The organism is Rhizobium sp. RHZ01 (genome assembly GCF_014851595.1).
In the GTDB taxonomy this organism is placed as follows: domain Bacteria; phylum Pseudomonadota; class Alphaproteobacteria; order Rhizobiales; family Rhizobiaceae; genus Rhizobium; species Rhizobium altiplani.
Genome location: NZ_JACUZZ010000036.1, coordinates 1 through 57,318, shown reverse-complemented (window position 1 = coordinate 57,318; position 57,318 = coordinate 1). Strand labels below are relative to the sequence as shown.

Here is a 57,318-nt window from a genome sequence, read left to right as displayed (position 1 = left end):
CTCGCGACGGCCGGGATCTACTTCAGCATCGGCCTTCCGGCGCGATCCGCGCTTGCGCGACTGAAGCCGGTCTTCCTGACGATCCTCATCGTGGCGTTGTTCAGCCTGGCCTTCAATCCCTGGCATATCGCCGTCGTCGCCCTGCTCCGTCTCACGGCATTGATGCTGTTTGCCGCTGCCGTGACTGCAACAACTGCTATTGCGCAATTCATCGACGAAATTACCCTGCTGGCCAGGCCACTGGAGCGGCTCGGACTTCTTCGGGCCGACGATGTCGGGCTGGCTGTCGGGCTCGTCGTCCGCTTCGTTCCCGAGATTCTCGATCGTTATCGTGCCATCCGCGAGGCGCACGCGGCGCGCGGTATCAAGGTGCGGCCGACAACCGTGCTCGTGCCATTGATCATTCTGACGCTGAGGGATGCGGATAACATTGCTGCGGCAATTGACGCGCGCGGCGTTCGGCGGCATGTCAATTGAGAACTCGCTAACAGGAGCCCTGCATGAGCACTCGCGACCTCGTTCTCTCCGCCCTCTTTGCGGCCATCATCGTCGCGCTCGGCATTCTGCCGCCGATCACGCTCGGCTTCATACCGGTGCCGATTACGGCGCAGTCGCTCGGCGTCATGATGGCGGGTGTCGTGCTCGGCGCGCGCCGCGGCACGATCGCGGTCCTGATCGTTCTCGTGCTTGTCGCGATCGGCCTTCCTGTGCTTTCCGGCGGTCGTGGCGGACTTGCTGCCTTTGCCGCACCGACCACCGGCTTTCTGATCGGCTGGGTGCTGGCAGCCTTCGTCACCGGTTATCTCAGCGAACGGCTGGTCAAATCCGAACAGTCGGCGTTGGTGCAGACGGTCGGCTTCTTCTTCGCCGCGATGATCGGCGGCATCGTGGTTCTCTACGCCTGCGGCATCGTCTATCTGGCGTTCGCCGCCCAGCTTGGCCTCTCCAAGGCATTCCTCGGCTCAATGGCATTTATCCCCGGCGACGTCGTCAAGGCCTTCGTTGCGGCACTTGTCGGCCGCGCGGTCATGGTCGGCTATCCCCTCCTGCCGGTGCGCAGCTAATCGACGAAACCATAAAGCCAGTCACGCGTGTCTTCGGGAAGCGGGACTGGCGAACGATCGTCGCGCGAGCGCGCCTGCCAGATAATTTCGACCTCGGCGGAGCGCTCGTCGCCGATATCGGCCGAAATGATGAAGCCGACCGAACGCATGCCGATCTTGTCGACCGACGCCGTGAACACGACCCGCTCATCGTAATGCAGCGGCCGATGGAGGATACAGGTCACCTTGCTGGCGATATAAAGCGGCTCATTCGCCAGTTGCGGCCTCGACGACCAGAAGGTCGCCAGCACCGACTCGGCATAGGAAATGTAGGAGCCCAAGAAAACCTGGCCGTTCATGTCGACGTCGCGGAACGGCACATTCATCTCAACGGTACGCGTGACCTCGTTCATTGATCTTTCTGCCAATTCTCCCCTCCCCAAAGACTAGCCGCGGGGCCGGACGAAGTAAACGCAGGACTGGCCCCATGACCAAGGCGCGCGCTTGTTGAAATTGCCGCGCCGAGCCCCATCTGCTGTGGATCATGACGGGACGGAAAGATAGAGTGACACCATGAGCACCCGCCTTTACGAGCACCCGATCTTCCTGGAACACGTCACGCCCGCCGGCCATCCCGAACGGTCCGACCGTCTGCGGGCGATCAACGTGGCGCTGGAACATCCGAACTTCGCAGGTCTTGACCGCAAGCGCGCACCGCAGGCCGCCGAAGAAGCCGTTCTGCTCGCCCATCCCGAAGAGCACCTGCTGTCAGTGCTGCGCCACGTGCCCGAAGAGGATGGCGAGATCAATCAGCTCGAGGCCGATACTTACGCCAGCCGAAAGAGCTTCGAAGCGGCACTGACGGGGATCGGCGGCGCGATGGCCGCGGTCGATGATGTGTTTACCGGCAAGGCCGATAACGTCTTCGTTGCGGCCCGCCCGCCGGGCCATCATGCCGAAAAATCAACGGCAATGGGCTTCTGCTTCTTCAACAATGCCGCGATCGCCGCCCGCCATGCCCAGAAAGCGCACGGTGCGGAGCGTGTGGCGATCGTCGACTGGGACGTGCATCACGGCAACGGCACGCAGGACATCTTCTGGGACGATCCCTCCGTGCTCTTCTGCTCGACGCACCAGATGCCGCTTTACCCCGGCACCGGCGCGAAGGAGGAAAGCGGCAAGCACGGTACCATCGTCAACGCGCCGCTGTCTCCGAATGTCGGTAGCGATCACTTCCGCGAAGCTTTCAAATCACGGGTGTTGCCTGCGCTCGTTGATTTTCGCCCGGACCTGATCATCATCTCCGCCGGCTTCGATGCGCATCACCGCGATCCCTTGGCGCAGATCAATCTCGTCGGCGAGGATTTCGACTGGGCAACCGGGCGGTTGCTTGAGGTCGCCGACAAAAGTGCCGCAAACCGGGTCGTCAGCCTGCTGGAAGGCGGCTATGATCTCGAAGGCCTCGCCGAGTCGGCTGGCCTGCATATTCTTAGAATGATGAAGGGTTGAGTATGACTGACAGCGCCAAGCCGGAAGTTTCCGGTCTTTCCTTCGAGAAGGCGGTTGCCGAGCTCGAAAGCATCGTGGCCCGGCTGGAACGCGGCGACGTGGCGCTGGACGAATCCATCGAGATCTACGAGCGCGGCGAAGCGCTGAAGAAGCACTGCGAAACGCTGCTTTCGGCCGCCGAAAACCGCATCGAAAAGATCCGCCTTGACCGATCTGGCAAGCCGCAGGGCGTCGAGCCGCTGGACGGGGCATAAGCAAGAGCTTTTCCGAAATCGTCGTCGTGATGAACAGAGCGTCGCCTCCTGGCGATCAAGTTTTCCTAGTCCGCCATCGGTAATCGGTCTAGTCTAGGCACAACCTCATCGGAGACGCTTTGATGTCCTTTTTCCCCGGTAAAGATCCCCTGCCCGGCGATGCTTTCGCCTGCGATGCGATCGAGAACCTCATAATCCCCCGCACCAGCGATATTGGCGGCTTCGAGGTGCGGCGAGCACTGCCAACGCGGCAGCGGCGACTGGTCGGGCCGTTCATCTTCTTCGACCGCATGGGGCCGGCGATCCTGAAGCCGAACGAGGCGCTGGACGTGCGGCCGCATCCGCATATCGGGCTTTCGACGGTGACCTATCTCTTCGACGGCGAGATCCGGCATCGGGACAGCCTCGGCACCGAGAAGGTCATTCGCCCCGGCGACATCAACCTGATGACGGCAGGGCGCGGCATCGTCCATTCGGAGCGCACGCCCGATAATTTGCGCGGCCATCCGCTGCTGATGTCGGGCCTGCAGACCTGGCTCGCACTGCCGGATGACAAGGAGGAGATCGATCCCTCCTTTGCGCATACCGAAAAGAGCGACATGCCTTTGATCGACGAACGCGGCGTGCGCGGGCGTGTCGTCATCGGATCGTTCGAGGGGATGTCTTCACCGGTGAAGGTGTTTTCCGACACGCTCTATGCCGATATCAGCCTTGAACCGGGTGTGAAGTTTCCCTTCGCGGCGGGACACGAGGAGCGGGCGGCATACGTACTGTCAGGCGAAGTCGTGATATCGGGCGATAGGTTTGCAGCCGATCAGCTGCTCGTCTTCCGCCCCGGCGATGCGATCACTCTCGAAGCTGGCAGAGAGGGCTGTCACCTGATGTTGTTCGGCGGAGCGGCGCTGAACTCGAAGCGGTACATCTGGTGGAACTTCGTTTCCTCCTCGAAAGAGCGCATCGAAAAGGCCAAGGAAGAGTGGCGGACCGGCAAGTTCGACATCGTACCGGGGGACGAAGAAGAATTCATACCTTTGCCGGAAGGCTGATCTCCTTTAGAAAGGAGTTTCGGCCATTCTTGAAATCGACTTTTTTCACCGCAATTTATGGCTTAAAGGCATCCTGCCCAAGAAAGACAAGAAAGAGCGCCCGCCCGTGACACAATCGCCGAAGACGCCGCTGCTGGATAAGGTTCCCTATCCAGCCGACCTCCGAAAGCTTGACGATCGCGACCTGCCGCAGCTTGCGCGCGAGGTTCGCGATGAAATGATCGATGCGGTGTCGCGCACCGGCGGTCATCTCGGTGCAGGACTCGGCGTGGTGGAACTGACGATTGCGATCCACAGCGTCTTCAACACGCCTGAAGATCGGCTGATCTTCGACGTCGGGCACCAGTGCTATCCGCACAAGATCCTCACCGGTCGCCGTGACCGTATCCGGACGTTGCGCCAAGAAGGCGGCCTCTCCGGTTTCACGCGCCGCGCGGAAAGCGAATACGATCCCTTCGGTGCTGCTCACTCCTCCACGTCCATCTCCGCCGGCCTCGGCATGGCGGTTGCCTCCGACCTCGACAAGACAGACCGCCGGGTGATTGCCGTGATCGGCGACGGCGCGTTGTCGGCCGGCATGGCCTACGAAGCATTGAACAATGCTGGCGCGCTCGACGCCCGCCTGATCGTCATCCTCAACGACAATGACATGTCTATTGCGCCGCCGACCGGCGCGATGAGCGCCTATCTCGCGCGCCTTGCTTCCGGCCGCACCTACATGGGCTTCCGCGATTTCGGCAAGAAGCTGACGGCCTATCTCGGCAAGAGTGTCGACCGCGCTATCACTCGCGCCGTGGAGCATGCCCGGGGCTATGTGACCGGGGGGACAATGTTCGAGGAGATGGGTTTCTATCATATCGGGCCGATCGACGGTCACTCGTTCGAGCACCTGCTGCCGGTGTTGCGCAATGTGCGCGACAATGCCAACGGCCCCGTGCTGATCCATGTGGTGACGCAGAAGGGCAAGGGCTACGCGCCCGCCGAGGCGGCAGCCGACAAGTATCACGGCGTCAACAAGTTCGACGTCATCACCGGCGCGCAGGCGAAGGTGAAGCCGAATGCGCCGAGCTACACGAGCGTATTCGCCGAAGCGCTGGTGCAGGAAGCGGAGCACGACGACAAGATCGTCGGCATTACCGCCGCCATGCCGAACGGGACTGGCCTCGACAAGCTCGCAAGCATCTTCCCGTCGCGGTGTTTCGATGTCGGGATTGCCGAGCAGCATGCGGTGACATTTGCCGCCGGTCTAGCCGCCGAGGGCTTCAAGCCGTTTGCCGCGCTTTACTCCACGTTCCTGCAGCGCGCCTATGACCAGGTGGTGCACGACGTCGCGATCCAGGGCCTTCCGGTTCGCTTCCCGATCGATCGCGCCGGTTTCGTCGGCGCCGACGGCCCGACGCATGCAGGCTCGTTCGATACGACGTTCCTCGCCACCCTCCCCGGCTTCGTGGTGATGGCGGCCGCCGATGAGGCTGAGCTGAAGCATATGGTGCGAACGGCGGCAGCCTATGATGCCGGTCCGATCTCCTTCCGATATCCGCGCGGCGAAGGCGTCGGCATAGAAATGCCCGTCCGTGGTGAAATCCTGCAGATCGGCAAGGGCCGCGTCGTCAAGGAAGGCGCGAAAGTGGCGCTGCTCTCGTTCGGCACCCGCCTCGCTGACTGTCTGCTTGCTGCCGAGGACCTTGACGCAGCCGGGCTTTCGACGACGGTTGCCGATGCGCGATTCGCCAAGCCGCTGGATCATGATCTGATCCGCCAGTTGGCGCGCCACCACGAAATCCTGATCACCGTCGAAGAGGGGGCGGTCGGCGGCTTCGGCAGCCAAGTCATGCAGTTCCTGGCCATGGACGGCCTGCTCGACAATGGCCTGAAGGTCCGCTCGCTTGTCATGCCCGATATCTGGGTGGAACAGGCAAAGCCGGAAGTGATGAACGCCCATGCCGGCCTCGATCGCGCGGGCATCGTTTCGACCGTGTTCAAGGCGCTTGGCCGGCCCGCCGCATTTGGCGTCGGCGCTGCCGGATAGTTCAATCTCATTAGATGAAGACAGCCCTGGAGACGGGGCCGTCTTTTTTGTTTGGCGAAAGGCCGACGGAAGTGTCGATGAACCGCTGCCATCCTGCTGCCAGCGACGCCTCTCCAACAAAAGGCTTGCAACTAACGGCTTTGCCGGTCATGGACAGCCGATGTCCGATCAAAACACACAACGCCTCGACCAGTTGCTCGTCAGCCTTGGTCTTTTCGCCAGCCGTTCCCGAGCGCGGGATGCGGTGCAACGCGGCACCGTGAAGGTCGGAGGCAAGATCGTGACGAAGGCAGGTGCGCTGTTTGGCGAGGATGCCCCAATCGAAATCGACGATCCGGCGCAGGACTATGTGTCCCGCGCGGCGCTGAAGCTCGCCGCAGCGCTCGATCACTTCAAGCTCGACCCGTCAGGACATCACTGTCTCGATGTCGGCGCATCAACCGGTGGCTTCACCGAAGTGCTGCTGGCCCAAGGGGCAACCCATGTTACCGCGATCGACGTCGGCCATGGCCAGATGCATCCGCGCATCTCGAGTGATCCCCGCGTGACGAACATCGAAGGCCTCAACGCCCGCAACCTGACGGCGGAGAATATCGGCCATCCGCTCACCTTTATCGTGTCGGACGTCTCCTTCATCTCGCTGAAGCTGGCGCTTGCCCCTGCTCTTGAGATCGCGGAAGCTGGGGCTTGCGCGGCTCTCCTCGTCAAGCCGCAGTTCGAGGCCGGGCGCGAGGCGATCGGCAAGGGGGGGCTTCTCAAGGACCCGTCATCGGCGCCCGATGTCGCGGCCGAACTCGAGCGCTGGTTCGTCGAGGATATGGGCTGGAAGAGCCTTGGCCTCATCCCCTCACCCATTGCCGGCGGCGACGGTAATCAGGAATTTCTACTCGCAGGGACAAAACCGTGAGCACGCAAACTGTTACGATCGAAAAGCTGGGCGCCCAGGGCGATGGCATCGTGCACGCGGATGGCGGGCCGGTCTATGTACCCTTCACCCTGCCCGGCGAAACCGTCGCCATCGCGCGCGTCAAGAACCACGGCACGGTGATGTCGATCTCCGATCCATCTGCCGATCGCCAGGCTCCTCCGTGCCGGCATTTCGGACCGGACGGTGTGAACGGCACCTGCGGCGGCTGCAGCCTCCAGCACATGAACGATGCTGCCTACCGCGGCTTCAAGCGTCAGCTTGTCGTCGATGCGCTGAAATCGAAGGGACTGACGGCTGACGTTGCCGACCTCGTCGTCGCTCATCCCGGCGAACGGCGGCGTGTCGTCTTCGCCGCACGGCGGACCGAGAAGGACATGCTTATCGGCTTCAATCAGGCCGAAAGCCACCACATCGTCGCCATCGAGGAATGTCCCATCTCGTCGGCGGGCATCATGGCCAGGCTGCCGGCGATCAAGGCGATTGGTGCAGCACTTGCCAATAGCGCCGAAGCGTTCCGCATCACCGTGTTGGAGACCCTGTCGGGTCTTGATCTCGCGGTCGACGGCATCAAGAAACTCTCGGATCAGCAGCGCCGCAAGGCGATCGAGACGGTGCTTTCCCTTCGCGGCATCGCCCGCGTCTCGCTCAACGACGAAATCCTCGTCGAACCATCGAAGCCGATCGTCGATTTCGGCGGCGTCAATGTCGTTCCGCCGCCCGGCAGCTTCACGCAGGCGACCAAGCAGGCGGAAGACGCAATGGCGGAATTGGTTCTGGCGCATGTCGGCAAGGCGAAACGCATCGCCGATCTTTTCGCAGGCGCCGGCACCTTCTCGCTTCGCCTTGCCCGCGTCGGCCGGGTTCTTGCGGTCGAGAGCGAGGACAAGCCGCTGGCGGCGCTCGATCACGCTGCTCGCAACACGCAGGGTCTGAAGCCGGTCAGCGTCGAAAGGCGAGACCTCTTCCGCCGGCCGCTGATGACATCCGAGCTGAAGGTCTACGACGCCGTGGTCTTCGATCCGCCGCGCGCCGGCGCCGAGTTTCAGTGCAAGGAACTGGCGCGCTCGACGGTCAAGAAAATCGCCGCCGTCAGCTGCAATCCGGTGACGCTCGCCCGGGATCTCGCCCTGCTCGTCGAGGGTGGCTATCGCATCACCGGTGTGACCCCGATCGACCAGTTCCTGTGGACATCGCACGTCGAGGTCGTGGCGACGCTGGAGAAGTAGCGGCGCGAAAAACAAAACGCCCGCGACGAGCGCGGGCGTTCCAGTTTGTGTGTATCAATCAATCAGGCGGCGCGACGGCTGTAGGATGATGCGCCGTGGGATGCTGCCTGCAGGTTGAACTGGGCAAGGAGTTGCATCAGCTTTGCTGCTTCCTGCGCCAGCCCATGGCTCGCTGCCGTCTGCTCCTCGACCATGGCGGCGTTCTGCTGCGTGCCCTGGTCCATCGTGTTGACGGCCGTATTGATCTCGGCAAGCCCCGTCGACTGCTCACGGGTTGCCGTGACGATTGCGTCGACGTGACGGCTGATCTCCTGAACCTGACCGACGATTGCTTCCAACGCCTTGCCGGTGTCGCCGACGAGCGTGACGCCCGAGCGAACCTGTGAGTTCGAGGCGGTGATCAGGCTTTCGATTTCCTTCGCGGCATGGGCAGAACGCTGTGCCAGCTCGCGCACTTCCTGGGCGACGACAGCAAAGCCCTTGCCGGCTTCGCCTGCGCGTGCCGCCTCGACACCGGCATTCAGCGCCAGCAGGTTGGTCTGGAAGGCAATGTCGTCGATGACACTGATGATATTGGCAATCTTCTGCGACGACTGCTCGATCTCGGTCATTGCCGAGACCGCCTTGCGGACGATGTTGCCGGACTCTTCGCCGCCGTTGCGGGTTCGAGTGACCAGCGTGCCGGCTTCCTCGGCACGGCGCGCTGTGTCCTTGACGGTCGTCGTAATCTCTTCGAGCGCGGCTGCCGTTTCTTCGATGGAGGCAGCCTGCTGTTCAGTGCGGCGGGCAAGCCCGTCCGCGGCGGTGCGGATTTCTCCGGCGCCCGCGTCGATCGCATGAGCGTTGTCACCGACCTCCTGAAGAACAGCCCGCAACTTGGCCACGGAGGAATTGAAATCACTGCGCAGCCGGTCGAGGTGGTCGGCAAAAGGCGTCTCGATCGTCCGCGTGAGATCGCCTTCCGAGAGAGCGCCCAGCGCTTCGGCAAGCGCATCGACGGCATGTTGGATCTCGCTGGCTTCACGTGCCTTCGAGGCTTCGTTGCGGGAACGCTCCTGCTGAGCCTGCTCGCGGGTGTGCTCGGCGCTCCGTTCGAGGTCGAGGCGTGCGAAAGAGTTGTCGCGGAAGATCGCTACGGCAGCCGCCATGTCGCCGATCTCATCCTTGCGCCCGGCGTAAGGGACGGCCGCGTCGAGATCCCCGTCCGCCAGACGGGCCATGCGGGTGGCGATCGTCGAGATCGGCTGAGAAATGCGCGTCCAGGCAAGGAAGGCCGCAGCAACGGCGACGGCAAGCGCGACGACGAGGCCACCGACGATGGACGAGATGCCTGCGTTATAGTTACCGGTCGCGGCAGCGAGAGCGGCATCGGTCGACTGCCGATCCTTTGCCAACATTCCGTCGACGAGCGTCTGAATGTTGTTGGCGGACATGGAAAGTTCGCCGCGATAGAGGCTGTTGGCCTGGCTGCGCTTGTTGTCGAGCGCCAGCGCAATGATCTTGTCGGCAAGCGCAGCGTCGTTGGTGAGCGCCTTCTGCAGCCGGCCGAAATTCTGGCTCATGTAATCGCTCTTCGGCTGCTTGTCGAAGGCGCCAATGGCAGTGGCAAGGCGCTGGCGGCGGGCCTTGAGTGTCGTCTCCGCGTTGCGGAAGTCCGTCTTACCTGTTGCAAGGAGGTAGTCGGCGTAGCTGCGACGAACGTCGTTCAGCGTCGTGACGATCGCGTGGAGCCGTTCGGTGTTCGGAATGTTCTGCGCCCCGATCTGCCGGGTGTTGGCCTCCAGATTGATCAACGAGAAGGCCGCGATCGCACCCTGCACCAGGGCAATGACGACAAGGGACAGAAAAAGAAGCGGAAGAAGCGTCTTGATCTTCAATTTGGACATAGAGCGGCCTCAGTGCGGCTGAACGATGTGCTTCAGTCAATCTCCTGTTGATCGCCTGGGGGAACACTCGTTTTAATGGTGTGGGGAGAACGGTACGGACAACGTCCATCCTGCATCATGCATTGCACGCCACTAAAGCCCAAGATCCGTAAGATTTGATTAAAAGTAATATTTTTTAATCACCGCTGGTCGCGCCCTCCAACGAGAACGCCCGCGACGAGCGCGAGCGTCCGGTCTTCGCAGGATTACATCAGGCCGCGCGACGGCTGACCGCAGCGTGGGATGCTGCTTGCAGGTTGAACTGGCTCAGCAACTGCATCAGCTTTGCCGCCTCCTGCGCCAGCCCATGGCTCGCTGCCGTCTGCTCCTCGACCATGGCGGCATTCTGCTGCGTGCCCTGGTCCATCGTGTTTACAGCAGTGTTAATCTCGGCAAGCCCCGTCGACTGTTCGCGGGTCGCCGTGACGATCGCATCGACATGACGGCTGATCTCCTGAACCTGACCGACAATCGCGTCCAACGCCTTGCCGGTGTCGCCGACGAGCGTGACGCCCGAGCGAACCTGACTATTCGAAGCAGTGATCAGGCTTTCGATTTCCTTCGCAGCCTGGGCCGAGCGCTGCGCCAGTTCACGCACTTCCTGGGCGACGACCGCAAAGCCCTTGCCGGCTTCGCCGGCGCGTGCCGCCTCGACGCCGGCATTCAGCGCCAGCAGGTTAGTCTGGAAGGCGATGTCGTCGATCACCCCGATGATGTTGGCGATCCTCTGCGAGGACTGCTCGATCTCGGTCATTGCCGAAACCGCCTTGCGCACGATGTTGCCGGACTCTTCGGCGCCGTTGCGGGTGCGCGAGACGAGATTGCCGGCCTCCTCAGCGCGACGTGCCGTGTCCTTGACCGTCGTGGTGATCTCCTCGAGCGCTGCAGCCGTTTCCTCGACCGAGGCTGCCTGCTGCTCGGTGCGGCGGGCAAGGCCGTCTGCGGCCGTGCGGATTTCGCTCGCACCGCCATCAATGGCGTGCGCGTTGTTGCCCACGGCATGCAGAGCACCGTGGAGCTTGGTGACGGCGTTGTTGAAGTCATTACGTAGGCGGTCGAGATGCGGGGCAAACGGCGCGTCGATGCGATGCGCAAGGTTGCCATCCGACAGCGCGCCGAGGGCACTGGCAAGCGCATCGACGGCATGACGGATTTCGGTTGCCTCGCGGTTTTTCTGCTGCTCACGCTCATGACGCTCACGCTCGGTAAGGGCACGGCCGGTTTCGGCTTCACCCTCAAGGCGCTCTCGATCAACCGCGTTCTTCTTGAAGACAGCCACAGCCTCGGCCATCGAGCCGATCTGGTCGCGGCGCTGCTCGCCAGGAATGGAGACCGACAGATCGCCGGCGGCAAGCTTTTGCATCGCGGCGGTCATATCGGTGACGGGACGGATCACCAGGCCATGCAGCAGCCAGGCCATGGCGCAGATCATCAGGCCGACGGCGAGGATCGTGGCAATGGTTGCGGCAATGCGGAATTCGTTCAGCGAAGCGAAGGCGGCGTCGCTGTCCACGACGAAGCCGAGGTACCATTCGACCGACGGCAAACCTGCAACCGGCATGAAGCTGACGAGGACATCCTTGCCGGCAAACTCAGTCGGAACGAGCCCGGCCTTGATCACCGGTGTCTCAGCCGGGAAAGCGTCGGCAAGCGTCTTTGTCACCAGCTTTGCATCCGGGTGGATCAGGATCTGCCCGCTCTTGTTGACGAGGAAGGCCGTGCCTTTGCCGCCGAGATCGATCTCCTTGATCATGTCGACCATGGTCTTCAGCGAGAAGTCGCTGCCGGTCACGCCGGCCAGCTTGCCGCCGTGGCTGACGGGAACGGCCGAGCTGATGATGAGATCGCCGCTCGACGCATCGACATAGGGCTCGGTCATGACGCTGGCGTTGGCCTTGACGGCATCCTGATACCAGGGGCGCTTGCGCGGATCATAGCCGTCCGGCATCGGCAGCTTCGGCCACATGGTGAAGACACCCTGCTCGTCGCCAAAATAGGTGCTGACGAACTGGCTGGTCAGAACATCGTTCTGGAGCACGGCTTCGACGCCCTTCTGATCGGCGGCGCGGCCGATGGCGTTCGCGACCATGGCGGTCAGCGTCACACGACCATTCATCCAGTTGGCCAGGCTGCTTGCAGCCTGCTCACCGGACGAGCTGATGTTGGCTTCGATCGCGGCAGTCGCGGTGCTCCGTTCGACGGAATTGATGTAGTAGGAAAAGGCGGCAAAGGCCACAAGAACAACGGCAGACGCGGCAACGAGGATGCGCGTCATCAAATTCGTCTTCTTTTTCAAGGATTTTCCTTTCGTGAGTGGTCCGCGCCGTACTTGACGAAGCGCGGGCTACTCGATGCGCAGGCTATGGGCAAAACGGGACAAAGCGCCTCATGCGCCCGGACGACTGCGCCATCAGCGCGCCGTCATACCCCTAATATTAGAGGGGTATTTAAAACTGGCTTAAAATTTGACGAAACTCGACTATTCCCACGTCAGCGGCGCATGAAGGCTTCGAAGGCGGCTTTCGCTTCGGCGCTGTGTAGGCGGTCGAAGAAGTGACGCGCCTCGTCATCGATGCGCGCAATGACTTCTTCCCGATCGCCCCGGATCAGGTTGCGCGCGATCTTCAGCGCTTCTGGCGGCTTGGCGGCAAGCTTGGCAGCGGTTGCGAGCGTTGTCCTTTCGACCTCATCGGGCGCACAGACTTTCCAGACAAGTCCCGCCCCCCGTGCTTCCTCGCCGGAGAAGCCCTCACCGAGAGCCAACATCGCAAAGGCGCGCTGGTGTCCCATGATCCGCGGCGCAAGCAGGCTGGACGCCGCTTCCGGAACGAGGGCGAGGTCGACGAACGGCGTGCGGAACTGGCTGCGCGCTGAGGCGATTGTCAGGTCGCAATGCATGTGCATTGTGGTTCCGATCCCGATCGCCAGCCCGTCGACACCTGACACGATCGGCTTTTCGGAGCGAACCATGGCGTAGAGGAATTCGACGATCTCGCGAGGCATGGCACCGCCCATCGCCGCTGCGAGGAAATCTCCGAGGTCATTGCCCGCGGAAAAGCAACCTTCGGTGCCGAGAAAAGCCGTCGCCTTGATCGCCGCATCGCCATTGGCGGCAATCAACGCCTCCGCCATTTTCCGATACATGGCGCGGGTGATGGCATTCTTCTTTTCCGGCCTGTTGAAACGGATGATCTGGATGCCGGGGTGTGCCGCATCCTGCTCGACGATGACCTGCTCTGTCATGATGGTTCCTCAGGCGAGAACTATTTTGGCAGCCGCAAGGCTTGCGGCGCCGTTGATGACGCTGTCCTTCAGCGCCGTCACTTCCGAAAGAAGATTTTCCGCGGCAAAACGGCAGAGTGCGATGCGCCCTTCGGCACCTCCCGCCGGTGCCTGCGCGAGCCCGCCCTTGGCGAGATAGCAGCCGGTCAGGACAAGGCCGAAGAGCCGCTGATACGGTGTCGCGCCGGCCAGCGCCTCTGCCACCTTAGCATCGCGAACCTGCGCCAGCAGCCAGTCCGTCGCCTCGCCGAGGTCGGTTATTGCGGAATCGAGGCGATTTGAGGTCGCGCCGAAGCCGCCGAGGTTGGAATGGCGGACCTGGTCGGCGATCTGTTTCAGCTCGGCGATGAAACCGTGCACCTGGTCGCCGTCCGAAAGCGTCAATTTGCGGGTGACGAGATCGATCGCCTGGATACCGTTCGTGCCCTCATAGATCGGCGCAATGCGCGCATCACGCAGATAGCGCGCGGCTCCCGTCTCCTCGATGAAGCCCATGCCGCCATGCACCTGAATGCCTGATGAGGCGACGTCGACGCCGACATCGGTGGAAAAGGACTTGGCGATCGGCGTCAGCAGTGCTGCGCGCTCCTGCCAATGCTGCTTTCGATCCGCCGCGCGATGCGACATGTCGATGGCATGGGCACAGGTATAGGAAATTGCGCGGGCGCCTTGCGTCAACGCCTTCATCGTCAGGAGCGTGCGGGTAACATCCGGATGGTCGATGATCGGGCTCATGCCGCCACCCGCCCAGTTCGGCGCCTTGCCCTGAACCCGCTCTCTCGCATAGGCGACTGCCTTTTGCGTCGCCGCCTCGGCGATCGCGACGCCCTGCATGCCGACGGCAAGGCGGGCATTGTTCATCATCGTGAACATGCAGGCGAGGCCCTTGTTCTCCTCGCCGACCAGCCAGCCGATTGCCCCCTTCTCCTCGCCGAACTTGCCGTCGCCATAGATCATGGTGCAGGTCGGCGAGCCGTGGATACCGAGCTTGTGCTCCAGCGAGTGCGCGAAGAGATCGTTGCGGGCGCCAAGCGATCCGTCCGCATTGACGAGGAATTTCGGCACGAGGAACAGCGAGATGCCACGCGTTCCGGCCGGTGCGTCCGGGAGGCGAGCGAGGACCAGGTGAATGATGTTGTCGGCGGCGTCGTGTTCGCCCCAGGTGATGAAGATCTTCTGGCCGAAGATGCGGTAGGTGCCGTCGTCCCGGCGTTCGGCGCGGGTCTTGAGCACGCCGAGGTCGGAGCCGGCATGCGGCTCCGTCAGGTTCATCGTGCCGGTCCACTCACCCGAGACGAGCTTTGCGAGGTAGGTATTCTTGAGTTCGCCGGACGCATGGCTGTTGATCGCTTCGATCGCACCCATGGTCAGCGTCGGGCAGAGCGCGAACGCCATCGATCCGGAATTCCACATTTCCAGGGCGGCGACGTTCAGCATATGCGGCAGCGCCTGCCCACCGAAGTCTTCTGGTGCGGTCAGGCCATTCCAGCCGCCGGCGATCCAGTTCTTGTAGAGATCGCGCCAACCATCGGGCGTTACTACCCTGCCGTCGACGAGGCGCGAACCCTGACGGTCGCCAACCTCGGCGAGCGGCGCAACTTCATCCGTGGCGAATCGTCCCGCTTCATGAAGGATGGCGTCGACGAGATCATCACCAAGGTCACCGAGCAAACCAGCTTCGATTGCATCGCCCAGGCCGGCAACATGCTTCAGCGTAAACGCAATCTCTTCGACCGGCGCCTTGTACATCAGTGATCTCCTCGCATCGCTGGCCGCCGATTGAACAGCCCTTCAGCCTCTCCAAGGGCAGAGCTAATTGATTTTTACGTAAACGTCAATTTCAAACTTCCAGCGACAAGCTGCCACGGAGTTACACATGTCTTGAATTATTACGCACTTGCACAAACAACCGTCATAGAGAATCTCTAAGGACACTCACCGCCATCGCAAGAGGACCGGCGCATCAATGGATACTTTGCCCGCCAACATCCACGGACTCGTGTGGGCCTACCGCTTTCCGCCGGAAGGCGGCAAGGCAATCCGTCTCCCAAACAGCGCGCCGCAGGCCGAGTTGACCGACGGCGGCGGCTTCTATTGGCTGCATCTCAATCTCGCCGATGCCAGGGTGCCCGGCCTGCTCGACAGTATCGTTGGCTTGAACGACGATGCCAAGGCAGCCTTGACCACCCGTGACACGCATGCCGCGATAACGGTCGACGAACAGCTGCTCTACGGCACGCTTGTTGATTGCCAGCGCGAATTCGATCGTGAAACCGCCGATCTTGGTTGGCTGCATTTTGCGATCTCCGACCGCTTTATCATTACCACGCGGCTGCAGCCGCTACGCAGCATCGAGCGCGCCCGCGCGCTAGTGGAGAAGAACCCGGCAAAATTCGAACGGCCCGTCGACCTGTTCGAGATCCTGGTGATCGAGTTCCAGCGGACACTGATCTCCATCGTCATGGAAATGACCGAGGAGCTCAACGTTATCGAGGATTTCGTCTACGACAACTCGCCACGCGACGAACGCCGGCGGCTGGCGCCGGTCCGACGTACGGTCGTCCGGCTGCACCGGCACCTGAGAACTGTGCTGGCCCTGATGCGTCGCGCTGCCGCCTCGCATGACGATGAAATGCCCTTCGGCTTCGATGATGTCGCGGGACGGCTGACGAGCCGCCTCGAAACCGTCGATCACGACATTTACGCGCTGCAGGACCGCGCGCGGCTGCTGCATGAAGAAATCGACTCGAAGGCGTCCTCGGAGACGAACCGGCACCTCTACATTCTGTCGATCATGACGGCCTTCCTGCTGCCGCCAACCCTGGTGACGGGCTTCTTCGGCATGAACACGGCCAATCTACCTTTTGCCGAAGGAAGCGGCGGCACGGAATATGCCGTGGCGATCATTATCGCCTCCATCGTGCTCGCATGGTGGCTGCTGAAGCGCGTCCGCATCCTCTGAACGCAAAAGGCCCGGCATTGCTGCCGAGCCCTGAAACCGAAAGCTTGCTTCACTCAGTAGTACGGCGAAACGCACTGCTGGCGCGGGCCGTTGTACGGCTGGAACGTATTGTCGTAGACCCGATAGGAACGGTAACGCGCCTGGCACCAAGCCACGTGACCCGAGCCGAGCGAAGCAGCCGGCGGAGGAGCCACATAGGTCGGCTGCGATGCAATAGCACCACCAATTATCGCACCAGCGCCGAAGGCGGCCAGCGGGAACCAGTAGCCGTCATAGTAGCGGTAGCCACTGCGATAGTAGGGATAGCCGCGATAGCCACCGTACCAACCCGGGCGATAGGCTGGGCGATAAGCCGGGCGGTACCCCGGATAATAGCCAGGGCGATAGCCTGGATAGTAGCCCGGCCGGTATCCGGGACGAAAACCGGGGCGGCAATACGGGCCACGGCAATACTGGACGTTCTGGACGTCACCAGATTTTTCGACCTGCGGCAGAGCCGGCATCTGCGTCGCCTGCGAGGGCGCATAGCCACTTGCCAGCGTGACAAAGGAAACGGCGGCAATCGCTATCTTCTTAAAAAACCCAGTCATGGAAGCTCCATTTCCAGTTGGAATACGCGCGCACGAGAACGCCAAGGCACTGAAAACGTTCCAATGACCAGTTTTCATGCTGTCGGTGCGACTTTCTGTTTTTAAGCGATCGCGGATTAACTGGACATTAACCGCCTATCACCACGCTCATTCCATGAAGCAATCCTGGAGAAATCTTCTGCTTCGCTTGATGGTTCCGGCGCTTGTCGCGGGACCTCCGACTATGGCTGTGGCGGCTGACACCCTACCCTGGAACAACCCCAACAACGCGCTCGTCATCGACGCGTACGAACTCAATACGATCGATTGGGATTCCCTGCTTTCGGACAAGCGCATCGCCGCCTTCATTTCGAAAGCTTCCGACGGACTTCCAGAGAGCTTCTCCTGCACCGGCGATCATGCCGGGGACACGGTTGCGCATTGCAAGACCATGTGGCGCAAATATGCGGTGAGCCGCGAGCTCTTTCAGACGCGGCGATTGGTTGCCCGGGCGGCCGGCCTCCTCTGGGGCTCCTATCACCTCGCCCGTCCCGGCAACCCGGTCGACCAGGCCAACCATTTCCTCGAATACGCCGATCCCAAGGACGACGAGATGATGATCCTCGATCTCGAGGGCATCGATCCGCAGAAATTCATGTCGCTGGAGGACGCACAGATATTTGCAGGCCATATCAGGGCAAGGACCGGACGCTACCCGGTTCTCTATACCAATCACAACACCGCCCGATATATTGCCGCATATCGCAACGACTATCCGGTGCTGGCGCGGCTACCGATCTGGTATGCGCGATACAGGCCCGACGTGAAGGGCGTGTTCCCGATGGGAAACTGGGACAACTACCTGATGTGGCAGTTCTCGTCGGGACAGAACTGCAGCAAGCGCCGCTGCCCTTACCGCGTTCCAGGCACATTGACGGATATCGATGTCAACGTCGCGCCCATGAGCCGCGCCGAACTCGCAAAGGTGTGGGCGCGGGGCAACCTCTTGCCGGCGCGCGAACCGGACCCGCCGCTCATTCTTGCCAAGATCGAGATGGAGCCGCGCGGAATGCCTGCCCAAGGCCCGGCAACCGCACAGCTTCCGCCGGATCCTATCGTCACATCCTCGATACCGCAGAGCGACGTCGTGCGCACGCGTCGAGACTTCTGAGAAACGTGCGCACAAAAAAGACCCCGTCTCGAAGAGACGAGGTCACTTGGGAGGGAGTCTTTTGGATTAGGCGACGACGGAGAGCTTCGCCTGATCGCCCTGCAGGCGGTTGACCATGAAGTTCGAGTACCATTCGAGGAACTGCATGACGCCGCCTTCATGCGCCATCGAATAAGGTCCAGGCTCGTAGGCCGGCGAGTGAATACCGAAGGCATTCTCTTCGACGATGCGACGGTCCTGATCGTTGGTTTCGGTCCACACATGCGTGAGCTCGGCCAGATCGTAGTCGACACCCTCGACGGCATCCTTGTGCACGAGCCACTTCGTCGTGACGGCCGTTTCATTGGCACTGAGCGGCAGCACGCGGAAAGAAATCGCATGGTCGCCGAGAATGTGGTTCCACGTCGTCGGGTAGTGGAACAGCAGCATCGTGCCGATGCGATCAAGCGTCACGTCGTCCGAAAGAGGCCTCTCGACGGCGCGCCTGCCGGACATGGTGTAGCTCTCTGCGTCCTCGATCAACGGCATGCGGGCGGTGCGGAACTGACCGTCGGGGGAAATCTGGAACTTGCTCGGCAAGCCAGCCGCCTCGCAGCGTGCCCAGTGACCCGCAATCTCGGGATCGTCGGCACCGCCGTCCGTGCCGGTGACGCTCGGCGCTTCCGGGTAGGTGCGGCAGAGTTCGGGGTGGTTGGCCGCGCAGTGATAGCATTCGCGGTTGTTTTCCCAGACGAGCTTCCAGTTGCCCTTCTCGATGATCGTGCTCTGGAAGGCGACCTTCGCCTCGCTCAAACGATGCGGCAGCATATAGGGCGCGACCATGTCGCGGATCGGCTGGAAATCCGGTGCATTCTGCGCGAGACAGATGAAGATGTAGCCGCCGAAGCTCTCGCAATGGACCGGCTTCAGGCCGTAACCGCTCTTGTCGAAATCATCGCCCATGTGGCGGGCAAAGGCGAGCTTGCCATCGAGGTCGTAGGTCCACTGATGATAGGGGCAGACGAGGCGAACCGAGGAGCCGTGCTCCTTGGTGCAGACGCGCGAGCCGCGATGGCGACAGCTGTTGTGGAAGGCGCGAATGACGTTGTCACGGCCACGGACGATGACAACGGGATAGTCGCCGATCTGGACCGTGAAATAAGCGCCCGGCTTCGGCAGCTCGCAATCATGGCCCATGAACAACCAGTCGCGATAATAGATCATCTCCATATCGAGCTTGAAATAATCCTCGTCGATATAGAAGGGCCGCTCGAGACTGAAGCCTTCCCTGCGGGTCTTGAGTTGCCGCAATACGTTGCTGCGAATATCCATCTGCATATCCTCGTATAATGGGCCGCCGCTTGATCGAAGGCGAGAGCCGCCGGAAGCTTCGCTCCCTCTCCGTCAGGAGACTTTCTTGATAGACATTTAAACACCGCTGGCGCGCGGCGTTTGGTTGTAAAGCGACATCGGCTTCGAAAATGACGACAGGCGGCAAAGGAGTGCGGAATCGAACGCGGTTCCAGCCTAAAAATGCTTCATTCTCGGCCAGCAAGGCCAATTACGACATTGCCGCAACCCAATTCACACTTGGGCTCTCGGCACAACCTTGCCACAGCTATCGTATTTGCGACATGGCGGCGGTGGCCAATATCCACCAACCCGCGCATGACGGCCGAATTTAATCTGCCATTAAGCATGATTGCCTATCCTTTCCACATAATCATCCATGTGGATATCTCTCATGGCGAAGCTTCGCTATTTCGACGCCACTAACAGCAATTCCCGCAACGCGGTACCGGTCACCTCGCATTCTGAATTTCTGCGCACCGGAAAGATCACGCGCACCCGGGCCCACTGGCTCGCCGAGGAGCGGCGCTACCTCACACATGACGAAGTCGCAGAGAAGACGGGCCGCAAGCTGGAGACAGCCGGCGCCAAGACGCATCGACATATCAACGGATTTCACCGTTCGATCCAGTTTCCGAAGCTGCTCTTCCACCGCACGCTGCAGGACAGCCCGCATTTAGGCTATTGCCACGTGACTGCGTCGCGGACGAAATTCGCCCGCTTCGAAGAAGTCAGCTGGGCGTTCTACATCGCGAATTTCTACGCCGACATCGGCGACAACGACAATTTCTTCCACAAGATCGATCTGAAGTATTCGCGCATGTATTTCGCGGTGGCGATCAAGCCCGGCGAACATACGCCGGAGAAGATGACGATCGACCGCTCGGTGAGGGGCAACGGGGTGCTTTTCCGCACCGACGATCCGCAAATCGCCATCAAGAACGTATTGCTGCTCGGCGCGCGCAACGAGCAGCTGCGCGAGATCATTCGCCAGCTCTGATCGCGATCATCCGCCAGCTCTGATCGGCATCATCGGCCCGCTTCGATATTGATCCGATCGCCGGGAAGGCATAAGGACTGCCGGACAGCAATCCGGACAGCGCATGGCACGATCGATCGACATCACGAAGGACAGGCAGCAGGCTATCGAAGCCGGTTGCGCAGTGCTTGGCGAGGGCTTCCCGATCGCGATCCCGACGGAGACCGTCTATGGGCTCGCTGCCGATGCGACCAATCCGGTCGCAATTGCCCACATCTACGAGACCAAGGGCCGCCCCCGCTTCAACCCGCTTATCTGCCACATGGCCGACCTTGCCATGGCTGAGAAGCACGCGGAGTTCGACCCCGTTTCACGCGCGCTGGCGGAAGCATTCTGGCCGGGGCCCCTCACGCTCGTCCTGCCGTTGAAGCCAGAGAGTGCCATTCAATCGCTGGCGACCGCAGGGCTTGATACCGTTGGCATCCGCGTGCCGAAGGGTTTCGCGGGAGAGCTGATCCGCGCCTTTGGGCGGCCGCTCGCCGCGCCCAGCGCCAACACGTCAGGCAAGATCAGCGCGACGAGCGCTGCCCATGTCGACGCCGATCTCGGCGAGCGCATCAGACTGATCCTTGATGCCGGTGCAAGCACCGTTGGCGTCGAGTCCACGATCGTCAAGGTCGAGGATGGCAAGCTCAGGCTCTTGCGGCCGGGCGGGCTGCCTGCCTCGGAGATCGAGCGCGTGGCCGGTCAAAAGCTGCTGCGAGCCAGGAAGGCGTCCGCGGCCATCGAGGCGCCGGGGATGCTGGCATCCCACTACGCGCCCGGCGCAACCGTCCGGCTGGACGCAACGCATGTCGATTCCCACGAGGCGCTGATTGCCTTCGGCAAGACGGCCGTTGCCGGTGCCGACGACGCCAGGATCGTCCTCAATCTCAGCCGGGACGGCGATCTCGCGGAAGCCGCGGCGAACCTCTTCGACTATATGAAGAAAGCCGACGCCAGCGGCGCGCAGACGATCGCCTTTGCAGCCATTCCCGACGAGGGGCTCGGCGAGGCAATCAACGATCGGCTCCGCCGCGCAGCCGCGCCACGTGAGTAAGCAAGAAGGATCATATTTCGATGAGCAGCGTTTCCCCCGAACTTCTCGACCGTTTCGACGCCATCGTCGGTGAGAAGCATGCGCTTAGGAGCGAAGCCGATCTCGCGCCGCATCTGATTGAAAACCGCGGCCTTTACCACGGCTCGTCCCCTCTTCTCCTGAAGCCCGGTTCGGTCGAAGAAGTGTCGTCGATCCTGAAGCTCGCAACCGAGACCGGAACCGCGGTCGTGCCGCAAACGGGCAACACGGGTCTCGTCGGTGGCCAGACGCCGCGCGAAGGCAAGTCCGACATCATCATTTCACTCGAACGCATGAACAAGGTTCGTGATGTCGATCCCGTCGCCAATGTCCTCGTCGCCGATGGCGGGGCGATCCTCGCGGACGTGCAGAAGGCGGCAGAGGCATACGGTAGGCTGTTTCCCCTCTCGCTTGGCTCCGAAGGTTCGTGCCGCATCGGTGGCAATCTGTCGACGAATGCCGGTGGCACGGCGGTGCTTGCCTATGGGAACATGCGCCAGCTCTGCCTCGGCCTCGAGGTCGTGCTGCCGACCGGCGAAATCTGGAACGGCCTGCGCCGCCTGAAGAAGGATAACACCGGCTACGACCTTCGCGACCTCTTCATCGGCGCGGAAGGCACGCTCGGCATCATCACCGGCGCCGTGCTCAAGCTCTTTCCGCAGCCTCTCGGAAAGCAGGTCGCTTTTGCCGGCCTTAACTCGGTCGAGGATGCCCTTGCCTTTTTCAACCTTGCGTCCAGCCTTTGCGGCACCTCGCTTACCGGCTTCGAACTGATGCCGCGCTTCGGCGTCGAGATTACCGCACGCAACATCGAGGGGGTACGCGATCCACTGGAATCGGCGCATCCCTGGTATGTCCTTGTCGATATTTCCACGTCCGATTCAGCCGAAACCGCCGAGCGCATGATGACGGCGCTGCTTGAGCAGGGCTTCGAGGCGGGGTTGGTTCAAGACGCAACAATCGCCACTTCGGTCGCGCAACAGCAGGCGCTCTGGCACATGCGCGAGAGCATGTCGGACGCGCAAAAACCAGAAGGCGGATCGATCAAGCACGACGTTTCCGTGCCGGTTTCGGCAATCCCGGTCTTCATGCACGAGGCCAGCGATGCAGTCATGGCGGCCATGCCCGGCGCTCGCATCTGCGCCTTCGGCCATATGGGCGACGGCAATATTCATTACAACATTTCCCAGCCTGTTGGCGCCGACAAACAGGCCTTCCTGGCGCGTTGGCGTGAACTGAACCACATCGTCCATGGCTTCGTGCTGGCGCACGGAGGATCGATTTCCGCCGAGCACGGGATCGGTCAGCTGAAGCGCGACGAACTGGCCTCGATCCGCCCGCCGATTGAAATGGAGCTGATGCGCAGGATCAAGCACGCCTTCGACCCGGCCGGCATCATGAACCCCGGCAAGGTCGTCAACGTCGACTAAGGGGCGACGATTTAAAGAAGGCTGGTGCTGGTCGTGCCGCCATTGGTCAGGATGGTGAGCGCCGGGGATGTGCCAGAGTTGTTCTGCAGATCATACATTGCCGTAAAGCGCTTCATGAGCTTGTCGACCTTCTTGGAATCCTGGAGATCCTCGAGATTGACGAACTTCCCAAGCATGGAAACCTGTTTTTCGACATCCATGTTCGAGACACTGGTCGGCAGGCTGAAGGTGGTTGTAATCACCTGGAACAACGCCTTGTCGCCTAGAATCGTGTAGAGCGATGTGATGTCGGGTGCGCTGCGCGCGAAATACAGCGCGAGGCGTACGCCGTCGTTCGTTTCACCTTCCTGCGATTCCAGCGTCTGCTGAACGTACTTTTGCTCCGTCCGGTCTTCGGCGCCAACATTCTGGACTGTCCCGATCTTGGCCCGCGTCAGGTTACCGTCGGTATCGAAGTTGAAGTCCGAGACAATCTCCTTGAACTTCAACTCAGCCTTCGTGTTGAGGTAGCTCTTGGGATCGGACGGATCGGAGGTAAAGATCTTGCGCAGCGTCTCCTCGTCGTATTTCTTCGGGTCGAGGCCGTTTGCCGTCAAGACCAGGCTGGTCAGCTTGTCGTTTGACAGGAAGTCGTCGAGAGACTTCACCTCCGCCATGCCTTTGGCGAATGCATCGACCGCTTTCGTCGCATCCTTGGAAGCCTTGTCCCTAAGCGGGCCGTCGCTCATGCCCATCAGCATGCGCGACTTATAGTTCGTCGCATATTTCGCCATCACGGCGGACGGCAGCGGCTGTATCTCCGCGGATATCTTGCCGTCAGCTCCAAAATTGAAGGCGCGGACCAGATTGGTGATCCGCTCGTCTTTTAACGAGGCGACGTAGCCGTCGGGATCGTAGGGGTCACTCTTCAGCAGCTTGCGGAACATGGAACGAGACACGTCCTGTTCCGTCAGTCCATAGGCGCGAAGCGCCATATCGTAAAGTTCAGGTAGGTCGTCGTTCTTCTTGTCAAAGTCTGCGGCGGCGTTCGAGCGCAGCAGGTCGTCAACCTTCTTGATCTTATCGTCGGCCATTCGCGTCTTGTAGTTTGCCACGGCCTCGTCGATCGCCTCGTTCTGCGCGTCCGCATATCGCACGCCGTAGAACGTCGTCGTATCCATCAACTGAGCACTCGATTGCGGGCCGGATGCAGCGGCGGCCGAACCATCGGCCGCGAAGCTGAACGCGGCATTGAGCGCGCTGAGCCCCTGGCTAGCGGCGAAGCTGGCATCAGTCAGGATGCTTTTGATGTCTGCGTCGCTGACGCTCGTGGGGACGCCATAGGCCGACCGCAGAGTGTTCATCATTTGCCCGTCAGCGATCAGGTCATCGACATTGGAGATCGTCGGGATCACAGTCTGGAAGTAATCGAGATTGGCGCGGACCTGCGAACTCGTGGCCCGTGCCTGCGCGATTGTTTGCGCCCCGGCGCCAGTGGCAACGCTGCCGTCGGCCTGGAAGTTGAAGGCCGAGTGGACGTCGTCGTAACCCAGCAAGCTGGCGTAGCTCGCATCCGTCAAGACGCTGCGAAGGTCGGCATCGCTGACGCTCTGGGGAAGCGAATAGGCATCCCTGATGTACTGGGTCAGCTTGGTATCAGCGATCAGGTCATCGACATTGGTGATGCTGACGATCTTTGATTGATAATAGCCCGTGGTGTTTGCGGCCTGGTCGGACATCGCTTTCATCTGATCCGACGTCTGTGCCGCATAGGACGCCGCAGCGGAATTGATGGTACCGTCCGCGTTGAAATTGAAGCTCTGATTGACGTTGCTCAAATCCAGCAAGCTTGCATAGCTCGCATCGGTAAGAACCAACCGGAGTGCCGCGTTGCTGAAATCGTCGCCCATGCTGAAGGCCGTTTTGATATAGGACGTCAGCCGCTTGTCGGCGATGATGTCGTCGACATTGGTGACGGTCCCGATCTTGGACAGATAGTAGGCTTTGTTGTAGTCGGCAGCCGCCGAGGTCGTGATCGATGGGACAGTCAGATTGTACTGCTCCATGACGGCGTCTTTCTGGGTGGCCGTCTGCGCCGTGCCGTTAACGGTGCCATCTGCATTGAAGCTGAATTGTGCGGCAAGCGCCTTATACTTGTCGTTGCCGTTGAGATTGACAAAGCTATTGGGATCGTTGACGTCGCTCGTCAAAACCTGCGCCAGGAAATCCTTGGAAACATAAGTGGGATCGATGCCGTAGGCCTTGAGAACATAGGTGCGCACGCGGCTGTCGCCGACGAGATCGGAAACGTTCTGAACCGCGTCTATCGCGTTGCTGTAGTATTTCGTTTCGGCCGCGGCATTCTTGCCTTCGTCCGCGAAGGATTGCGTGTAGAGACCGATCAGGTCGTCTTCCTGCGCGTCGCTCTGGGCATCCGCCGCGGGCGTGTGGAAATTGAACGCAGCAGCGAATTCCTTGTAGCGCGAATCGGAAAGCTTGTTGGCGAAGCTATTGGCGTCCGTCAGATCGCTTTCCAGCACCTTTTTCATGAAGGCCTTGGCGTAAGTCATGTCTTCGAGGCCATAGGCCTTCATCGCATAGCTGTAGAGCCGATAGTCGCCGAGGAAATCGTCGACGTCTTTGACGTTGTTGATGTTGTCCTTGTAATACTCGGCGTCGCGTTTGACCGTCGCCTGGGAGGCGACGCGATCCAGGCTCTGCTTCATGTTCCCGGACAACAAATTGTAGGCCATCGAAGCCGAGATCATAGTGCGTCCTTTTCCGGCAAAGTCTTCAAGCATGACAGATTGGTTCTGCGCCATTTTGCGATAAAAAGCTTACCCGAGACTTACCCATCCTGCGTTGCAATATGGCACAGCCGGCGTTCACCCTCCGGAAACCTTGCCGGCTTCGGTTTTGATAACCATCCAGGGAGGCAAAGTTTTCTTAACCGCGATTTTTAAGCTGTCTCGAACAGGCGGCGCCTATTGTCAGGCCATAGAGGGCGAAAAGCCCCGAGGAGAAGACCGCAAATCGGCTCTCAGGTAAGACAAGGGTAGAATGAACATGAACAACACCGTTATGAAGCCCGTATGGGCTGGAACGACGCTGCGTCTCGATCCGTCTCGCTTTCCCCAGCAGGTCAGCTACGCCATCCATGACTCCTCAAGTGACGTGAACATAACGATCGACGAACGTGGCGCCATCCTGCGCAAGGTTCTCTCCTCCAGCGGCCTGCCGCTTTCGATCGCGCTGCCCAAGCGCGCCTTCAAGGGCGTTGCGGCCCGGGCCATCGACCATGGCAACGGCGAGGTCACTGTTACGCTGGAGCTTCACCACGAGGACCCCGAGCTCTGCATACCGCTGCTGGTCGCCCACGACCTCGCAGATATCGCAGCCGACTGGCGAAGCTGGTCCGAGGCCTTCCGCATTCCGATGCTGATGGTCGAGGCCGACGGCGTTGCCCGCCCGCTGGAAGAGCATCTTGGCGACCTGCGCACTAGCGCATTGAAGCCGCGCCGCCGGCATTCCTACTTCGCAAACCGGCGTCCGCGCTTCCTCGTGCGCCGAACGACGGGCAAGCTCGGCGTCGCCATGAAGATCGAAGGCAAGGAAATCATCGCCCGCAACTAAGCGGTGCGTCATTTCAGACCATCAATGCCCGGCCATTGTGCCGGGCATTTTCGTTTCCGCCTCAGGGCAGGACGAAGAGAAGCGACAGGAAGAGGCCGAGAAAGATGATCAGGCCGACGCGATTGTTCGACTTGAACAGCGCAAGGCACTGGTCGGCATCGTCGATATTGAGCGTCACGATCTGCCAGGCGAACATGCCGGCCGCGATGAGCAGGCCGAGATAGCCGAACGGGCCGACGCCTGCGGACAGGAAGGCGCAGAAGGCAAGCACGAGCGTCAGGCCATAGAGGCCGACCAGCCACTGTTTCGTCTTGTCGCCGAACAGCCGCGCGGTCGAGCGGACACCGATCAGCTCGTCGTCCTCTTTGTCCTGGTGGGCATAGATCGTGTCGTAACCGATCGTCCAGACCACCGAGGCGACGTAGAGGAGGATTGGCGCCAGTGAAAGGTCGCCGAAGATTGCCGCCCAGCCCATCAAAGCACCCCAGGAAAAGGCAAGGCCAAGGAAGAACTGTGGCCAGTCTGTAAAGCGCTTGGCAAAAGGATAAAGCGCCACGATAGCGAGCGAGAGGACGCCGAGAATGACGGCAAACCAGTTCAGCTGCAGCACGACCAGCAGCCCGACCAGCGCCTGCAGGACGATGAACGCCTTGGCCTGCGTGCGTGTCACCCGACCCGATGGCAGCGGCCGCGAGCGGGTGCGCGCCACTTCCATGTCGATCTTGTGGTCGACGAGATCGTTGTATGTGCACCCAGCCCCGCGCATCGCGACAGAGCCGATGAAATAGAGCACGAGATAGAAAATCAGCTGGCCGCCGGAAAACTGGCCAATATGAGCCGCCGCATTCGCGGCCATGGCAGCCGACCAGAAGCAGGGCCACATCAGCAATTGCCAGCCGATCGGCCGATCCCAGCGCGCAAGCTGCGCGTAGGGCCAGAGCCAGGGAGGCAGGACCCGGTAAACCCAGTTGTTCGAAGGCGCATCCGCAACGCGCCCGTTTATTCCGCCGATCTGTTGCATGACGCCATCTAGCGAGCCGTCGAGGCGCGGGTCAAGGTCAATTCACGGCCGCCGGGGCGACCTTTCAGCGCTGGTTCCACCGCCTGATCACCGGCTCCGTCAGGTCGTGCTCGTAGCCGAGAACGCTGATGCTTGCCGTGTCGAGGATGAAGCGCGCGCCATCGGTCGGCGGCAATCCGAGCCAGCGCGCGCCAAGGACGCGCAGGAAGTGCGAGCTGGAAAAGATCAGGATCGGGGCATTGGCCAGCCGCAACTCCGATATGATCCGATCTGCTCGCCCGCCGACATCGCCCGCCGCCTCGCCCTTGGGGCAGCCGTCGCGAAACAGCTGCCAACCGGGTCGGCTCGCGTGGATTTCCTTGGTGGTGATACCCTCGTAGGCGCCGTAGTCCCATTCCGCCAAGTCATCCTTGACGATCGCGCCGGCGCCAAAGCCCGAGAGTTCGCAGGTGTCGCGCGCGCGCTGCGACGGGCTCGACCACACGGCCGCAAAACCTCTACCCGCAAGGCGCGAACCGACGTCACGTGCTGCGGCCTCGCCTTTTGCCGTGAGCGGAATGTCACTGCGACCGGTGTGCCGCCCAGACAAACTCCACTCGGTTTCGCCGTGACGCACGAGATGGATTTCCGGAAGGGTGCTTGCCATTGTCATCAAGCTCCGAATTTAAAGACGGCGCGGCCTTTGCCGCGCCTTTTGATCTGGATCAGAGAATGACTTTTTCGAGCGGCGTGCGCGTCGCCTCGAACTCTTTCAGCTTCGCCTCGTTCTCGGCAATGTAGTCGCGGTTATCGGGGGTGGAATACTGGTTCTTGGAAATCTGGATCTGCATGATGAAAAGTTCGTCCCAGCGGAAGCCCATTTCCGACCCCGCAAGGTAGAATTCCCACATGCGGAAGAACTGCTCGTCATAAAGCGCAACCGCCTCGGCCCTGCGCGCCACGAAGCGTTCACGCCAGTGACGCAGTGTGTAGGCATAGTGCAGCGGCAGAACTTCGACATCGCGGACGAGCAGTCCCGCCTTTTCGATAAAAGGTATGGTCTCACCGATCGATGGGATATAGCCCTGCGGGAAAATGTACTTCTCGATGAAGGCATTGGTCGCAAAGCTTGGCTTCGGACGTGCGATCGAGTGCAACACCATGACGCCGTCATCGTCTAGGAATTCATGCACTTTCTTGAAGAACTTGCCGAAATTGCCGATGCCGACATGCTCGAACATGCCGACCGATACGATGCGGTCAAATTTCCTGCCCGTCATCGTGCGGTAGTCCTGCAGTTCGAAGCGCGCGCGATCGCCAAGACCACGCTTCTGAGCTCGCTCCCGCGAGATCTTCAGCTGCTCCTTGCTGAGCGTGATGCCGGTGAGCTCCAGTCCCGGCGTGGATTCCACCAGGTACATGCCCATGCCGCCCCAGCCGGAGCCGATCTCCAGGACACGCTGGTTCGGTTCGAGCAGAAGCTTCGCGGCAATGTGCCGCTTCTTGGCGACCTGCGCCTCCTCCAGGCTGATGCCGGGTGGGTTGTAGTAGGCGCAGGAGTATTGCCAATCCTCGTCCAGGAAGAGTTCAAAGAGCTTTTCGGACAGGTCGTAGTGGTGGGCAACGTTTCGCCTGTTGCGGTTGATCGGCATGCGGCTCTTCAGCTGCTGCAGGGCGATGCGTCCGATCAGGAGAGCCGCCATCGGGATATCGAAGATCTCGTTGGTGGTGTTCTTCTTCACCATCGCCAGGAAATCGTAGATGTTGCCCTGTTCGAGAATGAACCGGCCTTCCATGTACATTTCGCCTAGCTTTAGGGTGGGATCGCGGCGGATCAGCTGTTCCGCCTCTTCATCGGCAACGCGGGCGACAACGAGTTCGCCTGTGCCATCACCGACCGCATGCGTCTCGCCATTGGCGAGAGTGAGTCTCAGATTACCCTTACGGATGATTTTTTGGACAATCGATAAGAAAGCCGACGCCATAAGTAAGGCCTCGCAATGTGACAGGATGATCCGATCAACTTAGTATCTCTCATCCGCCTTACAAGCGCCGTAATTCGCACCTCGGCAACATGGTCGCCGAAGTGTGACATTTTTGCAAATTTGGTTGCTAAGCGCTTATTTTCGCTTCATGGCCTCAGCCAGTGCAGCTCCAAACGCACCTTGGCTTTCCTGCTTTGGCGAAGCCGACCGCCGGTCATTCTGGCCGCGAACCGGCTGATTTCCACGTGGCTCGCCACGCGGAGCGGAGGTCTGCGAACCATCGTCCTTTCTCATCGACAGGCCGATGCGCTTACGCTTGGCATCGACCTCGACGACGCGAACTTTTACGACGTCGCCAGCTTTCACAACTTCGTGAGGATCTTTGACGAAGCGATCGGCGAGCTGCGAAACGTGCACCAAACCGTCCTGATGGACGCCAATGTCGACGAAAGCCCCGAAGGCCGCGACATTGGTCACGGTGCCTTCCAGCATCATGCCCGGCGTGAGGTCCGAGATCTCATGAACGCCTTCGGCGAAGGTTGCTGTCTTGAAGCTCGGGCGCGGGTCGCGGCCGGGCTTTTCCAACTCGGCCAGGATGTCCTTCACCGTCGGCAGGCCGAATTTCTCATCGATGAACTGACGCGGATCGACGGCCTTCAGCACGGCGGTGTCGCCCATCAGCGAACGCAGGTCGCGGCCGCAGGCGGAGACGATCTTCTTGGCGACGCCATAGGCTTCTGGGTGGACTGAGGAGGCATCGAGCGGCTCCTTGCCATCGCGAATGCGCAGGAAGCCGGCGCATTGCTCGAAGGTACGCTGGCCGAGGCGGGCGACCTTCAACAGGTCACGGCGGGTCTCGAAGCGACCTTCGCTGTCTCGATGCTTGACGATCGCGTCGGCAATCGAGGCGCCCAGGCCGGAGACACGGGAGAGCAGCTGCGCGGAAGCGGTGTTAAGATCGACGCCGACGGCATTCACCGCGTCTTCGACGACGGCATCGAGCGAGCGCGACAGCTTCTGCTGATCGACATCGTGCTGGTACTGCCCGACGCCGATCGACTTCGGCTCGATCTTGACGAGTTCGGCCAGCGGATCCTGCAGGCGGCGGGCGATGGAAACGGCGCCGCGCAGCGAGACGTCGAGGTTGGGGAACTCGAGGGCGGCGGTCTCCGAGGCGGAATAAACCGACGCGCCAGCTTCAGAGACGATCACCTTGGTCGGCTTCGGCGCCGGCAGATCGGCCAGCATGTCTGCCACCAGCTTTTCCGTCTCGCGGCTGCCGGTGCCGTTGCCGATCGAAATCAGTTCGACATTGTGCTTGCGGATCAGCGATGCCAGTTCGAGCTGCGCACCGCGCACGTCGTTCCGCGGCTGGAAGGGATAGACGGTCGAGGTCGCCACGACCTTACCGGTGGCGTCGGTGACGGCGACTTTGACACCGGTGCGGATGCCCGGATCAAGGCCCATGGTCGGGCGCGAACCGGCTGGCGCTGCCAGCAGCAGATCCTTGAGGTTGCGGGCGAAGACGTGGATCGCCTCTTCCTCGGCACGTTCGCGAAGTTCGCGCATCAGGTCGAGCGACAGCGACATGGAGAGCTTGACGCGCCAGGTCCAGCTTGCGACGTCCATCAGCCAGCGGTCGCCGGGACGGCTCGCGCCGATCTCGTAGGCGGCGGCGATCATGCGCTCGACCGGCTTGTTGGGAGAGACGGTCTCGGCATCGGCCTCGATGGTCAGCGTCAGCACTTCTTCGTTCCAGCCGCGAAGCATGGCTAGCGCGCGGTGACCGGGGGCGGTCGCCCAGCGCTCGGAATGGTCGAAGTAGTCGGAGAACTTCTCGCCAGCGGCCTGTTTGCCATCGACCACCTTGGCCTTCAGCAGGGCAGCGCTGCGCATATGGGCGCGCAACTTGCCAAGCAGATCGGCATTTTCGGCGATGCCTTCGGCGACGATGTCGCGCGCGCCTTCGAGTGCCGTCTTCACATCCGGCACATCGGCGGTGATGTAGCCCTCCGCCAGCGTCGCAGGCTCCTTCGAGCGATCAGCCAGGATCGCCTCCGCCAGAGGCCCGAGGCCACGCTCGCGGGCGATCTCGGCGCGGGTGCGACGCTTCGGCTTGTAGGGGAGATAGAGATCTTCAAGCTCGGCCTTGGTGGCGGCACCGGCGATCTTGCCAAGCAGTTCGTCGGTCATCTTTCCCTGGCCGTTGATGGACTCGACGATCGTATCGCGCCGCGCTTCCAGTTCGCGCAGGTAGACCAGTCGCTCCGCAAGGTTGCGCAGCTGCGTATCGTCCAGCCCGCCCGTTACTTCCTTGCGGTAGCGGGCGATGAAGGGCACGGTCGCCCCCTCGTCCAGCAGCTCGATCGCCGCCTTGGCCTGGTCCGGCCGGGCGTTGATTTCGGAGGAGATGACAGCGGCGAGCGAGCGGAGGTCAGCGGCCATGAGAATTCCTGCGTTTTCACAAAAGTTGCGGGACCATAGCGGCGAAAAACGGCAAGGCAATGCCCGACGTCCCTATCCACAGCAACATAGCACGGCCAGCGGCCGTTTTTGCGGTTGTGCAGATGCGGCATTCTTTGCTAGCAGAGGCGACCGTTTTTAGCCCCGCCTTTGTGGCGCCTTCCCCAGAGAAGGCAAGGAAAGTGACATGCCAGATCTGCTCCTAGAACTCCGCTCCGAAGAGATCCCGGCCCGCCTGCAGCGCAAGGCTGCCGGCGACCTGAAGAAGCTCGTGACCGATGCGCTTGTCGAAGCAGGACTTTCCTACGAGGGTGCGCGCGAATACTGGACCCCACGCCGGCTGACGCTCGATATCCGCGGCCTGACGGCGCGCTCCGCCGATGTGCGCGAAGAGAAGAAGGGTCCCCGCACCGACGCCAACGAGAAGGCGATCGAAGGCTTCCTGCGCGGCGCCGGTCTGTCTTCCGTTTCCGAGGCGCAGATCCAGAGCGACCCGAAGAAGGGCGACTTCTACATCGCCATCATCTCCAAGCCCGGTCGCACCGCTGAAGAGATCATCAGCGATGTCATGCCTGGCATCATTCGCGATTTCCCCTGGCCGAAGCCGATGCGCTGGGGCGCGGCTTCCGCTCAGCCGGGCTCGCTGCGCTGGGTCCGGCCGTTGCAATCGATCGTCTGCACGTTCGGCACCGAGCATGAAGAGACCGTCGTCATTCCGTTCTCAATCGACGGCATCGTCGCCTCCAACGTGACCTACGGCCATCGTTTCCATGCGCCCGGCGCCATCACCGTCAAGCGTTTCGGCGATTACATCGCGAACCTCGAAAAGGCCAAGGTGATCCTCGATGGCGAACGCCGCAAGGACATCATCCTGCATGATGCCCGCGATGTCGCCTTTGCAAACGGACTGGAACTGGTCGAGGACGAAGGCCTGCTCGAAGAGGTCTCGGGCCTCGTCGAATTGCCGCAGGTCCTGTTGGGCAGCTTCGAGGAAGACTACCTCTCGATTCCGGCGGAGATCATCCGCCTGACGATCAAGACGAACCAGAAGTGTTTCGTGACGCGCCCTGTTGGCGGCGACACGCTGTCGAACAAGTTCATCCTCGTCTCGAACATCGAAGCCAGCGACGGCGGCAAGGAAATCATCCACGGCAACGGCAAGGTCGTGCGCGCGCGCCTGTCCGACGCGCTGCACTTCTGGAAGCGCGACCAGGGCGATCTGCCTGATCTGGAGACACTGGAGGCTTCGGCAAAGAAATTCGACCTCGACCTCAAGAAGCCGCTCGACCAGCGCATGGCGAAGCTCGATGCGCTTGATGTGACGTTCCACGCCAAGCTGGGTACACAGGGTGAGCGCGTGGAGCGCATCCGCGCCATGGCCGCAAAGGTCGCTTTCCCGGTCGGTGCCGATTACAAGCTGGTCGACAGGGCCGTGGTGCTTGCCAAGGCCGATCTGCGCACCGAGGCTGTCGGCGAGTTTCCGGAACTGCAGGGCGTCATGGGGCGCAAGTATGCCGCCCTTCAGGGCGAGGATGCCGTTGTCGCGACCGCGATCGAGGAGCACTACAAGCCGCAAGGCCCGTCCGACCAGCTGCCACAGGACAAGGTCGCGATCACAGTGGCGCTTGCCGACAAACTCGACACGCTGATCGGCTTCTGGGCTGTGGACGAAAAGCCGACCGGTTCGAAGGATCCGTTTGCGCTGCGCCGGGCTGCCCTTGGCGTCATCCGCATCCTTCTCGAGCGGAGTGTGCGCCTGACGCTGCTGCCGCGCATCACCAGCCACATGGGCCGCATCGATACGGATATAGGCAAGACTGTTGACGACAACGACCTGTCACGCCAGTTCGACCTCCTCTCCTTCTTCCATGACCGCCTGAAGGTCTATCTGCGCGATCAGGGCGCGCGCTACGATCTCATCGATTCCGTGCTGACGCCGGAGGCCGACGACCTCTTGATGATCGCCCGCCGTGTCGAGGCACTAACGGCCTTCATCACGTCCGAGGATGGCAAGAACCTCCTGGTCGGCACCAAGCGTGCCACGCAGATCCTGGCTGCCGAGGAAAAGAAGGGCACGGTGATCGCCGACGGCGTCTCCGAAAATCTCTTCCGACTCGACGCCGAGAAGCAGCTCTTTGCCGCCATCACCACCGCTTCCGCAGAAGCCTCTGCGGCCGTCGACAAGGAAGACTTCCGCTCGGCGATGGAAGCGCTCTCCAGGCTGCGTGCTCCGGTCGACCGCTTCTTCGACGACGTGTTGGTCAATGACGAAGACGCTGCAATCCGCGCCAATCGCCTTTCCCTGCTTCGCCTGATCCGCGAGGCAACCGGCACGGTCGCCGACTTCTCGAAGATCTCGGGTTAAGCGCATCAGATGCGGCGTGCGGATGACGCCTTAACATCCGACATTTGCTGCAGATTTCCATCCTTGCTCAGATTTTGATTCAAGGATGGAAATCTCTGATTTCCGTCAGCCAGCAACTCCGATTGTAGCCGCCGAGAGAACCGCATAACGCGCGGCCTTGGCAATGGTCACAAGCAGCAGGAACATCGGAAGCGGTTCGCGCAGCACACCGGCGACGATGGTGATGGGATCGCCGATAACAGGCATCCAGCTCAGAAGCAGCGACCACTTGCCATAGCGCCGATACCAGCTTTGCGCCTTGTCGAGCGCAGGCTGGCGGACGGGAAACCAGTGCTTGTCGCGAAATCGTTCAATGCCGACGCCGAGCAGCCAGTTGACGGCCGAGCCAAGGACGTTGCCTATTGTCGCCACCGCGATCAGCGCAATGACCGGATGCTGCTTCGCCAGGATGAGCGCGACGAGGCCGGCTTCCGACTGCATCGGGAATATCGTGGCAGCCGCAAAAGCCGCCAGGAACAGCGCGGCATAAACCGCAAGATCGGTCATGGCTTGTCCGCGCCAATGCTTAGCTGCACCCTGCATCCCTTCATCAAGTCTTACGGCGGACTGGAACTATCACGTCCTTGGCGTTATGCCAAAGTCATGAACAAGATCCTCGTCAGCGCCTGTCTCATGGGCCATGCCGTCCGTTATGACGGCCAGTCGAAGCCGCTCGCCCATCCCGCGATCGCGCGCTGGATCGAGGAAGGCCGGCTGGTGACAGTCTGTCCCGAGATGTCCGCCGGAATGCCGGTGCCGCGTCCGCCCGCCGAAATTGAAGGCGCAGCCACGGGCGAGGATGTCCTCTCCGGCCGTGCGCGCGTCGTCGAGGTCAGCGGAGGCGATGTGACGGGCGAGTTCAAGCGGGCTGCCGAGAATGCACTGGCGCTCGCGATCGAAACAGGCTGCCGTTATGCGCTGCTGATCGATGGCAGCCCCTCCTGCGGCTCGGGCTTTGTCTATGACGGCACGTTTTCCGGGCAGAAGCTCGCAGCAAATGGCGTGACGGCCGCGCTTCTGAAGCAGGCTGGCATTGCCGTCTACTCCGATCGCGAAATTGAGGAACTTGTCGCAGGGCTTACTGCCGACGAGGCCGCGACGGCCGACTCCCCTTAATTCAAAACGGCCGTCGGAACGCCCGACGACCGTTTTCTTGCTTGGCGCCCGAACCTCAGGCGGCCCGGCGAACCTGCGCGCTGTAATCCTGGCTGTCACCAACGCGGAAACCGCGGATGAGGTTCAGAAGCTCGTCGGTGTCGCTTGCTAGCGACTCGGCCGACGCAGTGGTTTCCTCGGCCATCGCGGCGTTCTGCTGCGTCGCAGCGTCGAGCTGGTTCATCGAGGACGAGATCGACCGCAGCGTGGTATCCTGCTCGGAGGCGCTGTGGGCGAACTTCGCAACGATCTCGTTGGCGGCCTTGATCTGGTCAGAGATACGCTTCAGCGCCTCGCCGGCTTCGCCGACCAGACGGACGCCCTGATCGACCTGGCCGGACGAGCGGGCGATCTGATCCTTGATCTCCTTGGCAGCCGCAGCCGAGCGCTGTGCCAGCTCGCGCACTTCCTGAGCGACGACCGCGAAGCCCTTGCCGGATTCGCCGGCACGGGCGGCTTCGACGCCGGCGTTCAGAGCCAGCAGGTTCGTCTGGAAAGCAATGTAGTCGATGACGCCGATGATCTTGCCGATCTCGGCAGACGACTTCTCGATACCGCTCATCGCTTCGATCGCTTCGGAGACGACGGCATCGCTACGGCTCGCCTCGCCGCTGACGGCCTCGACACGCTTGCTGGCTTCATGGGCGCCTTCGGCGGTCTGGCGGACGGCGACGGTCAGTTCATCGAGCGCTGCGGAGGTTTCTTCGAGGCTCGCGGCCTGACGCTCTGTGCGCTGCAACAGATCGTTTGAGGCGCGACGGATCTCTTCCTTGCTGACGGCAATGTCGCCGCCCTTGGCGCTGACCTTGGCCATGGCAGCTTCGAGATGCGCAAGCGCATCGTTGAAGTTGTCGCGAAGAGCTGCGTACTTCTGGCCTAGATCGGCGCAACGGACCGTCAGGTCACCTCGGGCGATCAGCTCCAGCGCCTGGCCGATGGTCGAGACAACATGGTTCTGGGCGACCGTTTCCTCGCGCTGCAGGCGCTGGCTGCAATCCCGGATCGATGAACTCCCGACCTCTGCGTTGACCACGCGTGGCGACGACAATCATGCGTCTTCCGGCTTTGGTTGTTAGAGTTAGAGTGAATGAATTAACAATTGCCAAGTGCGGGCGCTCAAAGGATTATCAAATATAATCAGTGCATTCTTGCAGTGTGCGGCAAGTTTGATTCATCTGCGCGCCCTTAAGTTGAAGTGGTGTCGCAAGGCACGCCGTACAGTTTTCCGACTCTGGCGGTTGCGCTATACTTGCTGCATGGCTGAGGCTTCGCATGCCTTCGGTGAATTCGTTCTCGATCCCGGCTGCGGCTTGCTGCGGAATGGGCGGGCGGTCGCGCTTGGCCAACGCGGCGCGGCTCTTCTTGAAGTGTTACTTGAAGCCCGCGGCAATGTTGTTTCCAAGGATGCGCTGATGGAGCGCGTTTGGCCCGGAACCGCAGTCGAGGAAAGCAACCTGACTGTCCAGGTGGCGGCGCTTCGCAAAGTGCTCGGTCTTACACCCGATGGGCAGGAATGGATTGCGACGGTGCCGCGTGTCGGTTACCGCTTCATCCGCGCGAACATTGAAACGAAAGCCGCTGCTCCAGCCCCGGAGTTGAAGCCGACCCTAGCTGTCCTCCCCTTCAGCAATCTTAGCGGCGATCCAAACCAGGACTACTTTGCCGATGGGATCGTCGACGACATTATTGCAGCCCTCAGCCGGTTCCGAAGCTTTGCCGTCGTCGGCCGGGACTGCTCCTTTGCCTACAAGGGCAGCGGGATGGATGTGCGCAAGATCGCGGCGGAACTCGGTGTCAGCTACGTGCTTGAAGGCAGCATCCGGCAGCAGGGCAACCGCTTGCGCATTGTCGCCGAACTCGTCGAGGGTCAAGGCGGCACGCATATGTGGGCGCAGACCTTCGACGGGACGCTGGACGAGATATTCGACTTTCAGGATCGCATCACCGAGCGCGTCGCAACGCTGATCGAACCGCTGATCCAGACGGCCGAGATCGAGCGGTCACGACGTGAAAGGCCCGGAAGCGTAGCCACCTACGACATCTACCTGCAGGCGCTGGCCAAGATCTCGACCGAAATCGAAAGCGATAACGCTGCCGCCTATGCGCTTCTCATGCAAGGGCTGGCCGTCGAGCCTGACAATGCGCAGTTGCTTGCCCATGCGGCATGGGCGCTCGAGCATCGCTACACGATGGGTTGGCCGTCGCTCACCGAGGACGACGTGCAAACCTGCGGCGCACTGGCGCGGCGGGCGCTGGAGCACTGCGCCGGCGACGCCATGGTCATGGCTCATTGCGGCGTCGCCCTGATGCAGACGGTGAAGGACTACGATTGGGGTCCTGCAGTTCTGCAGGCGGCCGCCGAATCCAATCCCAACAACCCGATGGTCGTTGTCAGGGCCGGCATCGGGCATCTTCATTGCGGCAACGTCAACGACGCACTCAGCCACTTCCACAGGGCCAACCGCTTGACCCCAGGTGACCGCGGCGCGCATTTCTCGCATTGCGGCATCGCGCATGCCCACGTGATCCTCGAAGAATACGAGCAGGCGGTGGCCTGGGCTTCGAGAGCGCTGGCCAGCAATCCGAATTTCGAGCCAACGCTATGGTTGCTCATTGCTGCGAGTGCGCATCTCGGCCGCATGGAGGAAGCCCATCGCCACCTAGCGGCGTTGAGACGACTGACGCCTGATATAACCGTCGAGCGCATCCGCGTCGGCCAACCCGGCAAATATCCGGATCGCATTGCTGCCCTCCTCGACGGGTTGAGGTTGGCAGGTGTCCCTGAGCGCTAGTTTCGGATCGTTTCGGAACTTTTCCTTGGGCCTTTCAGGACCGGAAGGCCGCAACCGGCAGAGACTGCTTCCCACAGCAAAACCGCAAGTGGGAGACGGCCATGATTACGACGCTGACCATCCTTTCCCTCGATCAGGGACGCATCTACTCCCCTCCGCCGGAGCCGGTTCCCGAGCTGACGGCTGCTGAAGCTGCCGCTGCCGTTGCTGATAGCCAAGGCACCAAACACCATTTGCGTTGGCTGGATGTTTCGACTGGATTGCACGCACTTGCGCGCCTGCTTGCGCCGAACTTTGGCAACTCCCCGTTCGGCAAAGCTCACTAGAAATAAAAAAATGCGTCCCTGCTTCTCTCAGGGACGCATTTTATCCACCGCGGGGTGGACCCCGGACGACCGAAACTTTGGTCAGGCTCGGGCAGGGAACTGGAAATCAGGGTCGAAGTTCAAAGTTGAAAACGTCGAGCGGCGCCTTTTGTTCCTTCGGCACGCCTGCCACGCCTGCCGCGACCGGCTTGACGTCGCCACCGATGACTGCAGCCGTCGTCGAGGCGCGGTCGATGTTGTCGGCCGGCTGCGTGGCGGCTGTCATTGGTTCGGCTGGCGCCTTGGTTACAAAAACAACGGGCGAGCCGCCCATCCAGCCTTCGGTGCGATAGAGCTTCTTCTCACCGTTGACGTCGCGAACTTCCGAGGATTGCAGCGCGCCAGGTGCCAGCGTCGGTACGGTGTAGTCCTTCCTGCGCTCGACCTTTTCAAGCGGCGGGCAGGTTTGGCAGCTTTCCTGGCTGATGCTCCCGCCATTGGTGCGCGCGTCCTTGCCCACGACTTCGATCGAGGAGGCACAGGCAGACCCTGCCGTAAACACAGCTATCGCACCCAAGATGACCTGACGCATGGAACACTCCGTCTCACGTTGAGAAGAGACTAGCGTGGCTTTGTTTCCATCCCGTCAGGGGAAAGGGTAAAAATTTAGAGAACTGACCCGATTTCGGGTTTGCTCACGCTTTTTCGCGGTCGATCGCGCGCCAACCGATGTCGCGGCGGCAGAAGCCATTGTCCCAATCGACCTTGTCGAGGAGCGCATAGGCACGCGTCTGCGCCTCGCCAACCGTCTTCCCTGTGGCGGTGACGTTCAGCACGCGGCCACCCGTTGCGACCAGCGCTCCGTCCTTGAGCGCTGTGCCGGCATGAAACACCTTGGCGCCCTCGCCCGCTTCCGGGATATGGCGGATCGGCGTGTCCTTGTCGTAGGAGCCCGGATAGCCCTCCGATGCCATGACGACCGTCAGGGCCGGATCATCCGTCCATTCGGCGGACACCTGATCGAGCGTCCCGGTGGCGGTGGCGTGGAGAAGCGGCAGAAGATCGCTCTTCAGACGCATCATCAGCACCTGGCACTCGGGATCGCCAAAGCGGACATTGTACTCGATAAGCTCGGGGCCCTTGGCGGTGATCATCAGGCCGGCGAAGAAGACGCCGGAGAAGGGATAGCCGCTTTCGGCCATGCCGCGCATGGTCGGCTCGATGATTTCCTTCATCGTGCGCTCGACCATCTCGGCGGTCATGACGGGAGCAGGCGAATAGGCGCCCATACCGCCGGTGTTCGGGCCGGTGTCGCCCTCGCCCACCCGCTTGTGGTCCTGGGCCGTTGCGAGCGGCAGGACATGCTTACCGTCGCAAAGGCAGAAGAAGCTCGCTTCCTCGCCATCGAGATAGGCTTCGATAACGACCTCGGCGCCAGCGGCACCGAAGGCACCCTCGAAGCAATCGTCGACGGCAGCAAGCGCCTCATCAACGGTCATGGCAACAGTCACACCCTTGCCGGCAGCAAGGCCATCCGCCTTGACGACGATCGGGGCGCCCTGCTGGCGAATATAGGCCTTCGCCTTCGGCGGGTTGTTGAAGCGCTGATAGGCACCGGTCGGAATGCCGTAGCGGGCGCAGATATCCTTGGTGAAGCCCTTCGAACCCTCGAGCTGGGCTGCTGCTGCCGATGGGCCGAAGACTGCAAAGCCTGCGGCGCGCAGCTTGTCAGCAATGCCGGCGACGAGCGGCGCTTCCGGGCCAACCACGACGAAGTCGATCGCCTTGTCCTTGCAGAAGGCAATGATGGTATCATGATCGTCGACATTGACGGCAACCAGGGTCGCGTGGTCGGCAATGCCGGGATTGCCGGGCGCGGCGTAGAATTCCGTCATGAGAGGCGATTGCGCCAGCTTCCAGGCCAATGCGTGCTCGCGTCCGCCCGATCCGATCAACAGAACCTTCATGCCCGTCCCTTTCACGTTTCCGTCTGGCGGTTAAGGGGAGAGCGCCGAAAGGTCAAGCAGGAATGCTTGCCCGGGGTCAAGCAGGAATACTTGCTACGTCAAGCACAGTCGCTTGCCGGGGGCTCAAGCAGGAATGATTGAGCAGGACGCCTTACCAGCCGCCGCCACCGCCACCACCACCGCCGCCGCCGGAAAAGCCGCCCGACGAGCCGCCGGAAAAGCCGGAGGACGAGCTTGATGGCGGTGCCGGAATGGTGGAGGCGATCGTCGAGGCCATCGACGAAGAAAAGCCGCCGATGCGATCGGAGAAATTGCCGCTGCCAAAATTACCGGAATACCAGGAGGGAGCATAGGCCGCTGCAGCGGCACCCGCCGCCGCAGCAGCAAGCCATGTTTCAAACGCGCGCGACCAGGGCTTTTCGACGCCAAGCGCCACGGCATAGGGCAAGAGCTTCTCGAAATGCTGGGGCGACATCTCAGGCGCCCCAGCCATGTTCATGCGGTCCTTCTCGGCCAGCGTCATGTACTGGCGGAGACCGTCGATGCCATCCATCAGCTTGGCACCGAGCGGGGTCGGCGCACCCATGATGAAGACGTAGAGCAGGTTCAGGAGAATGATGCCGCCGATCGCAAACAGCATCGGCGTCTCATGCAACTCGACCAGCGACGAGAACAGCGCCAAAGCCAGCGACGAAACGATGCTGAAGCCGATGAAGACAGCAATGGCGATCGCGATCACCGACATGATCTTCGCGCCGAGCGATCTGCCGGGGCGGAACGACTTGGCGAAGCCAGCGACGAACACCGAGATGAAGACGACGACGCCAATCGGAATGATCATCAGGGCGATCGCATCGGGTTCAAGCGTTCCGAAGACGAAGAGGGCCACCAATGAAGCGGCGCTGAGCGCTATGCCGCCGGTCGTGTAGCCAGCATTCGCGTTGTAGTACTTGCCGCGGTGCTCGCGCTCGATAGCTGCGCGGAAGCTGTCGCCGACCGATTTCACCTTCGTTCCGTTCGCTTCATCGATCGTCAGCGAGCCCTTGGCTCCGACTGCGTTAAGCAGGCTGGCTTCCCCTGCTTCCAGCTTCTCCTTGCCGACCGGCTTGTCGGTGCGGCGGATGACGATCGCGTTCTTGAGGTCCTCCAGCACGACAAAGCCGCGCACCGCGAGATTGAGGGCCGTTGCCGACAGCGCCGTCCAGCCCTGCCCGGAGAAGCCGCGATTGTCGATGTAGTTCACCAGCGCCGGCGAGATTCCATCAGGCGGATCCCAGCGCGGCACCAGCACGCCACGCGCCGGGTCACGGCCGACCTTCAGCCAGGAGCGCGTGTAATAGAGGAAGACCAGAATGAGACCGCCAAAGCCGAGGAAGTAATCGCGGTTGTCGCTGAGCCACCAGCGCCGCTCATCGTCAGCGCTCGGCGGATTGATCGAGCCCTTCGGCATCTTGACTGCGATCGTCAGCCCTTCGCCTGCGTTCAGCGCCCGGGTCGTCGAAAACAACAGTCGACTTCCGCCGCCTGAAATCTTTGCATTCCTGTCCGTCGCGCCCTGCGGGCCGGTGAAGAAAGCAGTATCGATCGAGCTGACGCCATCTGGAAGGTTCACCGTCGCCGTCGCCATCAGGATCGGGAAGATCCAACCATTGCCGGTTACGTTCCAGTAGAGTTCGTCGTGATCGTCGAAGTAGCGGATCTGGCGATTGGTGCGGTAGGTGAAGACATACTCGTGCCGGCCATAGCTCACGGTAACGTCTTCCGAGCCGGCATAGATGCGGATGCCGCCGCCGATGGATTCGGTGTGCCAGGGCTCGTCGCGGCCATCGCGCTTGACCGCGATGACGTCGAAATCGACTCGGCGGAGGCGGCCCTTTTCATCCTGATAAGTCAGCGGAAAATCGCGGAAGATGCCACGCCGAATGCGGTTGCCTTCGGCGGTAACTGATATCGTCTCCGTCACGGTCATCGCGCCGCTCTTCTCCAGCGCAATGTTTGACGCGAAGGCGTTGATCACCTCCGCAGCGATGGCGCCACGCGCCGCAAGCATCAGAAACAGAACGAAGCAAAGGCCGGAAAGCCGTCGGATCATCATACCCCTCGCCTGCGGCGTCCTGGCCGCGTCAGATAATGTCAGCTCTCATCGGCATAAGTCACGCCAAGCCCGGCCAGTGTCCGCCAATAGGCCGGGAAGGTCTTGCCGACGCAGTCCGGATCAAGGATCGTTATGCCCGCGATCTTCAGACCGGCGAGCGCAAAGCTCATGGCGATGCGGTGGTCGGCGAAGGTATCGATCTTGGCAGGCAGACGCTGTCCGGCGAGCGAGGGATCGGACTGGACAATCAGATCGTCGCCTTCCTCGTAAGCGAGATCCGGGCGGATCTGCGTCAGGCCGGTCGAGACGGCGCGGATGCGATCGCATTCCTTGACGCGCAGATTGGCGATGCCGACGAAGCGGACCGGCGTCTCATTGAAGGCGGCGAGCACAGCAAGGGTCGGAACCGCATCCTGCATCTGCGAGCCGTCGATAACCGCGGGAAGATGCGGGAACTGGGCGATCAGGTCATAGGCCTTCGCGTCCGGCTGCGTGAACGCGCCGTTTGCAACGCCGAGGTCGATCTTGCCTGATGTCAGCACCTCCGCAGCCCAGAGGTAGGTCGCGGCAGAGGCGTCGGGCTCGACCACGAAATCAGCTGCCGCGTAGCCGGTCGGCTCGACGCGCCAGGTCACCGCGCTCGTCTTCTCGACCTTGGCGCCGAAGGCGCGCATCGCCGCTGTGGTCAGATCGATGTAGCCGAGCGCGCCGATGTCCTCGCCTAGCAGTTCGATCGTCACCGCCCTGTCGCCGCCAGCAGCCATCATCAGCAGCGCCGAGACATATTGGCTCGACAGGCCGCCATCGATCTGGATGCGGCTCGCCTCAAAACGGCCAGTGCCCTTGACGGTGACCGGCGGGCAGCCGGTTTCGGTCGACGCGTCGATGCCGAGCGAACGCAGTGCATCGACCAGCGGACCGATCGGGCGCTTGCGCATGTGCTGGTCGCCGTCGACGACGACGGTGCCATCCACCAGGGCGGCAGCGGCCGTGAGGAAGCGCGTCGCCGTTCCGGCGTTGCCGAGGAAAAGCGGCACCTGCGGCGGCAGCAGCTTGCCGCTGCCCGTGACGACAAAGCTCGTATCATCCGGCTCTTCGATGATGACACCCATGGCGCGGAGAGCGTCGGCCATATAGCGCGTGTCGTCGCTCTTCAAAGCGCCGGTCAGGCGGCTCGTGCCCTTCGCGAGACCTGCCAGGAGCAGCGCGCGGTTGGTGATCGATTTCGAGCCGGGCGGGACGGCGCGACCTGTCAGCGGCTTGTCCGGCGGGATGATGGTGAGCTTGTCTTTACTCATTGCCTGTCTTTTCCGTCTTTGCGCGAGGGCCACATCAGGCCACGATCATGCCCTGCTCATAGCAGTTTTTACGCAAAGGCAAATGGCGGATATCAGAACTTTACGGTCGGAACGGCGCGATCCGCTTCGTTGGTGATCTCGAAATAGTCCCGCTTCTGGAACCCGAACTGGCCAGCGACAAGGTTGGAGGGGAAGCTTTCGACCTTGACATTCAGATCACGGGCGGCGCCATTGTAATAACGGCGGGCCATCTGGATTTCGCTTTCCATCGTCTCCAGCGAGGTCTGCAACTCGCGGAAATTCTCGTTTGCCTTCAGGTCGGGATAGGCTTCGGCGAGTGCCAGCAGACGTCCAAGCGCCTGGCCGAGCAGGCCTTCTGCCTGAGCGCGACCGGCGACGTCGCCCGTCGGAACCGATTGCGCCTTATTGCGGAGGGCAACGACCTCTTCGAGTGTCGTCTTCTCGTGGGCGGCATAGCCCTTGACCGTCTCGATCAGGTTCGGGATCAGGTCGGCGCGGCGCTTCAGCTGCACATCGATACCGGACCAGGCTTCCTCGGCCATCTGCCGCGCGCGAACAAGGCCGTTGTAGACAAAGACGGCATAGAGCGCGACCAGAACAATAAGGCCAAGAATTACATACATTCGCGAATCCCCCGCAACGACCGAAAGTATGCCCGGAGACTATGCGGGTTACCGCAGATTGTCATCCCGCTTTCCGGCCCTCTTTCGGGGCAATCACTGGACGGGGGGTAGTGAAAAATCACGATACCGTCGCACCGGCCGAAGCCTTATTTTCACTCTGCACGTTGAACTAGCGTGCATACGCAAACTGCGGCAAGGATCATTCAGACCATGAGCGCGTTTATTTTCCTGCTCAACATACTGGCCATCGCAACGTACTTTTTTCGTCCAGCAAGGCTCGTCCGGTGGAACGCCGCGTCGAGATCAGAAGCGACGAGCGCCGCTGACTGCCGCTCTTCAAGCGGCGGTTTTCGCCAAGTTCACCCCACCCGCATCCGTCTGCAGGAAGGCCTCACCGCAGGCCTTCGCCAGCGTCCGCACACGCAGGATGTAGCTCTGACGCTCGGTAACCGAGATGACGCCGCGCGCATCCAGCAGATTGAAAACGTGTGACGCCTTGATGCACTGATCGTAAGCTGGGAAGACGCACTTGTGCAGCTTCTGATTATCGCTGTCGCCAGGAGCGCCGGCGGCGAGAAGCGCCTGGCATTCCTTTTCGGCATCGATGAAGTGGCGATGCAGCATTTCCGTATTGGCGTATTCGAAATTGTGGCGTGAATATTCCTGTTCGGCCTGTAGGAAGACATCGCCGTAGCTGATCTTCTCGTCGCCTTCGCGGCCGTTGAAGTTCAGGTCGTACACGTTGTCGACGCCCTGCACATACATCGCCAGACGCTCGAGACCATAGGTCAACTCGCCCGAGACGGGCGAGCATTCGATACCGCAGACCTGCTGGAAATAAGTAAACTGCGACACTTCCATGCCATCGCACCAGCATTCCCAGCCGAGACCCCAGGCACCGAGCGTCGGGCTTTCCCAGTCGTCCTCGACAAAACGGATGTCGTGCAGCAGCGGATCGAGGCCGATCGCAGCCAGCGAGCCGAGATAGAGCTCCTGCAGGTTCGACGGATTCGGCTTCAGGATGACCTGGTACTGATAATAGTGCTGCAGACGGTTCGGGTTCTCGCCGTAGCGGCCGTCCGACGGGCGGCGCGACGGCTGCACATAGGCGGCCTTCCACGGCTTGGGGCCGAGCGCGCGCAGCGTCGTTGCCGGGTGGAACGTGCCGGCACCGACCTCCATGTCGTAAGGCTGCAGCACCGCACAACCCTTGTCCGCCCAATAGTTATGGAGCGTGAGGATCAGCGCCTGGAACGAGCGCTTCGGGTTCATGTGGTCGGGAATTGCTGCAGACATGGAACGGCTTCCGAATTCGTACAAAAAGTGCGCGGACAGGTGCCACGCCGCGCCAGACGGGTCAAGGCTTTTGCGGCCCTACTCGTCCTCGTCCTTCTTCAGATGATATTCGCCGGTGACCGGATCCTTGACCAGCGTGCCGATGGCGCCCGTCTGGCGCTCCTTCTCGGCACGCCGGGATCGCTCGGCGAGCCGCTGTGCATCGGCAACGAAGCGGCGGTAGAGAAGCCAGGCTCCGACCACCAGCACGATGATGATTATCAGTTGCGGCATAATGCCAGCCTTTTATCCCTCAGAGCCCGTAGCGGCTCCACAATGCCTTCTCCTCGGCGGCCTCGATAAGTCCGGTCGCAAGGCCAGCTCCGGCGCCTTCCAAGTTGGCTGACGATATACCCGGAATGCGCCTTCCGAAAAGGCCGCGCGCGGGCATCACCAGCTCGAGCTTGGTCTTCGCCCCATAGCGACGCTTCAGCTCCTGCCGCATGTCGCCGAGCCCGTCGATGAGGCCGAGTTCGAGACCACGCGTGCCGGTCCAGAAAAGTCCGGAGAAGACCACTTCGTCGCTCTTCAGCTTTCCGGCGCGGCGTTCACGAACCATGGAGATGAAGACCTGATGAATCTCCAGCTGCAGGGTCTTCAGGTATTCGATGTCCTTTTCCTTCTCGGGCTGGAACGGATCAAGGATTACCTTGTTTTCCCCCGCCGTGTAGACGCGACGCTCTACGCCGATCTTCTTTAAGAGTTCGGGAAAGCCGAAGCCGCCGGAGACGACACCGATCGAGCCGACGATGGAGGTGGGGTCGGCAATAATTTCGTCGCCAGCAAGAGCGATCATGTAACCGCCGGATGCCGCAACATCCTCGACGAAGACGAGAACCTTCTTCTGCTTTTCACGCGCAAGATCGCGAATGCGCGCGAAGACGAGCCGCGACTGGACCGGGGAGCCGCCGGGTGAATTAAGCGAGATGGCGACCGCCGGCGCATCCTTGAAGCTGAAAGCCTTTTCGAGGACCTGTGAAGTTGCGGCGAGATTGAGGGTCGGCCGGAACTGGCTTCCGCCGCTCATGATCGGACCGTGAAGTCGAACGACGGGGATGACCACGCCTTCCTTGCGGAACCGCTTCGGAAGCAACCTCTTCAAAAATCCGGCCATTTTCCATCCTTTGCGACAAGATCAGCGAACGTCTTCCATGTATGCAACGGCGCGGCAAACGCAATGGCCGGCGCAGAAAACATCTGCCAGTTCAGAATTCTTGTTGCGAATGACTTGCATTATCATTCTAATCAGACATACTGGCCGCATTGATAGTAGGCGGACACTGCATGGACATCGTAAATCCGAACGCAAAGACCGGCTGGCGACACGAGCGCGAAGAGGCATCGCTTTCCGATGTCTACCGTTCCGTCCAGACGCACAAGCATGGCACACGTTGGCGCCGGATCGCTGCGTTCCTCGGACCCGGCTACATGGTGGCCGTCGGCTATATGGACCCCGGCAACTGGGCAACCTCGCTCGCCGGTGGATCGAAGTTCGGCTATGCGCTGCTGACCGTTGCTCTGCTGTCCAACCTGATGGCGATCGTTTTGCAGTCGCTCTGTGCGCGCCTTGCCATCGGTTCCGGTCGCGACCTCGCCCAGGCCTGCCGCGACGCCTTCCCGAAATATGTTTCCGTGCCGCTTTGGGCCTTTGCCGAAGTCGCCATCATCGCCACCGACATTGCCGAAGTGATCGGCACGGCGATCGGCCTCAATCTGCTTTTCGGAATCCCACTCGAGCTCGGTGTGCTTATCACGTCGCTCGACGTATTCCTCATTCTCTATCTGCAGAAGATCGGCTTCCGCTGGGTGGAAGCCTTCGTGATCGCTCTGCTCGGTATCATTGCGGTGTGCTTCGGGGTGCAAATCTTCCTTGCCGATCCGGAATGGGGCGCCGTGATCCGGGGCTTCTTCCCGACGACCGAGATCGTCTCCAACCCCGAGATGCTCTACCTCGCGCTCGGCATTCTCGGCGCCACGGTGATGCCGCACAATCTCTATCTGCATTCCGGCATCGTCCAGACCCGCGCTTACGGCCATTCGGTGCCGGAGAAGCGCGAGGCGCTGACCTACGCCACGATCGACTCGACCATAGCGTTGTGCTTTGCGCTGCTGATCAACGCATCGATCCTGATCCTTGCAGCAGCCGCCTTCCACGCCAACGGCAAGACGGATGTCGTGGAACTGGGCGAAGCATCTGCGCTGCTCTCGCCGCTGCTCGGCCTGGCAATCGCGCCAACGCTCTTCGGCATCGCCTTGCTCTGCTGCGGCCTGAATTCGACGGTGACGGCAACCCTTGCCGGCCAGATCGTCATGGAAGGCTTCTTGAAGATCCGGCTTCAGCCATGGGTTCGCCGCCTCATCACCCGCGCGATCGCCATCATTCCGGCCGCCTTCGTCACGATCTGGTATGGCGACCAAGGGACGGCGGAACTGCTGATCCTGACGCAGGTCGTGCTCAGCCTCCAGCTCTCCTTCGCCGTCTTCCCGCTGGTGATGTTTACCGCCAGCAAGGCGAAGATGGGTGCGCTGGTCGCCCCGCGCTGGCTGAGCGCCATCGCCTATGTGATCGCGGTCCTGATTGCCGGCCTGAACGTCAAGCTGCTGTTTGACTTCGTGACCGGCTAGCGCCTGGGATAGGCCGCCCGGCCATTGTTGAGATCGTCCACGAAGGGGGAGAATTTATGCGTCCCCTCCTCGTGCATGATGAGTGGCGCGCGCAGCGAAAGCCGCGCGCGCGATCCTTTTATCGCCGTGACGAGGATGCGCACGGCGTTCTCGCCTTCGCGCGGATGGATTGCGGTCACCTCGATGCCGCCGAAACGGCGTCCGCAGGCATCGATGATTTCGGCGATCGATTCCGGCTTCGCAATCAAGGACAATTGTCCGCCGGGGATCATGATCGCCCCGGCCGTCCGCACCCAGCTTGCGAACAGTCCGTCCGTCATCGCATGCGCCTCCGCCTTCAAGGCATCGGGCGTCCGGCGATCGCCTGCATCGTTGAACGGCGGGTTCATGATGACATGATGGAAGCTCTCATCGACAAGACCGGCTTCGTTTCGCGCCTTCGCCCTTAGCGTCACATCCGCCTCGACGACTGAAACGCGGCCGGCCACATGCGCATTGTCAGGCAGGAGGATGCTGCGGCGCGCATAGTCAGCCATCTCGCCCGAGCGCTCGAAGAGCACGACTTCCGCGGCCGGCAGCCGTGACGCGACGGCCAAGCCTGCAGCACCCGCGCCGGCACCGAGATCGGCAACCTTGATCGGACGATCGTCGGCAACGAGCGCTGCGAGCAGCATTGCATCCATGCCCGAGCGATGCCCCCTGCCCTTCGGCTGCACCACATGGAACAGCCCCCGGTGAAAGGCATCTATGGTCTCGGCAACATCTTCCGTCATCAAAAGCTCACTTCGGCATCCGCAGTTCGTCGCCGAGCCCGGCATCCACGAGAATGCGGCGCGCCCGATCCGCCTCGTCATCATCGACGAGAAGCCGGCGCGGCAGCATGCCGAGTGACCCTTCCAGAATGCTCATGCCCTGATCGGCGATGAAGCAGTGAATCCCCGCATCCTTCAGCAGACTCTCCGCAAAGGAGAGCAGTACGGGATCATTGGCGCGAATAAGTTCATGCATTTGCGGGAAAATCCCTTTCAAATTTGCGCGACGCGACAATTCACCCCTTGCCGCGCCAATCGCCCCTTTCTATTGTCGAACCCAATAATTTAACAGGAGTCCGGGTCGTTGGGCGTGGTCATACCGCTTGAAGAAAGCAAAAACAAACTGGCATCCGTCAAGCCGCTGGTCGATTTGACCAAGGCGGACATGCAACGGGTCAACCAGCTTATTCTCTCCAAGGCCGGTTCCGACGTCCAGATGATTCCTGAGGTGGCCAACCATCTCATCTCGTCCGGCGGCAAGCGTCTGCGCCCGATGCTGACTTTGGCCTCGGCTGCGCTGTTCGGCTACAAGGGCGAAAACCACATCAAGCTTGCGACATCGGTCGAGTTCATGCACACCGCGACGCTGCTGCATGACGATGTGGTCGACGAGAGCGACCTTCGCCGCGGCAAGTCCACGGCTCGCATGATCTGGGGCAACCAGGCCAGCGTGCTCGTCGGAGACTTCCTGCTCGGCCAGGCGTTCCGCATGATGGTCGAGGTCGGCTCGCTCGAAGCGCTCGACGTGCTCTCCTCGGCTGCCTGCGTGATCGCGGAAGGCGAAGTGCTGCAGCTCTCCGTCGCCAAGAACATGGAAACAACTGAGGACGACTACCTCGCCGTCATCCGCGCGAAGACGGCGGCATTGTTTGCCGCGGCTGCCGAAGTCGGCCCGATCGTCGCCGATGCCGGCAAATCCGGCCGCAACGCGCTGAAGTCCTACGGCATGAACCTCGGGCTGGCCTTCCAGCTGGTCGACGACGCGCTGGATTACGGCGGAAAGGCAGCCGATCTCGGCAAGAATGTCGGCGACGACTTCCGCGAGGGCAAGATCACGCTGCCTGTGATCCTGGCCTATCGCCGCGGCACCGAGGAAGAACGCGCCTTCTGGCGTCAGGCCATTGAAGGCGGCGAAAGCAGCGACCAGCATCTCGAAAAGGCACTTGGCCTGATTACCAAGTACGGCACGCTGAACGATACCATCGCCCGGGCGGTTCACTACGGCACGATCGCACGCGATGCGCTTGCGCCCCTTCCCGACACGGCATGGAAATCGGCCCTGATGGAAGTCATCGACTTTTGCATCGAGCGCGTCAATTAATCGACGGTCACTGATCGCGGGCTGATTTTATTGCAGGACCGCTTCAAAAAAGCCATCCTGTTGTGAGTCAGTCATTTCAACTGATTTGCAGTCGGACGAGGCCGGCTGCCACAAGAGAGGTTTTCTAATGCGGCAAAAACTTGCCATCCGTCTTCTTTCGAGCGCAGCCATGGCAGCGGTCATATCGCTGGCAGCGCTCGGCGGCGTGAATGCCGAAGAGACGGCCAAGAAGGACGATGCCGCGACAGTGATCTTCGATCCGGATAGCGTCACGAGCTTCTCCGGTGCGTTTTTGGCTGCCCGGACCGCCGATGTCGATCACGATTACGAGACGGCGATCGAACTCTACAAGAAGGCGCTGCAGATCGAGCCGGGAAATCCGGAAATCCGCCAGCGCCTGATGATCTCGCTGCTTTTGAACGGCGACATCCAGGACGGCGTGAAATACGCCAACGACCTGAAGGGTGATCCGACCGTCGAGCGCATCACGACCATCGTGCGCAGCATGGATGCCATTCGCCGTGGCGAATACAAGACGGCTGAATCCCTTCTGAAATATACCGGACCGAACGATCTCGACCGGATGATGAACGATCTGCTCGCCGCTTGGGCCCGCGTCGGCGCCGGCCGTGGCAAGGAAGCCCTCACCACGATCCAGAAGATGAAGGGACCGGATTGGGTCGGCATCTTCAAGTCATACAATGCCGGCGCGATCGCGATCGTGAACGGCGACATCAGGGCCGCTCGCCAGAACCTCAACGACGCCGTGCTCGACAAGGACGGCGGCGCGACCGCTCCTGATACCTTCATGCGCGCCGTCATCGCTCTTGCCCGGCTCGAAGCCTCACAGGGCAACAAGCAGAAGGCGCTCGACGCAATTTCCGTCGGCGACAACCTGCTGCCCAACTACGCGCCGCTCAAAGCGCTGCGCCAGAGCATCGAAAAGGGCGAGAAGCAGGAGCAGCAGATCCAGACGGCCAAGCAGGGTGCTGCCGGCGTGCTCTTCTCCATCGGTGGCGCGCTGAACCGCGACGGCGCCGAGGATATTGTTTCGCTCTACCTGCAGACCGCCAAGACGCTGGATCCCGATAGCGCCGATACGCTCGTCATGCTCGGTGGCATTGCCGAGAAACAGGAGCAGATGGACCGCGCCATCGCGCTCTACCAGCAGGTACCCGAGAACTCGCCGATGCGCCGCATCTCCGAGCTTCAGCTCGGCCTTGCACTTGCACAGGGCGGTAAGGTGGATGAGGCACGCAAGCACCTTCAGAACCTGATTGCCTCCGATCCGAACGACGTTCGCAGCTACCTCGCCTATGGCAGCGTGCTGTCGGACGTGAAGGATTACGCCGCGATGGCCGAAAACTACGACAAGGCTGTCGAAGTTATCGGCCCACTGCCGGGCAAGGGCGCGTGGACTGTCTTCTTCCAGCGTGGCATTGCCTATGAGCGCCTGAAGAAATGGGACCAGGCCGAGCCGAATTTCCGCAAGGCGCTGGAGCTCAACCCGGATCAGCCGCAGGTTCTAAACTACCTTGGCTACTCGTGGATCGACATGAACCGGAACCTCGACGAGGGGCTGGCTATGATCAAGAAGGCGGTCGACCTGCGTCCCGACGATGGCTACATCATCGACTCTCTCGGCTGGGCCTATTTCCGGCTGAACCGCTTCGCCGAAGCGGTTGAGGAGTTGGAGAAGGCTGCGCAGATCAAGGCCGGCGACGCGACGATCAACGACCATCTGGGCGATGCCTATTGGCGCGTCGGACGCAAGCTCGAAGCCGTCTACCAGTGGAACCGCGCGCTCGGCTCCGACCCTGAGGCATCCGAGATCCCGAAGATCAAGGACAAGATCGCCAACGGCCTGCCGCAGGATACAGACAACTCCAAGGCTGCGGACAAGAAACAGCCTGACCCGGCGCCGATCCAACCGAAGCCTACCGATAAGAAGTCCTGATCGGCGATGCCAGAGGCGAGTATGGGCGATGACGTGACGGTCATCGAGGACGCTCCGGCAAAAATCAATCTGGCCCTGCATGTGACGGGCCAGAGATCCGATGGCTACCATCGGCTCGACATGCTCGTGACCTTCACCAAACATGGTGACCGGCTGGGCTTTGCGCTGGCGGATAAAGATGAATTCGTGATCTCCGGGCGTTTTGCCGAGGCGCTTGACGACAGCCGCGACGACAACCTCGTCCTGAAGGCTCGGGACTTTATGCGCGAGGCGATCGCTCGCGAGGGCGGCTCCGCTCCCGCCGTCCGCATCCATCTCCAAAAGAACCTGCCGATTGCCTCCGGTATCGGCGGCGGCTCGGCCGACGCGGCGGCTACGCTTCGCGGTCTGATGCGGCTCTGGAATGTCTCGCTTCTGAACGCGACCATCGAGGCAATCGCCATTCGACTTGGCGCCGACGTGCCTATGTGCCTGGCGAGCAGACCGCTGATCGCCAGGGGCATTGGCGAGCAAATCGTGCCTGTCGACGACATGCCGGCCTTTGCCATGGTGCTGGCAAACCCGTTGAAAGGCGTATCAACGCCCGAGGTTTTCCGAAGGCTGACGAACAAGGCCAATCCGCCGCTCGACATGACGCCGCGTTTCAACTGGGTCGAGGCGATACGCGCTACGCGCAATGACCTTGAGCCGGTCGCTCGCGACCTGCTGCCCGAAATTGCCGAGATCTCGACGATGCTCAAGAAGCAGGGCGCATCTTTCGTTCGCATGTCTGGTTCCGGTGCGACCTGCTACGGTATCTTCCCTACGCTTGCGGCGGCGGAAGACGCCGCCGCCGCGCTTCACAGCGAACGGCCGGACTGGTATTTCGAAGCCACGGAAACGACTGCGGGAGGTCATGATGCCGGGTTTGGATGAAACGCGTCCCTTCATTCCTGTCGGCATTGCCGTGCTGACGGTCTCGGATACACGCACGCTTGCCGATGACCGCTCCGGCGATACGCTGGCCGCCAGAATCAAGGAGGCGGGGCACCGGCTGGTCGACCGCGCGATCGTCCCCGATGATCGGCAGGCGATCGCTTCCCGCGTGAAGGCGTGGACCGAACGCGACGATATCGACGTCGTCATCACCACGGGGGGAACCGGCTTTACCGGCCGCGACGTCACCCCGGAAGCTCTGGAGCCGCTCTTCGAGAAGAGGATGGATGGCTTTTCGGAAGTGTTCCACCGTATCTCCTACGACAAGATCGGCACCTCGACGATCCAGTCCCGCGCCACGGCGGGCGTTGCCAACGCGACCTTCATCTTCGCGCTGCCGGGCTCGCCTGGCGCCTGCAAGGACGCCTGGGACGGCATATTGAAATCCCAGTTCGACTACCGCCACATGCCCTGCAATTTCGTGGAGATCATGCCGCGCCTCGATGAGCACCTGAAGCGCGGCGCCGGCAAGTAACGGACTGCTTCGGCAGGCGACCGTCTGCCGCTCTATGCCCCTATGCCCGGCAGAGCAGGCATCGTATCCCAGCTATCACCCGACAGCAGGATGCAGCTTACGCCGTGAACATCCGTGATGAGCAGCGTCCACGTGCCGCTCTGCGCGGCGTAGACCTCAAGCATGGCGTTCTGGTTGATCAGCCCGACCGCCGTCAGTCTCTCGGCAAAATTCTTGTCGAGGAAATTGACGACCTCGGATCGGCCTGCGCAACTGCGCATCATCTGCGATGCTGCCGAATGCGGATGCGCGATCATCGATGTCGTCAATATGACGGCCGCTATCAGGCCGCGGATCATATTGCGTTTCATGACGCACCTCCTTTTGCCGGAAACCGGCAGAAGAGGAGACTTCCGCTGACCTGTTCTGCCGCCTGCCGGCATTCCATGGTCGACCGTCACGAAGCGAGGCGCTCGGGCGGCGCCATGATGGAATTATAGCGCAAAATTGTATCGGGCGCCAATTATCGCATGGGCGGCACGTGCAGCAGCGCCCTACCCTACTATCGCGCCGCGCGCGCGACCCAGGATGGAATCAGCTCGCTGCTGAGCTTGCGCAGCTTTTGCCCCTTCGCGAATTCCGCGAGACGCATTCCGCTTCTTGCGGCAGTGATCGCCTGCGTCTTCGAAAGGAGAAGCCCAAGCTCCAGCGGCGACGAAGCACGACCGATACGCTGCAGGAAAGGCCGCCGGTATCCACGCGACGCGGTGAACCGCGCCGGCAGCTTGTTGAGGGCCATATACTCAGCAATCTCATCGATCCAGCCGGTCTGCGGTCGCGCCCCCGGTTCCACGAAAAGGAGCCAATCGCCTCGCGCCGAATGCACTATATCCTTGATATCCCATTGTGAATGAAAGCGGCAGCCGGCGGCGTCGGCCACCCTCGACGTTCCATCCCGCGAGTCGTGGTCCAGCACCACGACGTCGCTGACGAGCCCCTCCACTGCGCCTGCAACCAACACCGATAACGTCTGCGCCAGTTCCGGTTCCTGATCCTGGCATTCCAGTACAACTGTCAACATTGCCTATTCATAGAGCGCCGCACAAAACTTTGCCAGCGACACTTTCCTCATTTTGTTCTTGCATTGTTCTCTTTTTGCCGATAGGAATTTAATCATCAAAACGGATGGAAGCAAAGCTTCCGCCAGCGGAGAATCCGATGAATGAGCAGTCCCTTGCAGGGCAGGCCGCATTCGCGCCTGCCCATACGGCAGATATTGCCGATACGATGATCGTATCTGCCGGCCTGCGGATCGATGTCGACCGCCGCCGTGGGCGTGCGGCCGGGCTTAATCCGAGCGGGCGCTTTGAGCCTCTGCGTCGGGAAGCGTTCGACGATGGCTGGCAGAACCTTGAGGATCTGCCGCCGTTCAAGACCGACGTGCAGATCGAGAAGCCGCGAACGGTCATCACCCGCAACGAGTCGCCGGACATTCCCTTCGACCGCTCGATCAATCCCTATCGCGGCTGCGAGCATGGCTGCATTTACTGCTTCGCGCGGCCGACGCATGCCTATATGGGCCTTTCGGCCGGTCTGGACTTCGAAGCCAAGCTGTTTGCCAAGCCGGATGCGGCGAAACTCCTGGAGCGAGAATTGGCGAAGCCTGGTTACAAGCCGCGGGTGATCGCGATCGGCACCAACACCGATCCCTACCAGCCGATCGAAAAGGAATGGCGCATTATGCGGCAGATCCTTGAGGTGCTCGAAAAGGCGAACCATCCGGTTTCGATCGTAACCAAGTCGGCAATGATCCTGCGCGACCTCGACATTCTCTCGGCGATGGCGGAGAGAAACATTGTCCGCGTTTCACTGTCGGTGACGACGCTCGACCGAAAGCTGGCGCGGACTATGGAGCCCCGCGCCTCGACGCCGACGCGCCGGCTGGAGGCCATCCGCGCACTCTCCGACGCAGGCATCCAGACATCGGTCCTGGCTGCCCCGATGATTCCGGCGCTCAACGACCATGAGCTTGAGCGAATTCTGGATGCGGCGCACGCGGCGGGTGCCACCGAGGCGGGTTATGTCATCCTGCGTCTCCCGCTCGAGGTGTCGCCGCTGTTTCGCGACTGGCTGCTGCAGAACTATCCCGACCGCTATCGTCACGTCATGTCGCTGGTCCGCTCGATGCGCGGCGGAAAGGATTACGATGCTGAGTTCGGCAAGCGAATGAAGGGCGCCGGACCCTATGCCTGGCAGATTGCGCGCCGTTTCGAAATGGCGACGAAACGGCTGGGCATGACCCGGCGCAGCATGCGGCTGCGGGACGACCTGTTCGTTCCGCCCGATGGCAGCGGCGTCCAGCTCTCGCTGCTCTGACATTTCAGCTTCGCGGATGGTCGCCCTGCCCTTCCGCGCTGGAGTCCCCGGCCCGCCGCCCTGATCCGGGGACTTGCAGGAAATCGGGTTGGCGTGCGAGGGTCAGCTGCATGAGCCGTCGCACGTCACCCGATTCTCCCATGCTTTTCGAAGATGTCCCCCTCGTGCCGGATTTCCGGCTGGAGCTGAAGGCGCGCAAGGCCGGTCACTGGCCGGTTGCAGGTGCCGATGAGGCCGGACGGGGGCCGCTGGCCGGTCCCGTCGTGGCGGCAGCCGTCATTCTCGATCCGAAACGCATTCCTGAAGGCCTGAACGATTCCAAGCAGCTCTCGGCCCTGAGGCGCGAAGAGCTTTTCGTTCAGATTCTCGCAACCGCGACCGTCTCGATCGCCTCTTCAAGTTCGACGCGCATCGATGAGACCGATATCCGCAAGGCCAGTCTGGATGCCATGCGCCGCGCCATCTGCGGCCTGTCGATACCAGCTAGCTTTGTCCTGACCGATGGGCTTGACGTTCCGCCTGGGCTCGCCTGCCCCGGCCAGGCAGTCGTGAAGGGTGATGCGCGCTCCGTCTCGATCGCCGCCGCATCGATCGTCGCCAAGGTGACGCGCGACCGGATGATGGCGCGCGCCGACAGCACCTTTCCGGCTTACGGCTTTGCCGCGCATGCCGGCTATGGCACCGCGCAACATAGGGCCGGTATCGAGAAGCACGGTCCCTGCTCGCTGCACAGGATGACCTTCAGCCCGCTGAAGAAGGTGCAGTGTATCGAGCTCGACAGCGATTGATCCCGTCCGCGACTTACCATTACAGCTCCAAATCGGCATAGGGGGCGCTCGATGTGATCGCACCCCTGCCACACCACCCGGCATGCGGGTCCGCACCAGGCGGTTCGAGAGATTGAGGTTAGACGAGCCTGGGCATTCCAAGTTGGTCAGCCCATC

At 61.4% G+C, this 57,318-nt stretch carries 50 protein-coding genes and 1 pseudogene (1 of these 51 only partly in view); 25 read left to right on the top strand and 26 right to left on the bottom strand.

Going from position 1 to position 57,318, the window contains the following annotated elements; genetic code table 11:
• Window positions 1–477, top strand: partial view of a CbiQ family ECF transporter T component gene (locus IB248_RS27615; RefSeq protein ID WP_169682697.1) — the 3' portion only. It extends 132 nt beyond the left edge of the window; the window shows 477 of its 609 coding nt (coding positions 133–609); its start codon lies beyond the left edge, outside the window; the stop codon is at window positions 475–477.
• A gap of 23 nt (window positions 478–500) precedes the next feature.
• Entirely contained in the window at window positions 501–1,064 is a 564-nt protein-coding gene (locus tag IB248_RS27610; protein WP_018858972.1) for a biotin transporter BioY, read from the top strand.
• Here the strand turns inward: IB248_RS27610 and IB248_RS27605 are convergent.
• On the bottom strand, window positions 1,061–1,456 hold the full coding sequence (locus IB248_RS27605; RefSeq protein ID WP_018858971.1) for a hotdog domain-containing protein: 396 nt from the start codon (window positions 1,454–1,456) through the stop codon (window positions 1,061–1,063). The two genes, IB248_RS27610 and IB248_RS27605, sit on opposite strands and share 4 nt — an antisense overlap.
• 160 nt (window positions 1,457–1,616) lie before the next feature.
• On the opposite strand from IB248_RS27605, the gene IB248_RS27600 reads away from it, so the two are divergent.
• The 6 genes from IB248_RS27600 (at window position 1,617) to IB248_RS27575 (ending at window position 8,035) form a co-directional block, all read left to right on the top strand.
• On the top strand, window positions 1,617–2,552 hold the full coding sequence (locus tag IB248_RS27600; protein WP_169682699.1) for a histone deacetylase family protein: 936 nt from the start codon (window positions 1,617–1,619) through the stop codon (window positions 2,550–2,552).
• 2 nt (window positions 2,553–2,554) lie between these two features.
• Entirely contained in the window at window positions 2,555–2,806 is a 252-nt protein-coding gene (locus IB248_RS27595) for an exodeoxyribonuclease VII small subunit (RefSeq protein WP_025582353.1), read from the top strand.
• 122 nt (window positions 2,807–2,928) lie between these two features.
• Window positions 2,929–3,852 carry a pirin family protein gene (locus tag IB248_RS27590; RefSeq protein WP_169682701.1) on the top strand — a complete coding sequence of 308 codons (924 nt, stop codon included), beginning with the start codon at window positions 2,929–2,931 and terminating at the stop codon, window positions 3,850–3,852.
• A 106-nt stretch (window positions 3,853–3,958) separates the two neighbouring features.
• Window positions 3,959–5,881 (top strand): 1-deoxy-D-xylulose-5-phosphate synthase, encoded by a 1,923-nt coding sequence (dxs, locus tag IB248_RS27585; protein WP_169682703.1) that lies wholly within the window; start codon window positions 3,959–3,961, stop codon window positions 5,879–5,881.
• A gap of 160 nt (window positions 5,882–6,041) precedes the next feature.
• Window positions 6,042–6,788, top strand: coding sequence for a TlyA family RNA methyltransferase (locus tag IB248_RS27580; protein ID WP_018858965.1), 747 nt, complete (start codon window positions 6,042–6,044; stop codon window positions 6,786–6,788).
• The gene (locus tag IB248_RS27575; RefSeq protein WP_192241948.1) at window positions 6,785–8,035 is read left to right on the top strand and encodes a class I SAM-dependent RNA methyltransferase; all 1,251 of its coding nucleotides are present in this window, start codon (window positions 6,785–6,787) and stop codon (window positions 8,033–8,035) included. The genes IB248_RS27580 and IB248_RS27575 overlap by 4 nt, the downstream gene beginning before the upstream one ends.
• A gap of 62 nt (window positions 8,036–8,097) precedes the next feature.
• On the opposite strand, the gene IB248_RS27570 is transcribed toward IB248_RS27575, so the two are convergent.
• The 4 genes from IB248_RS27570 to IB248_RS27555 form a co-directional block, all read right to left on the bottom strand.
• Window positions 8,098–9,921: a HAMP domain-containing methyl-accepting chemotaxis protein gene (locus IB248_RS27570; RefSeq protein WP_192241947.1), complete on the bottom strand. Its 1,824-nt coding sequence runs from the start codon at window positions 9,919–9,921 to the stop codon at window positions 8,098–8,100.
• A gap of 250 nt (window positions 9,922–10,171) precedes the next feature.
• On the bottom strand, window positions 10,172–12,256 hold the full coding sequence (locus IB248_RS27565) for a methyl-accepting chemotaxis protein (protein ID WP_192241946.1): 2,085 nt from the start codon (window positions 12,254–12,256) through the stop codon (window positions 10,172–10,174).
• Between the two features lie 194 nt (window positions 12,257–12,450).
• On the bottom strand, window positions 12,451–13,203 hold the full coding sequence (locus tag IB248_RS27560) for a crotonase/enoyl-CoA hydratase family protein (protein ID WP_192241945.1): 753 nt from the start codon (window positions 13,201–13,203) through the stop codon (window positions 12,451–12,453).
• A 9-nt stretch (window positions 13,204–13,212) separates the two neighbouring features.
• Entirely contained in the window at window positions 13,213–14,991 is a 1,779-nt protein-coding gene (locus IB248_RS27555) for an acyl-CoA dehydrogenase (protein WP_018859356.1), read from the bottom strand.
• A 217-nt stretch (window positions 14,992–15,208) separates the two neighbouring features.
• On the opposite strand from IB248_RS27555, the gene IB248_RS27550 reads away from it, so the two are divergent.
• Entirely contained in the window at window positions 15,209–16,204 is a 996-nt protein-coding gene (locus IB248_RS27550; RefSeq protein WP_018859355.1) for a transporter, read from the top strand.
• A 53-nt stretch (window positions 16,205–16,257) separates the two neighbouring features.
• On the opposite strand, the gene IB248_RS27545 is transcribed toward IB248_RS27550, so the two are convergent.
• Window positions 16,258–16,794, bottom strand: coding sequence for a BA14K family protein (locus IB248_RS27545; RefSeq protein WP_169682717.1), 537 nt, complete (start codon window positions 16,792–16,794; stop codon window positions 16,258–16,260).
• Window positions 16,795–17,017: 223 nt separating this feature from the next.
• On the opposite strand from IB248_RS27545, the gene IB248_RS27540 reads away from it, so the two are divergent.
• On the top strand, window positions 17,018–17,944 hold the full coding sequence (locus IB248_RS27540; protein ID WP_246733740.1) for a GH25 family lysozyme: 927 nt from the start codon (window positions 17,018–17,020) through the stop codon (window positions 17,942–17,944).
• A 66-nt stretch (window positions 17,945–18,010) separates the two neighbouring features.
• On the opposite strand, the gene IB248_RS27535 is transcribed toward IB248_RS27540, so the two are convergent.
• Complete coding sequence (locus IB248_RS27535) at window positions 18,011–19,255, bottom strand: aromatic ring-hydroxylating dioxygenase subunit alpha (protein ID WP_018859352.1); 1,245 nt, start codon at window positions 19,253–19,255, stop codon at window positions 18,011–18,013.
• A gap of 412 nt (window positions 19,256–19,667) precedes the next feature.
• Between IB248_RS27535 and IB248_RS27530 the strand changes: the two genes are divergently transcribed.
• The 3 genes from IB248_RS27530 (at window position 19,668) to IB248_RS27520 (ending at window position 22,799) form a co-directional block, all read left to right on the top strand.
• The gene (locus IB248_RS27530) at window positions 19,668–20,273 is read left to right on the top strand and encodes a DUF6656 family protein (RefSeq protein ID WP_018859351.1); all 606 of its coding nucleotides are present in this window, start codon (window positions 19,668–19,670) and stop codon (window positions 20,271–20,273) included.
• A 103-nt stretch (window positions 20,274–20,376) separates the two neighbouring features.
• Window positions 20,377–21,351 (top strand): L-threonylcarbamoyladenylate synthase, encoded by a 975-nt coding sequence (locus IB248_RS27525; RefSeq protein WP_192241944.1) that lies wholly within the window; start codon window positions 20,377–20,379, stop codon window positions 21,349–21,351.
• A 14-nt stretch (window positions 21,352–21,365) separates the two neighbouring features.
• Window positions 21,366–22,799 carry an FAD-binding oxidoreductase gene (locus tag IB248_RS27520; protein ID WP_192241950.1) on the top strand — a complete coding sequence of 478 codons (1,434 nt, stop codon included), beginning with the start codon at window positions 21,366–21,368 and terminating at the stop codon, window positions 22,797–22,799.
• A gap of 11 nt (window positions 22,800–22,810) precedes the next feature.
• Here the strand turns inward: IB248_RS27520 and IB248_RS27515 are convergent, their stop codons facing one another.
• A complete protein-coding gene (locus tag IB248_RS27515) occupies window positions 22,811–25,546 on the bottom strand; it encodes a DUF1217 domain-containing protein (RefSeq protein WP_192241943.1) in 2,736 nt (911 codons plus the stop codon).
• A 298-nt stretch (window positions 25,547–25,844) separates the two neighbouring features.
• On the opposite strand from IB248_RS27515, the gene IB248_RS27510 reads away from it, so the two are divergent.
• Window positions 25,845–26,411 (top strand): DUF6101 family protein, encoded by a 567-nt coding sequence (locus IB248_RS27510; protein ID WP_025661901.1) that lies wholly within the window; start codon window positions 25,845–25,847, stop codon window positions 26,409–26,411.
• 61 nt (window positions 26,412–26,472) lie between these two features.
• Here IB248_RS27510 and ubiA read toward each other — a convergent pair whose 3' ends face one another.
• From ubiA to IB248_RS27490, 4 genes are all read right to left on the bottom strand, one after another.
• Window positions 26,473–27,432: a 4-hydroxybenzoate octaprenyltransferase gene (gene ubiA / locus IB248_RS27505; protein WP_113472038.1), complete on the bottom strand. Its 960-nt coding sequence runs from the start codon at window positions 27,430–27,432 to the stop codon at window positions 26,473–26,475.
• A gap of 64 nt (window positions 27,433–27,496) precedes the next feature.
• A complete protein-coding gene (locus IB248_RS27500; protein ID WP_018859346.1) occupies window positions 27,497–28,078 on the bottom strand; it encodes a histidine phosphatase family protein in 582 nt (193 codons plus the stop codon).
• A gap of 58 nt (window positions 28,079–28,136) precedes the next feature.
• Entirely contained in the window at window positions 28,137–29,396 is a 1,260-nt protein-coding gene (locus IB248_RS27495) for a cyclopropane-fatty-acyl-phospholipid synthase family protein (protein ID WP_018859345.1), read from the bottom strand.
• Window positions 29,397–29,531: 135 nt separating this feature from the next.
• The gene (locus IB248_RS27490; protein WP_192241942.1) at window positions 29,532–31,841 is read right to left on the bottom strand and encodes a Tex family protein; all 2,310 of its coding nucleotides are present in this window, start codon (window positions 31,839–31,841) and stop codon (window positions 29,532–29,534) included.
• 205 nt (window positions 31,842–32,046) lie between these two features.
• Between IB248_RS27490 and glyS the strand changes: the two genes are divergently transcribed.
• A complete protein-coding gene (glyS, locus tag IB248_RS27485) occupies window positions 32,047–34,224 on the top strand; it encodes a glycine--tRNA ligase subunit beta (RefSeq protein ID WP_169682727.1) in 2,178 nt (725 codons plus the stop codon).
• A 105-nt stretch (window positions 34,225–34,329) separates the two neighbouring features.
• Here glyS and IB248_RS27480 read toward each other — a convergent pair whose 3' ends face one another.
• Window positions 34,330–34,770 (bottom strand): YqaA family protein, encoded by a 441-nt coding sequence (locus IB248_RS27480; RefSeq protein WP_018859342.1) that lies wholly within the window; start codon window positions 34,768–34,770, stop codon window positions 34,330–34,332.
• 96 nt (window positions 34,771–34,866) lie between these two features.
• Between IB248_RS27480 and IB248_RS27475 the strand changes: the two genes are divergently transcribed.
• The gene (locus IB248_RS27475) at window positions 34,867–35,379 is read left to right on the top strand and encodes a DUF523 domain-containing protein (protein ID WP_113472034.1); all 513 of its coding nucleotides are present in this window, start codon (window positions 34,867–34,869) and stop codon (window positions 35,377–35,379) included.
• Window positions 35,380–35,434: 55 nt separating this feature from the next.
• Here the strand turns inward: IB248_RS27475 and IB248_RS27470 are convergent.
• Window positions 35,435–36,424: pseudogene (locus IB248_RS27470) on the bottom strand (methyl-accepting chemotaxis protein); the annotation flags it as partial.
• A 250-nt stretch (window positions 36,425–36,674) separates the two neighbouring features.
• Between IB248_RS27470 and IB248_RS27465 the strand changes: the two are divergent.
• Window positions 36,675–38,210, top strand: coding sequence for a winged helix-turn-helix domain-containing protein (locus IB248_RS27465; RefSeq protein ID WP_192241941.1), 1,536 nt, complete (start codon window positions 36,675–36,677; stop codon window positions 38,208–38,210).
• Between the two features lie 101 nt (window positions 38,211–38,311).
• Window positions 38,312–38,536 (top strand): hypothetical protein, encoded by a 225-nt coding sequence (locus IB248_RS27460; RefSeq protein WP_018859338.1) that lies wholly within the window; start codon window positions 38,312–38,314, stop codon window positions 38,534–38,536.
• Between the two features lie 106 nt (window positions 38,537–38,642).
• On the opposite strand, the gene IB248_RS27455 is transcribed toward IB248_RS27460, so the two are convergent.
• The 8 genes from IB248_RS27455 to IB248_RS27420 all read right to left on the bottom strand — a co-directional run bounded on the left by IB248_RS27455 (window position 38,643) and on the right by IB248_RS27420 (window position 46,968).
• Window positions 38,643–39,107 (bottom strand): plant virulence effector HPE1-like domain-containing protein, encoded by a 465-nt coding sequence (locus IB248_RS27455; protein ID WP_192241940.1) that lies wholly within the window; start codon window positions 39,105–39,107, stop codon window positions 38,643–38,645.
• Window positions 39,108–39,210: 103 nt separating this feature from the next.
• Window positions 39,211–40,482: a phosphoribosylamine--glycine ligase gene (gene purD, locus IB248_RS27450; RefSeq protein ID WP_169682736.1), complete on the bottom strand. Its 1,272-nt coding sequence runs from the start codon at window positions 40,480–40,482 to the stop codon at window positions 39,211–39,213.
• A gap of 151 nt (window positions 40,483–40,633) precedes the next feature.
• A complete protein-coding gene (locus tag IB248_RS27445) occupies window positions 40,634–42,574 on the bottom strand; it encodes a DUF2207 domain-containing protein (protein WP_192241949.1) in 1,941 nt (646 codons plus the stop codon).
• A gap of 41 nt (window positions 42,575–42,615) precedes the next feature.
• Window positions 42,616–43,875: a 3-phosphoshikimate 1-carboxyvinyltransferase gene (gene aroA, locus IB248_RS27440; protein WP_192241939.1), complete on the bottom strand. Its 1,260-nt coding sequence runs from the start codon at window positions 43,873–43,875 to the stop codon at window positions 42,616–42,618.
• 92 nt (window positions 43,876–43,967) lie between these two features.
• Window positions 43,968–44,519, bottom strand: coding sequence for a LemA family protein (locus tag IB248_RS27435; RefSeq protein ID WP_113472002.1), 552 nt, complete (start codon window positions 44,517–44,519; stop codon window positions 43,968–43,970).
• Between the two features lie 336 nt (window positions 44,520–44,855).
• Entirely contained in the window at window positions 44,856–45,815 is a 960-nt protein-coding gene (locus IB248_RS27430) for a glycine--tRNA ligase subunit alpha (protein WP_018859332.1), read from the bottom strand.
• Between the two features lie 78 nt (window positions 45,816–45,893).
• A complete protein-coding gene (locus tag IB248_RS27425) occupies window positions 45,894–46,088 on the bottom strand; it encodes a membrane protein (protein WP_018116661.1) in 195 nt (64 codons plus the stop codon).
• 19 nt (window positions 46,089–46,107) lie between these two features.
• Window positions 46,108–46,968, bottom strand: coding sequence for a S49 family peptidase (locus tag IB248_RS27420; protein ID WP_192241938.1), 861 nt, complete (start codon window positions 46,966–46,968; stop codon window positions 46,108–46,110).
• Window positions 46,969–47,138: 170 nt separating this feature from the next.
• Here IB248_RS27420 and IB248_RS27415 point away from each other — a divergent pair, with 170 nt between their 5' ends.
• Window positions 47,139–48,479, top strand: coding sequence for an Nramp family divalent metal transporter (locus IB248_RS27415; protein ID WP_018859329.1), 1,341 nt, complete (start codon window positions 47,139–47,141; stop codon window positions 48,477–48,479).
• Here IB248_RS27415 and IB248_RS27410 read toward each other — a convergent pair.
• Together IB248_RS27410 and IB248_RS27405 are read right to left on the bottom strand one after the other, a co-directional pair.
• The gene (locus IB248_RS27410) at window positions 48,476–49,252 is read right to left on the bottom strand and encodes a methyltransferase (protein WP_192241937.1); all 777 of its coding nucleotides are present in this window, start codon (window positions 49,250–49,252) and stop codon (window positions 48,476–48,478) included. The two genes, IB248_RS27415 and IB248_RS27410, sit on opposite strands and share 4 nt — an antisense overlap.
• Before the next feature lie 7 nt (window positions 49,253–49,259).
• Window positions 49,260–49,487 (bottom strand): DUF2007 domain-containing protein, encoded by a 228-nt coding sequence (locus tag IB248_RS27405; protein WP_018859327.1) that lies wholly within the window; start codon window positions 49,485–49,487, stop codon window positions 49,260–49,262.
• A 108-nt stretch (window positions 49,488–49,595) separates the two neighbouring features.
• Between IB248_RS27405 and IB248_RS27400 the strand changes: the two genes are divergently transcribed.
• The 4 genes from IB248_RS27400 (at window position 49,596) to moaB (ending at window position 54,019) form a co-directional block, all read left to right on the top strand.
• Window positions 49,596–50,612, top strand: a complete 1,017-nt coding sequence (locus IB248_RS27400) for a polyprenyl synthetase family protein (protein ID WP_025661920.1) — start codon at window positions 49,596–49,598, stop codon at window positions 50,610–50,612.
• Between the two features lie 127 nt (window positions 50,613–50,739).
• Window positions 50,740–52,569, top strand: coding sequence for a tetratricopeptide repeat protein (locus IB248_RS27395; protein ID WP_018859325.1), 1,830 nt, complete (start codon window positions 50,740–50,742; stop codon window positions 52,567–52,569).
• Between the two features lie 6 nt (window positions 52,570–52,575).
• Window positions 52,576–53,484: a 4-(cytidine 5'-diphospho)-2-C-methyl-D-erythritol kinase gene (locus IB248_RS27390; protein ID WP_051085620.1), complete on the top strand. Its 909-nt coding sequence runs from the start codon at window positions 52,576–52,578 to the stop codon at window positions 53,482–53,484.
• Window positions 53,468–54,019, top strand: coding sequence for a molybdenum cofactor biosynthesis protein B (moaB, locus tag IB248_RS27385; RefSeq protein ID WP_025661923.1), 552 nt, complete (start codon window positions 53,468–53,470; stop codon window positions 54,017–54,019). The genes IB248_RS27390 and moaB overlap by 17 nt, the downstream gene beginning before the upstream one ends.
• 32 nt (window positions 54,020–54,051) lie before the next feature.
• Here moaB and IB248_RS27380 read toward each other — a convergent pair whose 3' ends face one another.
• A complete protein-coding gene (locus IB248_RS27380) occupies window positions 54,052–54,369 on the bottom strand; it encodes a hypothetical protein (protein ID WP_018859322.1) in 318 nt (105 codons plus the stop codon).
• Window positions 54,370–54,560: 191 nt separating this feature from the next.
• Window positions 54,561–55,079 (bottom strand): glycosyl transferase, encoded by a 519-nt coding sequence (locus IB248_RS27375; RefSeq protein WP_018859321.1) that lies wholly within the window; start codon window positions 55,077–55,079, stop codon window positions 54,561–54,563.
• Between the two features lie 137 nt (window positions 55,080–55,216).
• Here IB248_RS27375 and IB248_RS27370 point away from each other — a divergent pair, with 137 nt between their 5' ends.
• Complete coding sequence (locus tag IB248_RS27370; protein ID WP_026372068.1) at window positions 55,217–56,374, top strand: PA0069 family radical SAM protein; 1,158 nt, start codon at window positions 55,217–55,219, stop codon at window positions 56,372–56,374.
• Window positions 56,375–56,484: 110 nt separating this feature from the next.
• Window positions 56,485–57,162: a ribonuclease HII gene (locus IB248_RS27365; RefSeq protein WP_113471997.1), complete on the top strand. Its 678-nt coding sequence runs from the start codon at window positions 56,485–56,487 to the stop codon at window positions 57,160–57,162.
• Window positions 57,163–57,318 lie beyond the last annotated feature (156 nt).

What these genes read in the sequence shown, in the direction of transcription:
- IB248_RS27610 (WP_018858972.1), top strand. Translation starts at nt 501, where the DNA reads ATGAGCACTCGCGACCTCGTTCTCTCCGCCCTCTTTGCGGCCATCATC.
- IB248_RS27605 (WP_018858971.1), bottom strand. Translation starts at nt 1,456, where the DNA reads ATGAACGAGGTCACGCGTACCGTTGAGATGAATGTGCCGTTCCGCGAC.
- IB248_RS27600 (WP_169682699.1), top strand. Translation starts at nt 1,617, where the DNA reads ATGAGCACCCGCCTTTACGAGCACCCGATCTTCCTGGAACACGTCACG.
- IB248_RS27595 (WP_025582353.1), top strand. Translation starts at nt 2,555, where the DNA reads ATGACTGACAGCGCCAAGCCGGAAGTTTCCGGTCTTTCCTTCGAGAAG.
- IB248_RS27590 (WP_169682701.1), top strand. Translation starts at nt 2,929, where the DNA reads ATGTCCTTTTTCCCCGGTAAAGATCCCCTGCCCGGCGATGCTTTCGCC.
- IB248_RS27580 (WP_018858965.1), top strand. Translation starts at nt 6,042, where the DNA reads ATGTCCGATCAAAACACACAACGCCTCGACCAGTTGCTCGTCAGCCTT.
- IB248_RS27570 (WP_192241947.1), bottom strand. Translation starts at nt 9,921, where the DNA reads ATGTCCAAATTGAAGATCAAGACGCTTCTTCCGCTTCTTTTTCTGTCC.
- IB248_RS27560 (WP_192241945.1), bottom strand. Translation starts at nt 13,203, where the DNA reads ATGACAGAGCAGGTCATCGTCGAGCAGGATGCGGCACACCCCGGCATC.
- IB248_RS27555 (WP_018859356.1), bottom strand. Translation starts at nt 14,991, where the DNA reads ATGTACAAGGCGCCGGTCGAAGAGATTGCGTTTACGCTGAAGCATGTT.
- IB248_RS27550 (WP_018859355.1), top strand. Translation starts at nt 15,209, where the DNA reads ATGGATACTTTGCCCGCCAACATCCACGGACTCGTGTGGGCCTACCGC.
- IB248_RS27545 (WP_169682717.1), bottom strand. Translation starts at nt 16,794, where the DNA reads ATGACTGGGTTTTTTAAGAAGATAGCGATTGCCGCCGTTTCCTTTGTC.
- IB248_RS27540 (WP_246733740.1), top strand. Translation starts at nt 17,018, where the DNA reads ATGGCTGTGGCGGCTGACACCCTACCCTGGAACAACCCCAACAACGCG.
- IB248_RS27535 (WP_018859352.1), bottom strand. Translation starts at nt 19,255, where the DNA reads ATGGATATTCGCAGCAACGTATTGCGGCAACTCAAGACCCGCAGGGAA.
- IB248_RS27530 (WP_018859351.1), top strand. Translation starts at nt 19,668, where the DNA reads ATGGCGAAGCTTCGCTATTTCGACGCCACTAACAGCAATTCCCGCAAC.
- IB248_RS27525 (WP_192241944.1), top strand. Translation starts at nt 20,377, where the DNA reads ATGGCACGATCGATCGACATCACGAAGGACAGGCAGCAGGCTATCGAA.
- IB248_RS27515 (WP_192241943.1), bottom strand. Translation starts at nt 25,546, where the DNA reads ATGATCTCGGCTTCGATGGCCTACAATTTGTTGTCCGGGAACATGAAG.
- IB248_RS27510 (WP_025661901.1), top strand. Translation starts at nt 25,845, where the DNA reads ATGAACAACACCGTTATGAAGCCCGTATGGGCTGGAACGACGCTGCGT.
- ubiA (WP_113472038.1), bottom strand. Translation starts at nt 27,432, where the DNA reads ATGCAACAGATCGGCGGAATAAACGGGCGCGTTGCGGATGCGCCTTCG.
- IB248_RS27500 (WP_018859346.1), bottom strand. Translation starts at nt 28,078, where the DNA reads ATGGCAAGCACCCTTCCGGAAATCCATCTCGTGCGTCACGGCGAAACC.
- IB248_RS27495 (WP_018859345.1), bottom strand. Translation starts at nt 29,396, where the DNA reads ATGGCGTCGGCTTTCTTATCGATTGTCCAAAAAATCATCCGTAAGGGT.
- IB248_RS27490 (WP_192241942.1), bottom strand. Translation starts at nt 31,841, where the DNA reads ATGGCCGCTGACCTCCGCTCGCTCGCCGCTGTCATCTCCTCCGAAATC.
- glyS (WP_169682727.1), top strand. Translation starts at nt 32,047, where the DNA reads ATGCCAGATCTGCTCCTAGAACTCCGCTCCGAAGAGATCCCGGCCCGC.
- IB248_RS27480 (WP_018859342.1), bottom strand. Translation starts at nt 34,770, where the DNA reads ATGACCGATCTTGCGGTTTATGCCGCGCTGTTCCTGGCGGCTTTTGCG.
- IB248_RS27475 (WP_113472034.1), top strand. Translation starts at nt 34,867, where the DNA reads ATGAACAAGATCCTCGTCAGCGCCTGTCTCATGGGCCATGCCGTCCGT.
- IB248_RS27465 (WP_192241941.1), top strand. Translation starts at nt 36,675, where the DNA reads ATGGCTGAGGCTTCGCATGCCTTCGGTGAATTCGTTCTCGATCCCGGC.
- IB248_RS27460 (WP_018859338.1), top strand. Translation starts at nt 38,312, where the DNA reads ATGATTACGACGCTGACCATCCTTTCCCTCGATCAGGGACGCATCTAC.
- IB248_RS27455 (WP_192241940.1), bottom strand. Translation starts at nt 39,107, where the DNA reads ATGCGTCAGGTCATCTTGGGTGCGATAGCTGTGTTTACGGCAGGGTCT.
- purD (WP_169682736.1), bottom strand. Translation starts at nt 40,482, where the DNA reads ATGAAGGTTCTGTTGATCGGATCGGGCGGACGCGAGCACGCATTGGCC.
- IB248_RS27445 (WP_192241949.1), bottom strand. Translation starts at nt 42,574, where the DNA reads ATGATCCGACGGCTTTCCGGCCTTTGCTTCGTTCTGTTTCTGATGCTT.
- aroA (WP_192241939.1), bottom strand. Translation starts at nt 43,875, where the DNA reads ATGAGTAAAGACAAGCTCACCATCATCCCGCCGGACAAGCCGCTGACA.
- IB248_RS27435 (WP_113472002.1), bottom strand. Translation starts at nt 44,519, where the DNA reads ATGTATGTAATTCTTGGCCTTATTGTTCTGGTCGCGCTCTATGCCGTC.
- IB248_RS27430 (WP_018859332.1), bottom strand. Translation starts at nt 45,815, where the DNA reads ATGTCTGCAGCAATTCCCGACCACATGAACCCGAAGCGCTCGTTCCAG.
- IB248_RS27425 (WP_018116661.1), bottom strand. Translation starts at nt 46,088, where the DNA reads ATGCCGCAACTGATAATCATCATCGTGCTGGTGGTCGGAGCCTGGCTT.
- IB248_RS27420 (WP_192241938.1), bottom strand. Translation starts at nt 46,968, where the DNA reads ATGGCCGGATTTTTGAAGAGGTTGCTTCCGAAGCGGTTCCGCAAGGAA.
- IB248_RS27415 (WP_018859329.1), top strand. Translation starts at nt 47,139, where the DNA reads ATGGACATCGTAAATCCGAACGCAAAGACCGGCTGGCGACACGAGCGC.
- IB248_RS27410 (WP_192241937.1), bottom strand. Translation starts at nt 49,252, where the DNA reads ATGACGGAAGATGTTGCCGAGACCATAGATGCCTTTCACCGGGGGCTG.
- IB248_RS27405 (WP_018859327.1), bottom strand. Translation starts at nt 49,487, where the DNA reads ATGCATGAACTTATTCGCGCCAATGATCCCGTACTGCTCTCCTTTGCG.
- IB248_RS27395 (WP_018859325.1), top strand. Translation starts at nt 50,740, where the DNA reads ATGCGGCAAAAACTTGCCATCCGTCTTCTTTCGAGCGCAGCCATGGCA.
- IB248_RS27390 (WP_051085620.1), top strand. Translation starts at nt 52,576, where the DNA reads ATGCCAGAGGCGAGTATGGGCGATGACGTGACGGTCATCGAGGACGCT.
- moaB (WP_025661923.1), top strand. Translation starts at nt 53,468, where the DNA reads ATGCCGGGTTTGGATGAAACGCGTCCCTTCATTCCTGTCGGCATTGCC.
- IB248_RS27380 (WP_018859322.1), bottom strand. Translation starts at nt 54,369, where the DNA reads ATGAAACGCAATATGATCCGCGGCCTGATAGCGGCCGTCATATTGACG.
- IB248_RS27375 (WP_018859321.1), bottom strand. Translation starts at nt 55,079, where the DNA reads ATGTTGACAGTTGTACTGGAATGCCAGGATCAGGAACCGGAACTGGCG.
- IB248_RS27370 (WP_026372068.1), top strand. Translation starts at nt 55,217, where the DNA reads ATGAATGAGCAGTCCCTTGCAGGGCAGGCCGCATTCGCGCCTGCCCAT.
- IB248_RS27365 (WP_113471997.1), top strand. Translation starts at nt 56,485, where the DNA reads ATGAGCCGTCGCACGTCACCCGATTCTCCCATGCTTTTCGAAGATGTC.